The sequence below is a fragment of the Agrobacterium tumefaciens genome, assembly GCA_025559845.1.
GTDB lineage: Bacteria > Pseudomonadota > Alphaproteobacteria > Rhizobiales > Rhizobiaceae > Agrobacterium.
On the sequence record CP048470.1, the window covers coordinates 862,844 to 915,000 of the forward strand.

Below are 52,157 nucleotides of genomic sequence, written 5' to 3' on the forward strand. Positions count from 1 at the left end.
ATGCACCGATCAGAAAGATTGCAAGACCGGCGATGTAAGGCAAAATATCAAACGAAAAACGCCGGCTTGCGTCTTCAAGTGGCTGGCGGTCGGCTGCGACAGTAATCAGCAAGCGTCTCAGGCCGCCAGGTGAAGGCACGAAAATCTGCCGCTGCTGTGCTGTCAGCATCGTGTTATCTGGGCCGGGGATAGAAAATCGCTGGACGGAGCCATCGCCAGCCGGTTCGACCGGCACGGCAAGTGTGAAATCCCAAAGCGATTGCGAACGCATCGCTGTGGAAGCGCCACCTTCACTGATCTGCCAGTAAAGACCGCCGTAAGCCTCGGCAAAGCGCTTGTCGAAAAAACCGGACGGACGCTCAACGTGACCTTCGGCCGAAAACTGCAATGAAGCGGCGATGTTGTTGAGATGTCCGCTCAGCTCGGCATCAAGCCGCCGTTCGAGATTGGCCTTGAACAGAGAAATCATGAAGAGAGACGCAAGCGAAAGCGCCAGAGGCACCGTCACCAGCGAAACCAGCAGAAACCGGACTCTGATAGAAAGCGGACGCCCTCCAGATTGCCTCTTCGGTAAGCCAACTGTCATGCCGAGCCGATCCTGTAACCATAACCTCGGCGGGTGACGACGATGTCCTTGCCAAATTTCTTGCGCAGCCGTCCAACGAGCACCTCTATCGAATTGCTCTCCCGTTCGAAATCCTGCGAATAGAGCTGTTCGGTCAACTCCATTTGCGAGACGTGCCGTTCAGGATTTGCCAGAAGATAGTGCAGGCATCTGTATTCGAGCGGCGTGAGTTCTGCTGGCTCCCCATCGAGGGAAACGCTTCTGGTGCGCGGGTCAAGTTTCATTCGTCCGGCGGTCATCGCCGGAGCCGCCTTGCCTTGTGAACGCCGGATGATCGCCCTGAGACGAGCCAGGAGCTCAGGCATCTGGAACGGTTTTGCCAGATAGTCATCGGCTCCCGCATCAATGCCCTCGACGCGCTCCTCCCAGTTACCCCGCGCCGTAAGGATCAGGACCGGCATCTCCCTGTCGGCCTGCCGCCAGCGTCTGAGCACGGACAGGCCGTCAAGCTCCGGAAGTCCCAGATCAAGAACGACGGCCGCAAAAATCTCGCTGTCACCACGATACCAACCGCTTTCGCCGTCACGTTCGTGCTCGACGATATATCCGCCCTGCTGGAGATTTCGTGTCACGTCACGGGCAATCAGCGGGTCATCTTCAATCAGGAGAATGCGCATCGCGATCAATCATCATCATCGTCGTCATCAACATCAAGAACCCGACCGTCTCCAGCATCCATCTCTATCTCGACAAGGCGACCATTGGTCTTCAAGACCTTGAACTCATAGATGAAGCGGCCGTCATCCTCGTCAAGCTTGACGCCAATGATTTCGCCGGGAAATGCCTTTCTGACACTTGCCTGCAACTGCGAAAGCGGAATGACCTCGCCGCGCCGGACAGCATCGCGCAGCCGATCGAGGTCACCATCTCCGGCAATTGCAGGAAACACACCAAGCGTTGCGACAGAAACAAGAAGGAGTGGCAGAAGGCGCTTAATCATCCCTCCCCATAGCATGCTCTTTCTGAAATTTAGCTGACAAAGGCTGTCAGTTATCGATCAGCATTGGTTTCGTAAGGTTCTGCCATCGACCCGACAATCGTGTTTCTCCCCGGTCGAATGAATTTGAAAGGAACCTGACATGAAGAACATTATCCTCGCAACATCCCTGCTCGCCCTGACAGGACTGTCGAGTGTCGCTCACGCCGACAATGATCACCGCCGCTGCGGCAATGTCCCGATCGCCGACTGGATGAGCGAGACCGAGCTTCGCAACCGGATCGCACCGCTTGGCCTCGAAATCCGCAATGTCGACATCGATGACGGTTGCTATGAGGTGGAAGCACGCAACAGGGATGGTAGAAAGATTGAAATCGGATTCAATCCGCAGACCGGTGAGCAGGTCTGGATCGACGGCGATGACGACTGACAGATGACCAGCAAGTGAACGTCTTAGCGATGCTGTCCGCTCTCTCATGATAGCGGACAGGACATCGATATGGCTGCTATTCTTCCAAGAGCGACTGGATGCGTCGTCCCAGCACGGACATATCGAAAGGCTTTGTCAGCACCTGCATTCCGGCACCCAACTGGTCCGGAGCGAGGACGGCATTTTCCGCATAACCAGTGATGAACATGACTTTCAATCCCGGTCTCAACTCCCTGGCAGCATCCGCGACCTGGCGACCATTCATGCCGTTCGGCAGGCCCACGTCGGTGATCAAAAGATCGATCGGCGTCGGCGAACGAAGAACCTCGAGCGCCTGCGGTCCGTCACCGGCCTCGAGCGACTGAAGCCCAAGATCCTCGACGGCATCAACGACCAGCATTCTCACAAGCGGTTCGTCGTCGACGACCAGAACTCGTTTTTGCGTCGCCATCGCAGGCACAGGATCGAATTCGCAAACGCTCTCTATTTCCTCCCGCTCATCGTGCCGCGGCAGGAAAACGCTGACCCTGGCGCCATGTCCGAACTGCGACTGTATCTTTACCTGGCCGCCGGATTGGCGGGTAAAGCCATAAATCATCGACAACCCGAGACCAGTGCCGACACCGATCGGCTTTGTCGTGAAAAATGGGTCAAACGCCTTCTCAAGCACGTCCGGCGTCATTCCGGTCCCTGTATCTGACACCTGCATCACCACGTAGTCGCCGACGACAAGCCCAAGTTCGACCGCATCGGCTTGGCCAATATGCCGGTTGTGCGTCTCAATCGTGATCCGCCCGCCATCGGGCATCGCGTCGCGGGCGTTCAGACAGAGATTGAGCAGTGCATTTTCGAGCTGGTTCGGATCAACAAGCGTCGGCCAGAGTTCCTTGCCGATGCGCGTTTCAACATAGATTTGCGGACCTACCGTGCGCTGGATAAGTTCCTGCATCCCCGCCACCAGACGATCGACATTGGTAGGCTTGGGATCAAGGGTCTGACGCCGCGAAAAGGCAAGCAGACGATGGGTCAATGCGGCAGCTCGTTTTACCGCCCCCTGCGCGCCCTCCAGATAACGATCCAGCTCGCCAATACGGCCTTGTTGAAGCCGTGTTCTTATCATGTCGAGCGAACCGGAAACGCCCGCAAGCAGGTTGTTGAAGTCATGGGCAAGACCACCGGTCAGTTGCCCCACAGCCTCCATCTTCTGGGATTGCCGAAGCGCCTCTTCCTTGGCCATCAGTTCAGCGGTCTGCTCCGCTACCCTTGTTTCCAGGGTCTCGTTCAGTTCGCGCAGCATGGATGTAACCCGGTCGCGCTCCGCCTCGATCGCACGACGGCCTTCGATATCGATCAGCACGCCCGGGAAACTCAATGGTGTTCCGTCCGCCGCGATATCAACGCGGCCATTTGCCTCGAGCCAGTAGTATTTTCCGTCAGCTCGCTTTGTCCGGTACTGATGCGCAAAAGGCCCGCCAACCTTTATGGCCTGATCGATGACCGCGGCAAGTCGGGCCTGATCGTCAGGATGAACAGTTTCGACGATCTGCGTGAGGCGCAAATTGCTACGTTCTAGAGTTGGATCAAGCCCGAACGCATTTGCAAATGCATCATCAATGGTGAAGCGATCGTTGGGCAGGTCCCAGAACCATGTCCCAATGATTGCTCCTGCAGAAAGCGCCAACTGGACGCGTTCACCATTCTCCCGCGCAACGGCCTCGCTTTTGCGCAGTGCCGCCTCGGCGCATTTGCGCCCGGTAATATCACGAAAAAGGACCGCGACCTGATTGAGCGTCGCCGGTTCGATCCTTGACGCGGAAACCTCGATGTGGCGTCCGGCGTCCTTGAACTCGCGTTCGAAATGAATGGACTGGCCCGTTGTGAGAACCTTGCCGTAGAGATCGACCCATTCCTTCGCCTCGCTGGCAGCAATCTCGTAGACAGACTTGCCAACGATATCAGGAATACCCGTGTGCCGCTCATAACCGCTGTTGGCTTCGACATGCAGGTAATCGCTCAATGGACCAAGGGGGCCGTCCTGAAACTCGATGATGCAAAATCCGTCATCGACAGCCTCGAACAATGCACGGTAGCGCGCCTCACTCTGGTTTGAAGATCCGCTCGCATTCGATAGCTCTGTCTGGGTCACGTGGGGCTCGGAATCTGCAGCTTTGCGGATTTGGGCGTCATTCGACCATATCCGCTTTGGCCGATGCGTGCTGCATAACGCTTTGCCCTTAAAATTGTTCCCGAGATTTTTCCACTACGATCGAGTGGAATGAATTTGCTGCGATCATTGCCTGAAGGAACCCGCACTTCAGCGGCTTGCAGGGCCCCTGCAAGCCGCCCATCGAGGTTAAAGATGCTGCTGTCCTTTCAGAGCCGCGCGCCACCCGTCGCATCAATTCTTTGCCCTGTTGTCCAGCGCGCGTCATTCGACGCGATGAAGGTAATGACATCGGCAACATCGTCGGCACGACCGACGCGATTAAAGACAGACATTGCCTCGGCACCCGAACGTGCCTCAGGAACAGAAAGCCATTCGGCGTTCATATCCGTCTCCGTCACACCCGGCAGCACCGAATTGACGGTGATCCCGCGTGGGCCGAATTGCGGGGCGAGCGCCAGTGTCAGCGTTTCAAGGGCACCCTTTGACGCTGCATAAGCTGGATGTGTTGGCGCAGCGACACGTGTGAACCCGGTCGAGATATTGATGATACGGCCGTTGTCCCGGATATGATCCGCAACGGCCTGGATGAGGAAGAACGGTGCCTTGAAATTGATCGTCATCAACTCGTCGAAGGCCGCCTCACTCATGTCCCCCAACGGTGTTGCCGGAGCAATACCCGCGTTGTTGACGAGAATATCAAGCGAAGGTGAGCCTGCGAACGATTGAGCTGCCTCGCGAAACTCCCCCCATAGGCTGTCTGCCGCGTCCTTACCTCTCCGAAGATCTGCATTGATGGCGACTGCCTTCGTTCCAAGCGCCTCGATTTCGCGGACCGTCGCCTGCGCCGCCTCGGCGTTTGCAGCGTAATGGACGCCGATAAGACCCGCGCCTTCTTTGGCAAAGGCAAGGGCTGCGGCGCGGCCGATACCGCGGGAACTTCCCGTAATCAGGGCGACTTTATTTGTCAGTCTGGAAGACATGGATCACTCCGTTGCGATTTAACTAGCGATCGATATAATAAAAGCCGAGTACCACCTGTCAATATTTTTATAGTGATCGATACAATAATGAGTGAGACAACGACGCGAAAGCGAGGACGACCACGCCTGCTCGACCGGCAGGCAGGCCTTGATGTGGCTGCACGGCTTTTCTGGGAGCGGGGTTACGAAGGAACGTCGATCTCAGACCTAACGCAGGCGATGGGAATCACACCACCCTCGCTTTACGCAACCTTCGGTTCGAAAGAGGAACTGTTCGGCATGGCGCTCAACCACGCCATCCAGCAGGCCAACGAAGGTCGCATGAAGCGGCTTGAAGCAGATACTCCGGCTTTTGAGGCGCTGAAGGCACATCTCTACGATATCGCCGATGGCGACACGCAGCCGGACAAACCGCGCGGGTGCATCGTGTCGACTGCAGTGCTCCAGCACTCGGACGAAAATGCGTCCGTGGCGCGCATGACTGCATCCCTGCGTGAGGTGTCAATGCAGGCTCTCAAGGCACGGTTTGATCGCGCTGTAAGAGACGGCGAACTACCCGTACACACAGATACCGATACGCTGGCGCGTTTTTACGGAGCCGTCATCCAGGGCATGTCCGCGCAGGCGTGTGACGGTGCATGCAGGGAAAGACTGAAGGCACTCGTCGATATCGCACTTACCGCATGGCCTGGAACACGGTCGATTTCCGCCGGATGAATGTGACGCATTAACGTCGTTGAAAAATCTCCGGCACAGGGCGCTGACTTCACGCTGGCCTTTGGTTAGGATGCGATGCAACAAGCAAATGCAGACGACAGATGTCACACGAACAGCAAAAACACGCGACCGAGCGAATGACGATATCGGGCGATCTCGTACCAGCAGCATTTCTGCCCTGGATCGATCGCCACGCCGCCAAACTCGGCCTCGAAAAAACGGTATCTCACGCCTCCGATGAGCAGATTGTCATGGACCTCTCCGGCCCGGAGGAGCTCATCGATATGATGGAAATGGGCTGCTCCCTCGGCCCGATTGACGTCTGGGTCGAGACAATCGAGCGCCGGCACCTGCCCTGACATGACATGACATGAACTCATCCGTATCTGGCAGGACAAAACACCTGTGCATCTTATTTGACCCAATATTGCCATTGAGCAATATTTGTGCAAACCTCGTCTCCATGACACATCCTGCCCGAAGTGCGAGGTCTTCGGGAACACCGATAAATTACTGACCTATCTAAGAAAGTTTGATCATGTCTTGCGATACGACAGGCTGTTGGACGCCGGTCGCCCTGTCTTCCGACCTTCCTCCCCTCGCCGTCATGCCGGCCCGACTTGGGACAGAAACAGTTGCCCTATGGCGCAGCGCGTCCGGTCGTGTATCGGCATCTGCGGATCGATGTCCTCATCGCGGCATGCGCCTGTCTCACGGTTTCGTCCGTGGGGAATCTTTATCCTGCATCTATCACGGCTGGAGTTACGGTCAGGAAGGAAACTGTCTCAAGATTCCGGCTCATCCAGGCCTTGTGCCACCTGACAGCATACGGGTTGCGACCTTCACGGTCACAGAGCAGGATGGCGTCATCTGGGCCGCAACCGTAAAGCCTCCGGCTGATCCACCGCGTCTTCAGGGCCTCGTCCCACTCCGTTCGATCTCTGTCGCTGCCGACCTCGAGGCGATACAAACAGCAACTGGAGCGAAGATTGATGCAGACGGCGTGCTTTCCACGCAAGATGGCAGCCTCTGTCTGCTGCTCTCCGACCAGGGCAATGGCGAAACGCTGATGCATGTGCTGGTCGCAGACGACACTGGTCCCGCCTCGCGAATAGGCGCATCGCGCACCGCCGAAGCACTCCGCCGTCAGGCCGAAGCGCTGGCCAGCCAGGGAGTTGCGGCATGACAAAGATGGGTATGCTCGACGAATGGTATCCCGTAGGCCTTTTCAGCCAGACGACCAACGGCGGCCGTGCCACAATGCTGATGGGCGAACCGATCACCGTTGCGCTTGATAGCAAGGGGAAGGCGCTTGTTACGGACAGTACAGGCCGCAACCTTTCTGTCTGTGTCCGCTATGGACATATCTGGGCATCGCTTGGAAAACCAACCCATGAGTTATTTCCGATCCCCGAGGCAGATCAGCCGGGTCGGAGACTGGTTGAGGTTGGTGTCGTACGCGTGCGCTGCTCGCCGCTTCGGGCGGTCGAGAACTTTCTCGACATCGCCCACTTTCCCTTTGTTCACACCGACATTCTAGGTTCCGAACCCCACACGGAGGTCGAGAACTACAAGGTCGAAATCCGCGAAGATGCAGACGAAGTGTGGGCCACACAGGTGAAGTTCTATCAGCCGCAGGCCGCGAAATCAGCAAGCGGCGGCATCACCACTGAATACATGTACCGTGTACCTGCACCGACCTGCTCGGTCCTTTACAAGACCTGTCCACCACGACCGACGGAGTGGGACGTCATTACACTTTTCGTACAGCCGCTTGCAGAGGATGTCTGCGACGTCTGGCCGTGGATGGCGCTCTTTGATGACGAAACACCGATGACGGATCTCATCCACTTCCAGCAGACCATCTTCCTGCAGGACCGATCAATCCTCGAAAATCAGATCCCAACCCTGCTGCCGCTTGATCCAGGTAAGGAAATCCCGACACGGGCCGACCTTACTTCGGTCGCCTATCGGCGCTGGTTGAAGCGCCACAACTATACCTACGGCGCGCAGTTGGTGGCGCAATGAAGCTTTACGACTACATTCTTTCTCCGAGCTGCTACAAGGTCCGCCTGATGGCGGCACTTGCTGGTGTCAAACTCGACATCAGTCCGGTGGACTTTCATCCGGGCGCCGAGCACCGCAGCCCGGCAATGCTGGCGATCAATCCGGCTGGTACGATCCCGATCCTTGCAGACGATGATCTGCTTTTGACGGAATCGTCCGCCATGCTTGCCTACATTGCCGCATCTGCTGCACCGGAATGGTTGGGTAACGGCAGCGCAGAAGAGACTGCGCGTACCCAGCAATGGCTCGCATTTTCCGCTAGGCTGACATCGAGCCTTGGTGGCGCGCGCCTTCATCAGATGCTCCTCGTCCCCGGCAACATCGATGCCTTGCAGAAGGCAGGGATCACAGCCCTTCGTGAGCTTGAGGCCGGGCTTGCCGAACAGGCCATCCGAGGCCATCGCTTTCTTGCTGGTGACCGGCCAACGATCGCTGACATCGCCTGCTTTCCCTACGTGGCGCTCGCACCAGACGGCAATGTCTCGCTCGATCCCTACCCCACGATCCGGCTCTGGTCGCGCGCGCTCCGCTCACTTCCCGGATTTATTGAAATGCCTGGCATTCACCGGCTGCATGAACTGAAGCCAGAGCCGGAAATCCAGTCGGAGACGGCGTAATATGGCCGGATATCTTTTCAGGAATTGCGCAGCCGTCGTCGTTGATGACGGAACTGGCCCTGTCGTGCACCGCGATGTCGATCTTTTGACCGAAGGACCAGCTATCAAAGCGATTGGTCCAGACCTCGGGCTCAAGGACCTCCCCGAAGACACGCTCATTCACGACGCCACAGGTTGGTTCGTCTACCCGGGCCTCATCAACACGCATCACCACTTCTTCCAGTGCTTCGTACGCAACCGCGCCGATCTCGACTGGACGAAACTCTCGGTCATCGAATGGCTCGACCGCATCTACCCTGTCTTCTCCCGCCTGACAGAAGACTGCTTCTATCATTCTTCTGTGACGGCAATGGCGGAGCTGATCAAGCACGGCTGCACAACGGCGTTCGATCACCAGTACAACTTCCCACGCCACGCCGGCCGGCGGCTCATTGATCGGCAATTCGAAGCAGCGGATCTGTTCGGCATGCGGTTTCATGCCGGCCGTGGCGGCAATACCCTGCCAAAGTCGGAAGGCTCGACCATTCCCGACGAGATGCTTGAAACGACCGACGAATTCATTGGTGATTGCACGCGGTTGATTGACACCTATCACGACGCCAATCCATTCAGCATGCGTCAGGTGGTCGTATCCCCATGCCAGCCGGTCAACTCCTATCGCGAGACCTTCGTGGAATCGGTCGCACTCGCGCGCGATCGTGGCGTTTTTCTTCACACCCATGTCGGTGAAGGCGAAAGCGAAGTCATCAAGGCACGCCACGGACTGCGCACCGTCGATTATCTCGAGAAAATCGGCTTCGCCGGCCCCGATGCCTTCTACGCCCATTGCTGGGAGCTTACCCATGATGAGCTGAAGACAATGGCGGCAAGCGGCACGGGTGTCGCCCATTGCCCTGAACCCGTCTATCTCGTGGGTGCAGAAGTGACCGACATTCCCGCAATGGCGGCGTTCGGCCTGCGTGTCGGGCTTGGCTGCGATGGTGCTGCATCCAACGACAATTCAAACCTGATGCACTGCCTGCACTCCGCCTACATGCTGCAATGCCTCGTCTCATCAACGCGCCAGCATCCGGTCCCGGCGCCTGTCGATTTTCTTGGATACGGCACGACGGGGGGCGCAAGCCTGCTTGGCCGCAAGGACATTGGTCGCCTGGCCCCTGGAATGGCTGCCGATCTTTTTGCCCTCGACACCCGCCGCTTGGATTATGTCGGCACACGACATGACCCGCTCAGCCTCATTCCGCGTGTCGGCATCGGCTCGACGACGGACATGACGATGATCAACGGCAAGATTGTCTGGCAGAAAGGCGAATTTATCGGTCTCGACGAACAAAAACTGTCGGCGGATGCCGAAGCCGCACTTGCCACCATCGAATTCTAAGAACCAAAAGAGGGAAGAACACAATGACCACTTTGACCCGCAGAAACCTGATGCAGGCTGCCGCCGCCACTGGTCTGGCTGGCGCTTTCGGCGGCCGCGCCGCATTTGCGGCTGACGAGCCGCTCGGCATTACACTCGTCGTCCCCTCTCCGGTCGGCGATGTCGGCTGGGGCCACGCTCTTGCAGCCGGCCTCGAGCCAGTCAAAACTGCGTTTGGCGACAAGGTGAAAGTCACCGTCATCGAAAACATCGCCGAAGGCCCGGATGCCGATCGCATCATGACCAAGACTGTGGCCGACGGGAACAAGTTCCTGATCGCCGGTTCCTTTGGTTATCAGAATGGAGCGTTGCAGGTCGCACGCCGTGATAAGAAAGTCACCGTTCTGCATGCATCCGGCTTCCAGGTTGCGCCGAACTTCTCGCCGTTTGCAGCCAAGTATTTCCAGGGGACCTATCTCCTCGGCATGGCGGCAGCCGCAGTCTCCAAAACCGGCAAGATCGGTTCTGTCTCGGCCTTCGCCATTCCGGAGCTGATCACGTCGATCAACGCCTTCACGCTTGGCGCCCAGGCGGTCAAGCCGGACATTGAAGTGTCGGTTGTCTGGGTCAATTCATGGTTCGACCCGGCCAAGGAGCAGGAAGCAGCGAAAGCGCTGATGGCGCAAAAATGTGATGTGATCTTCTCCAATGCCCAGGATACGCCGTCTGTGGTCGCGGCCTGCGAAGAAGCGGGCGTCTATTCCTTCAACCTCAATTCCTCGATGAAGAAATACGCGCCGAAAACATATCTCGGCTGCGTCGCAACCGACTGGTCGCCGTTCTTCAAGGCTTCGGTCGAGGCCCATTTTGCCGGGACATTCAAGGGTGCAAATGCCTTCCTCGGTGTTGCCGACAAGGTTGTCGAGGTGGTGGACTGGAACCCGGATATCCCCGCCGACACGATGGCGAAAATCAAGGAACTCGAGGCAAAGATCGCCGATGGCAGCTTCTCGCCCTTCACCGGCCCGATCACCAAGGCCGATGGCAGCGAGGGCGTCAAAGCCGGCACGACACTGTCGGATGGCGAGATCGTTGCGATGAACTGGCACGTCAAGGGCGTTACCACGCCGCTTCCGAAGTAATGCAATGACAACACCACTCCTGTCGCTTCGCAGCGTCTCGAAGAGCTACGGACAGATCAGTGCCAACAAGGCGATCGATCTCGATGTCGCTCCCCAGTCGATCCACGCAATCCTCGGTGAAAACGGGGCTGGCAAATCGACTTTGATGAAACTGATCTATGGCGTTGAGCAGCCGGACGACGGGAGCCTTTCATGGAACGGCGAGGCAATCACGATTGCCTCGCCGGCTGAAGCAAGACGCCGTGGAATCGGCATGGTTTTCCAGCATTTTTCGCTGTTTGAAACGCTGACGGTGGTGGAAAACATCCAGCTTGTCATGTCCGGAAAAAAAGCAGACCTTGCCGCGCGTATGCGCGAACTCGGCCGCGATTTCGGACTGGAGGTCGATCCTCTGGCGCATGTGCACGCGCTGTCGGTTGGAGAGCGGCAACGCGTCGAAATCATTCGCTGCCTGATGACCGACCCGAAGCTCCTGATCCTTGATGAGCCAACCTCGGTACTGCCGCCACAGGCAGTTGAAAAACTCTTCAAAACACTTCGACGCCTGCGCGACCGTGGCGTTTCAATCCTCTTTATCTCCCACAAACTTGAAGAAATCCGCTCGCTTTGCGACCGGGCGACAATCCTGCGCGCTGGCGAGGTCACCGGCAATGTCGATCCGCGCCAGCACGACGCCCATGAGTTAGCCCGCATGATGATCGGGCGCGACATGCCGGAACCGACGCCTGCCGCGCCCAACTCGGTTGGCGAGACACGCCTGGAGTTGATCGGGCTCGATTACACTCCCGATGATCCCTTCGCCGTCCAGCTTTCGAAAATAAGCCTTAGCCTTCGCGCAGGAGAAATTCTCGGCATTGCCGGGATTTCCGGAAATGGTCAAAGCGAACTTGCAGCCCTGATCTCCGGCGAGACACGGCTTGGCAGGCATGATCACGACCGGATCTTCATGATGGGTCGTGATGTCGGCCAGCTTGGCGCCGCTGCTCGCCGAAAACTTGGCTTTGCATTTGTCCCGGAAGACCGCCTCGGCCGCGGAGCAGTCCCGGAAATGTCCCTGACCTCAAACGGCCTTCTGACGGCTCATCCACTGAAACTGCTTCGTAGCGGGCTCGTTGTCAGACAGAACGCCAAGGCGTTTGCGGAGACCTGCATTCGCGACTACGACGTCAGAACTTCCGGACCGGGGGCTGAAGCCGGTGCATTGTCTGGAGGCAACCTTCAGAAATTCATCGTCGGCCGCGAAATCATGCTGGCACCAAAAGTGCTTTTCGTCGCCCAGCCTACCTGGGGTGTCGATATTGGTGCCACATCCGCCATTCGACAGAAGCTCGTCCGTCTTCGCAACGAAGGCATGGCAATCCTGGTGATTTCAGAAGAACTGGAAGAACTCTTCGAACTGTCCGACAAGATCCAGGTTCTCAATCACGGAACCCTCAGTCCACCGCTCGTCACCAGCGAGACCAAACCCGAGGAAATCGGTCGTTACATGATCGGCGCGCAAACTCCCTCCGAAAAAATCGCCTCATGAGCAAATCGGCTTTCCAGTTTCTCCCCTCTTTCGTTCGTCGCGAGCGTGCTTCCCTCACGGCGACCGTCCTTTCTCCAGTCATTGCACTTGCAACCGCGATCGTGCTGAACATCGGGCTTTACGTAACGATGGGGCGAGACCCCGTTGCCGTCATGCACGCCATGTTGCTGGAACCCTTTATTTCGTGGTCCTCGTTCTCTGAAGTTCTCTTGAAAATGGGACCGCTTCTGTTCATCGCGCAGGGGCTCGCCATCGGCTTTCGCGCCAAGGTCTTTAATATCGGTGCTGAGGGACAGTTCATCCTCGGCGCAATCTTCGCGTCCGCAATCCCGATCTGGTATCCGGATGCGGAAGGCGCCTGGATCTGGCCGACGATGCTTCTTTGCGGCGCAATCGGCGGCGCGCTTTGGGCCTCGATCACGGCATTCTGGCGCGCGAGGCTGAATGCAAACGAGATTCTGGTGTCGCTGATGCTGAGCCTCGTCGCAGCACAATTGCTCTATTATTTGCTGCTTGGGCCGTGGAAAGACCCGAACGGCTTCAATTTTCCGCAGTCGGTGATGTTCCAGTACGACGCCATGGTTCCAACTCTGATCGAGGGAACGCGTGTCAACGTCTCCTTGATCATTGCACTGGCGCTCTCGCTTGCCGCCTGGATCTTCATGCAAAAGAGTTTCATGGGGTTCAAGCTGCAGGTTGGGGGACTTGCCCCACGGGCGGCAGGATACGCCGGCTTTTCCGAAAAGCGCGCAATCTGGCTGTCACTACTGATTGGCGGGTTTGCGGCAGGCCTTGCAGGTGCGGCAGAAGTCGCAGGTCCGATTGGCCAGCTCCAGCGCTCGATCGCAACCGGGTACGGTTACGCAGCGATTATTGTCGCCTATCTCGGTGGCCTCCATCCAATCGGCATCATCTTCTCCTCGCTCTTCATGGCAGCCCTTTATATCGGCGGCGACAACGCCATGGTTTCAGCAGATCTGCCCGTCGCGGCCGTCCGCGTCTTTCAAGGGTCGTTGCTGCTTGCCTATCTGATCGCCGTTGCCTTTGTTCGCTACCGGCTGGAATGGCCTCACCCGACGCGCCCGAGAACCTCATGACCTGGAGACCATTATGAACGGTATCGAATTCATCGTGGCCGGCATGCTGGCGGCGGCAACACCGTTTCTCCTCGCTGCACTTGGAGAACTCGTCGTCGAACGGGCCGGTGTTCTCAATCTAGGGGTCGAGGGTTTGATGGCACTCGGCGCCGTAATCGCCTTCATGGTCGTCTATCATGGTGGCGGGCATCTGCTTGGTTTTATAGCCGGGGGACTGGGTGCAGCCCTCCTGTCGCTCATCTTTGCCTTTGTCGTACTTGGCATCCGGGCCAATCAGGTAGCGACGGGCCTTGCTATCGGCATTCTCGGTCAGGGTCTTTCAGCCCTGTTTGGCAAAAGCTACGAAAGCCTGACCGTCAGGGGCCTGCCCAAGCTTGCGTTCCCGGGGCTTTCGGACCTTCCTGTCATCGGTGGACTTTTTGTCCAGGACATTGCCGTTTGGGCAGCATTGCTGGCGACCTTGGGCGTCTGGTTTGTGCTTTCAAAAACGAAAGCCGGACTGGTGATCCGTGCAGTCGGCGAAAATCCCAAAGCCGCACATGCAATCGGTTACTCCGTCATCTCCGTGCGTCTTGCTGCAATCGTCTTCGGGGGGCTGATGGCAGGTTTTGCCGGTGCCTACGCTGCGGTCGTCTACACCCCGCTCTGGGCCGACGGAATGATTGCCGGCCGCGGCTGGATCGCGATTGCACTTGTCGTGTTCGGCACGTGGCTGACCGGGCGCGTCTTCCTCGGCGCATGCCTCTTCGGCGCTGTCTCGTTGACAGGACTGGCGGCACAGGCGACCGGTGTGCATCTGCCTTCACAACTGCTCTCCAGCCTGCCCTATCTCGTCACAATTATCGTGCTCGGCATCATCTCGGCAGACCGGCGCCTTCTCAAACTGAACGGGGTTGCATCGCTCGGAGAACCGTTTGATCGATGAATGAAACAGCCGAGATATTGGAACTTCATGGTATCGTTCGAAAGGCATATGAGCACGGGCATTTTCGTGACAGTCTCTTGAACCATTGATGCGGAGGAGCAACGACGATGACCGATCACCATGATCATGACCACCACCACGATGAACCGCGCTGGAAGCATGATGGAGTTCAGGTCATCAAAGGCGATCGGCTGGACCCGAACACGGCCCAGACACCGGGCATGTTTCGTCAGGCCGCCATCAACCATGCCCGGGTTGGCGCGCAAAAGATATGGGCGGGCACGGTTGCCATTGAACCTAACGCAAAGACAGGTGTTCATCACCACGGCGCGTTGGAGAGCGTCATCTTCGTTGTGCGCGGCAAGGCAAGGATGCGCTGGGGCGAGAAGCTCGAATTCACCGCAGAAGCGGGCCCCGGGGATTTCATCTTTGTACCGCCCTTTGTGCCACATCAGGAAATCAACGCCGATCCGGAGAATGTTCTGGAATGCGTTCTGGTACGGTCTGACAATGAAGCCGTCGTCGTAAACATCACGGACATCGAGCCGGTTGAAAAGCCGGAAACCGTCTACTGGATCGATCCCATTCACAAACATCCGCACGACTGAAGCAGGCGAACTGACTACGCGGCAGCGAATACTCGAACGGCGAAACGCGTCCCGATTGATCCCTGCACTTTTGGAAGCGAACTCCCGGGACCCTGGCCGTTTTCATCGCGCACTATCCGGCTCCATATCAAAACTCAGAGCCCAATGGTTCTTGTTTTCAATGCAAAATCTTTCGATCCGAATCTTCTGGGAATACCTCTTCAACAGCCGCAAGTGCCAGTCTGAGCGCGTCCTTCTTTAAAAGGTGATCGCCAAGAGACTGAGAGAGGTCGATAAGATCCAGGCATTGAAGTTTCAGAGTTTCGTAGTCTGAGAAACTGTCCCGGTGCGGGTACATACACCCGATATATTCAACCGGTTCTCCCGTTTCGTCACGGAAACACCGCGCCACGGCAGAAACCTCAACCCTCGACCCGTCCTTTCGCCATATCTCATAGTCTTGAGTACATGGTTCACTTGTCACCAGCGAGTGGTGGACTGATTTGGCAACACGGGGTCGTTCAGCGGGATTGACGCGATCGAGGAACTCCTCGATCGGTAGTCCGGCAGCCACCTTTGCCTTGTCCATACCGAATATCTTCGCAAAGTTCTCGTCACCGCAAAAACGGTTTTCCTGCACAATCCAGCTAAAGACCGCCGCTTCCTCCAGAACAGTCCTCGGCACCCTCAGCAACTCTGCACGAACCAAATGATTTCGCATGTCGTCCCCCAAGCGCATCAATGTTTATGTTTGAGTTATCCAAATATCGTAGCAATCAACAGCTGATTTGTAATGTGGGCGATTGACGGAAAGTTGAAAAAGCGCAATGCGCCATGATCATCGCCGTTTCCAGCTCGAAACGGCAATGATCTACGACCAGTGGATCCGGAAAGGTCGCAAGGCTTTCCAGGGCCGATGTCAGAAACGTACTCCCCGTTATCTCAACAGGGAGTGCGCTTTGCTCAATCAGGCAATACGGTCGTTGCCGTCGCGCGAACCGGCAAATCCAAGCGCATGGTAAAGAACGATCGCGCCGATCGTTGCCGTACCAATGCCATCAAGCGTAAAGCCTGCAATATCGAGCTTGAAATTGCCCGCACCAAGGACCAGTGCAACGCCAACGGTGATGAGGTTGCGAGGCTCTGCAAAATCAACCTTGTTTTCCACCCAGATACGGCCAGCCGTTGCGGCGATAAGGCCGAAAACAACGATGGAAAGACCACCGAGGACAGGGCCCGGAATGGTCTGGATCAGCGCGCCGAACTTCGGTGAAAAACCAAGCAGGATGGCTACAGCCGCAGCAACGAGGAAGACAAGCGTCGAGAAAATGCGGGTGACGGCCATCACCCCCATGTTCTCCGCATAGGTCGTCATGCCGGTTGCACCGAATGCGCCCGACACCATGGTCGCGACACCATCACCAATAAAGGCCCGACCGAGATAGGGATCAAGATTGCGACCTGTCATCGCGCCAATCGCCTTGATATGACCGAGGTTTTCCGCCACGAGAATGATAACAACAGGAGCGATCAGTGTGATCGCCGAAGCGGTGAACACTGGCGCGGTGAATGTCGGCATGCCGAACCATGAGGCCGCCGCAACACCTGAAAAATCAACCGCTGCGCCATATCCCATGCCGTTTGCAAACACGAGGTAGGCAATGTAACCGATCGCGCCGCCAATCAGGATCGGCAAGCGACGTGTCATGCCCGGCGCATAGACGGCGACGAGACCCACGGCTGCGAATGTGATGATGGCGATCCAGCGCGAGAACTGATTGCCATCAGGCGTCGCCGGCCCCACGCCCGATGCGCTCGAAATGGCGATCGGCGCAAGCACCAGACCGATGGCGGCGACAATCGCGCCTGTCAGCACCGGCGGCATCAGCCGTTCGATCCAGCGATGACCGGCAACCATGACGATCACACCGATCAGCGCGTAGAGCGCCCCGGCCGCAATGATCCCTCCAAGCGCAACTCCGATGTTGGGATTGGCAACGCCAACCGCAGCGCCCGTCGCCACGAGAACGGGACCGATAAAGCCGAAAGACGAACCGAGATAGCTCGGTACACGGCCGCCGACAGCAACGAAGAAGATCAGCGTGGCGATGCCGGAAAACAGGATCGATACATTCGGGTCAAAGCCCATCAGGATCGGCGCCAGAACGGTCGAGCCAAACATCGCGACGACATGCTGCAAACCCAGCACAATGGTCTGTCCGGCCGGCAAACGCTCATCAGGCAGGATGCGCCCTTCCGTTTTCAGTCGCCACCGCGGAAAATACCCGCCCGTATCGCTCATGTGTCTACCCCCTGATGTTTGTCCGCCCGAAGCTTCTTATGATCATGTCCGGATCGGAAGATAAGATGATTGGCCATACCGAAGCGCAGGTCACCAACCCCTCAGCGCAAGCTTTGAGGCGTGAATCGTACGAAAGTATTTGCCAAAGCCTCCGATACGCCAATCGAGCGGCAATGTCATTGGGAAGCCGGTGCTTACCCACAACGGCGTTGTCTGGGGGAGGTCGAGATTGCTTGGAGCTTAAAGAAAACACGCGACATTGCATCTGATAGCCAACAGCTCTGTCGCTGTGCCCGGCCCCAAGCTCACGTCGTCTTGACTTACGTCCGGCCAATCGACGCGCGGTCCGTTCCCGCCGATGAGTTATAGACACTTTTGCTATAACCCACGAACACCACCCGGGATGAGTTATAAAAAGCATCCCGGTTATACCTTAAAGCAGGCGGATCAAATGCAGGCATACCAATGGGAAAATTTGTGATATCCGGCCAGTTTGAACAAAGAGAGGATACCACCGTGAGCGAACCAACCGTCGCCGAAACAGTTGAGAAAATTTACGCATCGATCCAATCGGACAATGCCGGCATCGATGAACATATTGCGGCCCTCAAGGTGGCACTGGCACGCGAAGGCGCCAAGGAAGCCATCTTCGACCCGGCAAGGCTCGCCCATAACAATCGCTCTGGACGCAAGCTGATGCAGGCGTATTTCCGTCAGCGCGGCGTGACCGTGAAGTTCTCGGCCTGACGGCACTCTGCGGTTTTGTGCTTTGACGCAAGACCGCAGCACCCCTCGCCCGGACTTCTGGCGCCATGATCTCATGCCCGGAGAGCTGTCGTTCCAGTTCGCCACCGGACGCTGGCAGGGTTTCCTCCACCTTAAGTCCCGACACCGTAACGTCTTCAAAAACAATCGCTTGGCCACCAATGAGGTAGTCCATATTTCGTCGGCCCAAGACTTGCGAAGCAACCTTGGCGTGCCTAAAAGACGCACAGTCTCAATTCACGTCGAAAAAGGGCAGTTGCGTGGAACAGGTAAACAACCAGGCCGGCAAGCGCCGGCGCAAGGCACTATGGGCAGCCGTCGCAGTCGTCGCGATCGCTACTGCGGGCGTTGTCGGAGCAAAGACCATCTACGAAGGCAAGGTCAGCGAATTCGTTGCCCTCAATGGGGGCAAGGCCGATGCCGTCACGGTTGATTTCCTTGGGAGAGTTCATCTGCGCAATCTGACGCTCCCTCTTGCCGACGGCACCAGTATCCGCATTGCAGCAGTTGACGGCCGGCAGAAGCTGCTATTTTTGAAAAGCGAGCTGGAATTGAACGGTGTGGACATCTCCATGCCCACCAGCAATGTCTCCATGCCCAATGTGCGCATTGAGGAATTAAACGTCGATAACGCTCTTCTCAACGGGGCCAATGAACACGACGTTGCTCTTTCGGCAGCAGAGCGCATGGAGAGCTTCACGGCAAAGCGGGTTTCTATCCCCGAAGTCACCGTCACTCAGTCTGTTGCGAATACCAGCCAAAAGACCGTCTACAAAAACGTAGTTCTCGCGGACATCGTCAAAGGGAAGATTGCGCAATATTCTGCGGACAACGCCAACTTTGATATCGTCATGACGATCCCGGAAAGTGACACGACGGGCAAAACAAATTTGGCTGTCACGACAGGCGCTGTATCCGGCCAGGATTTTGACGCAGGCTTCATGACGAGGCTATATACCGAAAAAGCTGGTGCCGACGACAAGGAACCAAAGCTCCTCTACGGACCGCTCTCCGTCAAGGCTATCGTCGTATCCGACGGAAACAGCAAATTCAGCTATGACGAAATGCGCAGCAAGGGTTTGAGCCTGCGCATGCGGTCCGAACCTCTTCTGGACACGCTGCAGTCCCTCACGAAAACGACAAAGCCCGAAGAGCTATCGCCGCAGGAACGGCAGGAATTTTTCTCAAGAGTCATGTCGCTTTTCGACATGATTGGCCAAAACGACATCGAGTTTCTGGGTTTCAAGGCAGATGCACCTGAAAGTGCGAGTGAAGAAGCCGGGAAACGGATAAAACTGTCGATTGACAACATATCTTTCCAGCTGGACAGCCGCAAGCTCAACATGGCCATGAACGGCATGTCCGTGGGCTCGGGCGACGACACGATCGAGATTGCTGAGGCAAGCCTCAACGGTTTCAACTGGAGCTCGACGCTTGAGGGTCTTTACAAGCTTGCGGGCCTCAACGCCCAGGAAATTCAGAATTTTCCGTTCAACGAACTGATCCCGGAGTTAGGCACCATTCGCGTTTCAGGCATTAATGCGGATGTCGCCAATCCTCAGCAGGATAGCTCAGCGGAACAAGAGGAAACGTCTGTCGCTGCACCCGAGCGCATTAGATTTACGCTCAAGAACTATGAGATGGCACTGACCAAACCTCATAATGGTATTCCGAGCGATATTGTTATCAAGCAGGAAGATCTCAGTCTTCCAATCCCCGAGGACACCACGGATGAGGCATTTGTTCAGTTACGTAAACTCGGCCTGGAAACGCTGACCCTTTCCTACGCGCTCTCCGCAAGCTGGGACGAAGCGAACAAAAACCTGGTGATCCGGGAAATATCTCTTGATGGCAAGGATATCGGCAGCGTCAATTTTTCCGGGCTGGTCAGCGGTTTTACCGAGGAGTTTTTCTCGCTTGATACCAACCGCATTCAGGCAGCTCTTTTCGGTCTCGCCGGTCGCGAGGCAAAGTTGACTGTCAAGGATGAAGGGCTGATTGCCAAGGGTATCAAGCTCTTTGCTGCAGAAAATGGCATGACGGAAGAACAGGCGCGGGGAGCCCTGACGATGGTCGCCACGATAGGATTGCAGCAAGCTGCAAGCGAGCGACCAAACCTGCAGGGTGTTACCGAGGCCGTTCTGCGCTTCATAGGCACCCCTGGAACCCTGAACATGACAGCCCGCGCGAAGGGCCCCAATGGCCTTGGCGTGTTTGACCTTGTTGCAGCATCTCAGGATCCCATGGTCCTTCTCGACAAGGTCGAGATCGAGGCGACAGCCAACTAAATCGTCTCTTTCAAAATGTCGGGCCGGTCAATCGCAGCCGGCCCACGTTGAGATTTGGTGCTCGCGCCGAAGGATCGTTTTTTCCGGACCACAATTACGGGCGTGACATGGACAGGTCCTCAGCGCGCCGGCCATGCCCAGGCCGGCGCCTCGACATCCACTGCCACCGTTTCACCAAGCACCTTGGTCAGCCTTATCATCGAGGCGCTTCCCTCATCACCGAGTTGCGATACCAGTTCGTCAGCGTGGGATACGACAACGATCTGCGATCGCTGACACGCGAGCATAATCAGGCGGGCAAGCGGCGCTAGCAGGCTTGGATGCAGGCTGGTTTCAGGCTCGTTCAGCACCATCAATGTCGGCGGGCGCGGTGTCATGAGTGCAGCAACGAGCAAGAGATATCTCAAAGTGCCGTCTGACAGTTCGGCAGTCGACAATGGCCGCAACAAACCTCGCTGCCCCATCATGAGCTCGAAGCGCCCGCGCTCTTCTTTGATCTCGATCAAGCTACCGGGAAATGCGTCTTCAATCGCGGCATGGAAGCCTTGCGCATCCCCGATCTCCAGGATGGTGGCAACCGCTGCAGCCAGATCGGCTCCATCGGATGACAGAACAGGGGTTCTGGTTCCAACCTGCATTTGCCGGACGGGCGCATGCGGATCGGTGCGAAAATGGTCATAAAAACGCCAGCCACTCATCCTGGCACGCAGGTAAAGCAGCTCAGGAAGGTTCTTCGGGTCTGCCGACTGTGTCATCATGCTTTCGAATGAAGAGAGATCGTGCAACAGCACTTGGCGCTTGCCACTCGTTGAAAGCACAGAAACAACCGGCCCTGTACGTTCGGCGAAAACATTCCGACGGCTTAAAACCTCCCCTGCCCAGACCGCCTCGGCCTTAATGGCGGGATCGAGTGAAAAATAGCTCGGCGGCGGTGGCGGCACCGGCAACCCAAGATCGATCGCATAACCGTAGTCGTCAGAAGCAAACCCGAGTTTCAGGGCGACGGGATTTTTCCGGACCGTTCCCTGCAGGGGCACGCTGCCATCCTTCATGCCGCGGGAAAATACCTCCGGCCCGGCCCAGAGCGTTGATTGCAGCCCGCCTTCTGCAGCAAGCGACGCAATCGCCCTGCCCTGTGCAACATCGGCAAGCAATTTCAGTGCACGATAGAAACTCGACTTGCCCGAACCATTGGCACCCGTCACGACGGTCAGCTTTTCGAGCGGCAAGATGAGATTGCGAAGCGAACGATAACCCGCAATGGCAATGGTCAAAATCATGGGCGCGAACCTCTCATGGTTCGCGTTGCGAAGGCAAGAGATGTCTGCCGAGGCAACGGCGGGACTTCGAGCGCCAGTTGGACTGATACAGACTTAGCATGGATGATTCACTCCCTCCCACAGCCGCCACGCGAATGAAATTGGCCAAAACGTAAAGAGGCACGGCGTTTACAAAGCCGTGCCTCTTTCTCAGCCAAGCATCTGAGGGGGACGGGGGAATTGCTTGGCTGCAAAATGAACGCAGATCCACACATTTGGTTCCGAAGCAAAAAACGGAAGCTGAACAAGGGTGGATTGAGGTTCCCGCGCGGCACCTGCGATAGTCTCCCTAAAAGGAAAACCTAGCACCCAAGCTGGTTCTTTGATGTGCATGGCTGAAAAAAAGGATAAATTGCGAAGCGTCACATTGTTCTTAAGATTTGTCTGTTGAAATCACCGCATGACGAAGTCTCCGAGATCCAAACCGCTCCTTCGTGATACCGACGCCTCGGTCCGTTCACGGCCGCGCAAGAAGCGCAATCCAGCCCAACCCCAGTTTCCTTTCGAACCAATGCCTGATCGCGTTGAGCCGGCGCTTGCGCAGTTGAAAGATCGCCCTCCCAAAGGATCAGAATGGTCGTGGGAAGTGAAATGGGATGGTTATCGCCTGATGGTCCATATTGATGCGCAGCACGTACGCATCCTGACACGCAATGGCCATGACTGGACGCACCGTTTTCCAGCCATTCAAGAAGCGGCAAAGGCGCTTGGACCGGCATCGATGATCATTGATGGCGAGGCGGTTCTCCTGGACGATGACGGGCGCTCAGACTTCGGCATGTTGCAGCAGTCGCTTGGCGCCTCGGGCAAACGGCCCGGTAACCGCGCTTCCAACGCCACTCTTTACGTGTTCGATCTCCTCTATCTCGACGGCCATGACCTGCGAAACATGGAATATCGCTCGCGCAGGCACCTGCTGGAAGAAGCTTTGAAAGGTCACGATGGTGCCATCCGCCTTTCAGAAACCATCGACGCCGATCCTGTCGCACTGCTCGAACATGCCGGTCGCTTCGGGCTTGAAGGCATTGTCGGCAAGCGTAATGATCAGCCCTATCGCTCTGGCCGGACCGGTGACTGGATAAAGCTCAAGTGTATCGAGAGCGAAGCATTTTTCATCATCGGCTATCAGGCTTCAGCAGCCTCCCCTGCCGGCTTTGCGTCGCTGGCACTTGCGGCCTACCGTGACGATGAACTCGTTTACGTCGGCAGCGTCGGAACAGGCTTCAACCAGGCGCAGGCCGTCAAACTGCGCAAGATGCTCGATATCCTGCGCTGGAAAGGCAAGCAGCCGCCTGTGGCCTTGTCCGAAGAGGCCGACATCATCTGGGTCGAGCCGACGCTGATCGCCGAGATCGAGTTCCGGGCCTGGACTGAAGACAGAAAACTTCGCCATGCATCCTACAAGGGGTTGCGGGAACACCAGGACAATGCCGAGGTCTTCCACATCGGCTGAAGACCGCCGGAGCACGCCACTTGCCATCTTATCACTGCGGGTCCAGGTCTACGTTGACGTCGATTGTCGATGACCCCGTTCTTGCGTATTCAATCACTCAGTCACCAAGCACCAGACGATTGGAATCAAAATGCCGCATATCGCCGTAAAAATGTTTCCTGGCCGGACAGAGGAACAGAAACAGGAGTTCGCTGCAAAGGTGGTTGAAGCCGCCAAGACGGTGTTCGGCTCAAGTGATGCGTCCCTGTCGATTGCCATCACTGAAGTTCAGCCGGCAGACTGGGACGCCGACGTCTACTCACCAGAGATCGCCGCGAACGAAGACGCCCTATATAAGCGCCCCGGATACGGGACATTGGCAAAGTCCTGAGGTCGTCGGAGAACCGCAATCCTCTCCAGCCTTATTGGGCCTCCTGACAAAATCCGCTGATCATACTGCGCGCTCGTTGGGAACGGCTGAATTTCCGCGCGAAGGTGAGGCGAGCCTGACTCCCACATGCCAAATCCGGATACCAAAAAACGCCGCGATCACACATCGCGGCTTTTTCTTTGTCCCTTTGTAGACCGAGCATTCTCGAAACGATGCTTCATGAAATGGGCCAATATCGATCCTGATGGGCAGGCTGTTGCTGCATCGCAACAGGTTGATCAGAGAAATATTTCCTAATTTTTCTCGTGAAAAATCTATCTTGAGTGAATTACTCAGATTTTATTAGGTGTGCGGCAGGCGAGCATTCTCGACCGTCTCCGCATTCCCGGAATGTGCCGGCGTCGCAAATGAAGCCTCTGAAAAATTTCAGGCCCAGACGCTCGAAAGGAATAAAATGGTCATTCCCAAATACCGCTCCCGTTTGCAGGCGTGCACTGCAATTGCACTGCTTGCTGTCGTTGGAACAGCGGCTGCGCAGGAGCCGGCAACCCCAGACAATGCGACCACGCTCGAAAAGATCGTGGTAAAAGGCAAGCGGGTGAAAGGCACCGTCGCCGACACACCTCTTGCGACAGAGACGGACAAAGCGACCATCGCGAAAAAAGATATCCAGAACCTCGATAACCTGGGCGATACAACAGAACCGGGCGTCAGCCTTGTGTCTGCATCCAAGAGCGTCAACATCAGAGGACTGGAAGACGATCGCGTCCTTACCACGATCGATGGCATCGCCATTCCATATCTCTCAGACTTCGTGTGGAGTGCCTATGGAGGAGCGGCGGACAGCTATGACTTCACCTCCCTCGCCTCCGTCTCCATCCTGCGTGGCTCTGATTCCAGCCGTGCCGGTTCGGGGGCAATGGGCGGCGCAGTCCTGCTGCGCACACTGGAGCCCGAAGACCTGATCGAGCCCGGGAAAGACTGGGGAGGCTTCGCCAAAACGATTTATGACGGCTCCGACAACTCGATCATCGGCTCGCTCGGCGTCGCCCGCAAGATCGGCAACACGTCAGTTCTTTTCCAGGGCAGCTACAAGAAAGGCCACGAGAAGGAAACCAACGGCTCAAACGATGTCACGGGTAGCGCGCGCACGGTCGCCGATCCGGCGGACTACCACAACACCAATCTTCTCTTCAAACTGCGCCACGAACTCGAAGGCGGGCACCAGATCGGCATAACGGCGGAGCGCTTCACCACCGACAAGGACACTGATGCCAAGAGCTCCTATACCAGCAACTACACGAGATATGACACGCTGGCCGAGACGAGGCGCAACCGTATCTCGCTTGACTACAAATATGACGCCATTGCTGAAGACGCCCTTGTCCAAAGCGCATGGGCGTCACTTTATTATCAGAAACTGGAACGCCTCGAAGGCTACAACGCCTACCGCAGCACGACAGCACCGCTTGGTGATTACAGCCGCATCAGTGAAACGACCAACAATTCTGTCGGGTTCGTCGGCGCAATCACCGGCAACTTCGATACCGGCGCGCTGAATCACGAGGTAACGCTCGGTACCGATATTTCCGTATTCTCGACGGAACAATACCTCAACGGCGTCGATAGCTGCGCGACGACCTACGTGTCCGCATGCGCCTACTACCACACCAATCAGGCCAACACGCCCGATGTCGATGGCACGAAGTTCGGTGTTTTCATCGATGACCGCATCGAGATCGGCAACAGCAACGTTTCGTTGACGCCCGGCATTCGCTTCGACTACTTCAATTACAAACCGCAATCTTCGCCGCAGTATGAGGCAAATTCCGGGTATGACGGATTACCTGATACCGTCAGTGATTCCGCGTTCTCTCCAAAGCTGCGGGCAGAATGGGAAATCCAGCCACAGGTGACCCTGTTTGCGCAGTGGGCGATGAGCTTCAAGGCTCCGACGACCGACCAGCTTTATGGCAACTATGATAATGCCCCTCTCTACCGACAGGTCGGTAACGCAGATCTCGAATCGGAGTTCGGCAACGGCTTCGAGATTGGCGCAAATCTCGGCGACGAGAGCCTCGGCGGCAGGATCACCGGTTTCTACAACAAATACCGCAATTTCATCGACACAGAAACGGTTTCGGAAACTGGCTACAGGATTGGAACCTACCGCTATTACAATCGCGACCGGGTGAGGATCTACGGCCTCGAAGCACGTGGCCACAAGGCTTTCGACAATGGTTTTGAGATTCATTCATCGATCGCTTACGCCAAGGGTGAGGATCTCGAAACCGGTGAACAACTCGCCTCGGTAGCACCGCTCAAAGCCATCATTGGTGTCGGATATTCGCAGGAAACATGGGGCACCAATCTCGACTGGATCGGCGTCAAGGGCGTTTCGGAAAACTCGACGGCGAACTTCAAGGCTCCCGGCTACGGCATCTTTAATCTCACCGGATGGTGGGCACCTGAAAAGCTGAACGGCTTGCGCATTCAGGCCGGCGTCTACAATCTCTTCGACAAGGAATATTACGACGCGCTGGAAACCAAGGATGTCACTTCGGTAACCTCGACAAACCGGTCTTATTATTCCGAGCCTGGCCGTTATTTCAAACTGTCGATCACCAAAACGTTTTAAGGCATCTCCCAGAAACGAGGCGGCAAGAGCGCCGCCTCGGCGTCACAATCACGTTGGCAGAGCCTGGCATCGACGGACGCCGACGCCAGGCTTTTCGAATAGTACAACAGGAGAGGACTTCACAATTGCTGCAGGCAAGCTGAATATGACTTTCTAAGTCATGTTTTTGCTGTTAGATAAGCCGACCTTGCAAATACCTATCCAAATCAATGCAGTTCAATCGGAAAGCTTTCGGAAGACAGCGTGCACGATAGACAGCCGGAGCAACAGGAACGCCTCGACATGAGCCTCGAAGCTGAAAAATTGTTCCGGGGGCATCGAGCCGCACTGATAAGCTATTCTGCGCGGATACTTGGATCGAGGGATGCCGCAGAAGATGTGGTTCAGGAAGCCTATCTGCGCTTCGCGCCCGAGGTTTCTGCAGGTGAAACGGCGCGTCAGGGATTGACCTATCTCTACCGGATCGTTCGTAATCTTTCCCTCGACATTGTCAAACGCCGCAAGATCGAACAGCGTGCACAATCGCAAGATCCACCATTCTGGATCGTTCCGCGTCCATCCGAAACGCCGGAGCAGACGACGATGTTCTGTGATGAAGTGCGCATTGCCCAGGACGTGCTCGCCTCCCTGCCCGAAGACATCCAGATTGCCGTCGAAATGCACCGTCATGGCGGACAGACTTTGGAAGTGGTCGCCCAGCATCTCGGTGTGTCTGTTGCCACGGCACACCGGCACGTCAAAACAGCGATGGTAAAAATTGCGATCGCGCTCGATAGAAAAAATGCCTGAACTGCCCATTCTCAACGAAAAATATCCCCGCGCTAATCGTTTCTACTGTCAGCAGGAAAATTCGGTTAAAACCTCTCGACATTCGAAGCAGGTATGATGTGACGCGGGAAGAGCAGACAAGTGAAGAGCGGCTGGAAGAGGCGATGGATTGGTTCCTGCGCCTCAACGAACTTGCACGCACCGCTGATGACGAAAAAGCTTTCGCCCTCTGGCTGAGCGGCTCTGCTGAGAACCGGCAGGCCTGGGCAAAGGCCATCAGGACTTGGGAGGTCATGGGTGCCACCGCACCGTCCCACCCATCGCTCATGCAGAACGCGCCTGCCTTTGAGCGCCGCCGCTCGCCCGACACCGGACGCGTGCGCAAAACAGCGCGCGCACGAAACATTTCAATCGCAGTCGCAGCGCTCGCCGCCTGTCTTGTTGCGGTTGTGACGGCACCCGAGATCCTGACACGAAGCAATGCCGATTACACGACGGCGACGGCAGAGGTCCGAAAGATCACGCTCGAAGACGGATCGACGGTCGAGCTTTCGGCTGCGAGTGCTCTGGCTGTGGATTTTTCGTCGGGAAGACGTCAGGTCAGGCTTCTTTCAGGACAGGCCTTTTTCGATGTTCGCCCCGATGCCAGTCGCCCTTTCACAGTCAAGACCGACGAACTTGATGTTACGGTTGTTGGCACAGCGTTCGACGTCAATATCACGTCTGAAACTGAGACGGTGCAGCTCGCGCACGGAGCGGTCAATCTGTCCGACGCCAATGGCACGGAGACCCTCAGAATGGCGGCCGGCGACACCGTAACGCTTGATCGCTCAAGCGGACGCCTCAAGCGTGCGACTGTTGACGTGGATGCCATAGCGTCCTGGCGCGACCGCAAGATCTTTGTGCAGGACGTTCCGATATCTGCCGTGATTGCCGAGTTACAGAGATACCACCAGTCCTGGATCCAGCTTGCGAGCCTTGAGCTTGGTGATCGGCGCGTGACCGGCCTCTACGATCTTTCAGACCCTGATCGGGCCCTTGAAGCGCTCGTCAGCCCCTTTGGCGGCAAAGTGCACCGCGTTTCGCCTTATCTGCGCGTCCTTGCACTTTTCTAGGCCGCTTGCGTTCCAACGCATTTTCAAAAAATTTTTCACATTGCACTGAAAAATGCTCCGACCCTGATCGTCTTTACCCCTGAACACAGGCAAGCGGCCTGTCGATAAAGACGAATTGGAGTTGGAGCGTCATGACGCTTCTGGTGAATGGGAAACGGCAGAAGGGCCCGGCTTGCGCACAGGCATTCGCGCTTCGGCTGTTGGCATCGGTGGCGATCGCCACTCTCCCGTTTTTCACCCCGACGTCCACTGTGGCACAAACCACGCAGCACCGCTTCAACATTGCCGCCCAACCGCTCGCATCCGCCCTGAACGCTTTTGGACGGCAATCCGGCCTTCAGGTCACACTGGCTGCAACGACCTCGCAAGGTGTCACATCACGTTCCGTTTCCGGTTTGATGTCGCCGCAGGAAGCCTTGGGTCAACTGCTCGAAGGCACGGGTATTTCCTACAGCATATCCAATCGCACCGCCATCATTGGCATAGAGAGCGGTCTTAATGAGACAGGCGACGAAGGCCATGTTCTGGCGCCGATCGTCGTTCAATCCCGGGACGTCGGACACGGAGATATCGTTGAAACCGTGATCGGCCCGGATCAACTGGAGCAACTCAACCCGATCAGCATTGCCGACGTGTTTCGGCAGCAGGCAGGCGTGCAGGTGGGAAGCTCACTGCCGATGTCGCAGAAGGTCTATGTCAACGGCATAGAGGAAACCAATCTGGCAATCAGCATTGACGGTGCCCGCCAGAACAACAAGGTCTTCCACCACAACGCAACCACTCTCATCGACCCTTCGATCCTGAGCGCAGTTGATGTGGATTCCGGTATCGCGCCTGCAGACGCCGGACCGGGCGCACTTGCCGGATCGATCCGTTACGAAACCAAGAAAGTGTCTGATCTTCTCGAAGACGGCAGGAGTTTTGGTGGCCTTGTAACATCCACTTACGACTTCAACAGCCGAACGACTATCTCCGGGATCTCCGGCTACGGCCGGAAGGACGGGCTGGATTTCCTCGGCTACCTCACAATGGGCAGGGGGAACGAGTTCAATGACGGCAACGGACAGAGGGTTGAGGGAACGAAAACCAATCTCTTGAGCGGTCTTGGCAAGATCGGTTACGAGTTCGAAAGCGGCGATCGGATTGAACTCAGTCATGATCGCATCATCGATGATGCACCGCGCCCATACCGGGCCAATTCCGGTTTTGTTGCAACTCCGCGCCCCTGGGAGCCGCGCCTGCGCGACTACCGGCTCGACCGGCAAAATACGGTCCTGACCTATACCGACGAGACGCCGGAGGAATGGTGGGACCCGAAGCTGCTGCTGGCTTATGGCGCGACCGACGTGACCATCCCGATCTATGGTGCAACGGGCCGGCTTTATAACGACACTGGCAAGACCTCGAGCCTCAACGGCAAGTTCGAAAACAGGTTTTCATTCGATTTCGGCAATGTCGTTTCCGGCATCGATTTTTACAGCGACAAGGCAGAACTCGACGACCCCTATGAGGCTGGCGCAGAAAAGGCCTTTAACACAGGGATCTACACCCAGGCTCGCCTTGAGCCATTCGACAGCACAAGACTGTCCATCGGAGGTCGGGTTGACCGCCAGCGTTTCACCGGTGTCGATGGGCGCAGTTTCAACACCACGGGCCTCAGCGGGAATGTCTCGGGCGAATATGATCTCACCGACATCATCACCGCCAAAGCCGGGTTTTCCCGCATTTCGGCCGGCGTGCCATTGACGGAAAATTTTATCATCAACCCGAAATGGGATTACGGCAGCGATGGGCCAGCCTCCGTCACGTCCAGAAACTACATGGTCGGCCTTTCGGCGCAGCACGACGGTTTCACCGCTGAGGCCAGCCTGTTTGGAACGGATATCTCCAATGCCCGCGTACCTCTCTACAGTCTGGCCACTGGAGGGGCGCTGCGGCAGCGCGACCTTCGCTCCCGGGGCTTCGAGATCGGTCTCGGCTACGAGACGGCGAGTGGTTATGTGAAGGCAAAATACGTCCATATCGACGTGGATGTGGATGGACGCCCTGCAAGCTCTGACAGTGGCAACTACCTTGCGAGCCCAGTCGGCGACATCGTCACGATCACAGCAGCACGCACCTTTGACGAGCTGAGCCTGACGATCGGCGGGGATATAGAAATCGCCCCCGAATACGATCACGTCGTCGAAAATGCAGCAGGGGTCCGTACGCCCTACGCAGCCTATACGGTCGTCAATGCCTTCGCCGAGTGGAAGCCGGAAAAGCTGAACAACATCACGTTACGGGCCGAGGTCAGAAACCTCTTCAATGAGACCTACGCACAACGCGCAACCTACGGCCAGGAATTCGGCAATGTCACGCCACTTCTGGAAGCTGGACGCTCCTTCCTGATCGCGGCCAGGGCAACGTTTTGAACGGAGGAATCATGAAAGAAGCACTGGCAATTGTTAAGACGGAGCATGCGGGCAAGTACCTGACGCAGCTTTGCAAGCATTTTGCTCACAAGGTCGACGTCTCTGTTGATGGCAATCACGGCGAATGCCGCTTCATCTGCGGGACCGCCATCCTGGACGCCGACGACCGCGAACTGCGGATCAGCGTCATATCGCCTGACGAGGCGCAACTGCGCGAAACGAAGTCGGTGGTCGAACGACATCTTATCCAGTTCGCGTTTCGAGAAGCCATCGATGCCTTGCGATGGCAATCGCTGACAGAGGCATCCGCTCGATCCTGAAACTCAACACGATCCATTCCATCTAACAGGGGGTTAATACCAAATATGCTGAGGGGCAATTTCAACACGGGCTTGCGTAGACGCAGCCTGGCCATTCTGTCGGGCGTATCAATGCTGACAATGTCGTCGGTTCTGGCGCATGGCCAGGAAGCAGGCAGCACCGCACGAGCGGCTAACGGTTCAGATACCAGGCTTGAAACCATCGTTGTTACCGGTACATCCGAGGGCCGTCCGCCAGCGACTGGCACGATCGGCCAACCCGCCGAGCCTTATGCCGGAAACCAGGTTGCGAAAGGTGCACGCCTTGGCGCACTGGGCAATCGATCCATCATGAAAACACCCTTCAGCGTCACCGCCTACACGGCAAGGCTGATCCGCGATCAGCAGGCGAAAACGGTTGCCGATCTGACACTCAACGATCCGTCCGTGCGCCAGGATGCGCCTGTTTACAGTGAACGCGATTCCTTCTTCATTCGCGGCTTCTCGGTGGTCAATCTCGACGTCCTCTATGATGGCCTGCCCTATATCGCCAATCCGCGTCGCAGCTTCCTCGAAGGGATCGAACGGGTCGAGGTTCTCAAAGGACCGACAGCATTCGTGAACGGCGGCATGGGCCGCGTCGGCGGCACGATCAACCTCATTCCAAAGCGCGCCGCAGACGAACCGCTGACACGACTGACCACCAGCTACATCAGCGACAGCCAACTCTGGAACCACGTCGATATCGGTCGCCGTTTCGGCCCGGCTGGCGAGTGGGGCATCCGCGCCAATGGCTCCTACCGGTTTGGTGACACCGGGATGGATCACAATGAGATCAAGGTGGGTGTCGCATCTCTCGGGATCGATTATCGCGGAGAAGACGTGCGAGCATCGCTCGACCTGAACCATTCGACGCAGAACATCGATGCGCCTACATCGCTCTTCAACGCTGCGGCTGCCGGTATTGCCATCCCGAGTGCCCCGGACGGCAAGATCAATGCCGCCAGCCCGTTCGAATATCATGACAGCACCCACAACATGGCGGCTGCCCGCATCGAATACGATATCCTCGACAATTCGACGATCTATGCCGCCGCTGGCGCCAGCCGCTACCGCGAGGACTTTCTTACCTCGTCCTACACCATTCTGAACTCCAACGGCGATGCGACATCGACACTCGCGATACAACCACAACAGATTCAGGGCTTCTCGGGTGAAATCGGTTTCCGGTCGGAATTTGATACAGGCCCGGTTGGCCACCAGCTCAATGTATCGCTGCAGAAGAGCTTGAACGAAAACTATAGAGGCGGCTTCCTTCCGGGTGCACTCGGTCTTCCGGGTTCTTATGCAACCAATATCTACAATCCGGTCTTCCTGCCCGATGGCTCGGTCAACACCGGCGCGTTGCCGCGCTCCAACAACCTGCCGCTATTTGCCGATCTTCTTTCTACCAGCGTGGCGATCTCCGATACCCTGTCCTTCTTCGACGACCGCCTCGACCTGACGGTCGGTGGCCGCTATCAGGAAGTTCGCTCACGCGGCTTCAATACACGGCCCGGTGCCACGCCGATCGGTCAGCAGAACTACTTCTACGAAGAGTCGCGGTTCAGCCCTGCTGTCGCCGCCAACTTCAGTGTCACGGATAATTTCTCGGTTTACGCCAACTATGTCGAAGCGCTGTCCGAGGGAGCCATCGCACCGGCGACAGTGGCAAATGCCAACGAAATTTTCCCTCCTTTCGTCCACGATCAGAAGGAGATCGGCGCAAAATACGATCTTGGCTCATTTGCCGTCAGTGCGGCACTTTTCGAGATCAGGCAGGAAAGCGCGTACACCAATCCGGCTACGAATACCTATTCGGTTGACGGTCGCCAGATTAACCGTGGTCTTGAACTCTCGATATTCGGTGAGCCAGTCGATGGTCTCCGATTGCTGGGCGGTGTAACCTTCATGGATGCGGAGCTTGCGCGGACGAGAGCCGGGACATTTGATGGCAACCGCGTGCCTGGTGTTCCGAAGACGATGATCAGCCTCTACGGCGAATATGACCTGCCCTGGGTCGAGGGCCTCACCATGACGGGTCGGGTTCTCTATAGCGGAAGCACACTCTACGATCAGGCCAACACGCAAAAGATCGATGACTGGACGCGTGTCGACCTTGGCGGTCGCTACAAGTTCACCCGTGAAAACGGCAAGGCCGTTGAAATCCGGGCAAACATCGAAAATGTCTTCAACGAGAACTATTGGGCCTCGTCAGCACGCGGTTTCCTTGCTGCGGGAGCTCCTCGAACCTTCATGCTCTCGGCATCGTTCGATTTTTGACGATAGAACCTCCCCATCGGCAATCGTGACATCATGGCCGCACCGATCAGGTGCGGCCAATCTTTTGATGCGAGACGAACCGATCAGTGCGTTTTATAGTTTCCTTGCCGGCTACACCTGCACGGCGAAATTCACCGGCTCCGCAACACGTCCTATGGGTCGGGCATGAAAGGACATTTACTTGAAGACACGCTCTCCCCTGATCGTCACGGCACGAATTGCGGAAAGCGACCTCGAACCCTTTGATCTCCTGCGAAAACGACATTTCCCGCCAGACAGGAACTTCCTGAATGCACACCTGACGATGTTTTATCGTCTGCCCGGAGAGCATCGCGACATCATTCTTGCTGCGCTCGAAACCATCACCACAGAACACGACACGATGACCGCCGACATAATCGGTGTTCGACATCTCGGTGCCGGTGTCGCATTCTCGTTGGAGAGCGCACCGCTTGCGGCAGCCCGAAACGAGCTCAAATCCCTCTTCATCCAGTGGCTCGGTTCGCAGGACATGCAGCCCTGGCGCCCCCACATCACCATCCAGAACCGTGCACCAAAGGCTGCCGCAGACGCATTGTACAAGGACTTGCGCGCCGGCTTTTGCCCGCGCAGCATCGAGATCATCGGCATTGATCTCTGGAAATACCTGGATGGCCCATGGGAGCTGGACGCAGCATTTCCATTTTCCGGGAATGTCGACACCAGAATTTGAACACGCATCACAGGCCAAACCCCGCTCTGTGCGCGTCGCAAATGCCATAGAATTATGGATATGGCGTTCTAATTATTAGAGCGCGCAAAATTCAGGCGTCAGACCACCCACAAACGACGGCCGTTTCTTGTTGAAAATCATATCATTAAGATCGTTATCCTCAGACACCTCTAGGCGCCACCATTATAGATGCCTATTTTTCCGCCACACCCATTCTCGAACTAAAAAACTTGCAAGAACGCAATTTCTCGTGCGACAAAAAGGCACCGAGTAGAAGCGGTCTGAACCCTGAGTTCTGGACATTGCTCGACGGATAATTCTGTCGAGGAGGTGTCTAAGTGCAGGGAAATAATCACAATAATTCGCCAGCATCCATTCATGTTGATCATGAGCTCGAGCAGCTTCGTGACCATCCGTGCTTTGCATGCCTGATCGGGAAAAGCGCCTCAAAACGCGCCTGTGCTCTTGCCATGCTCGCTGAAGGCGGACTGGCATCTGGCCCGATCGACTTTCTCTCTCTGTCCTTAAAATCTGAACACCTGTTGTGAAAGGCAGTCCCATGTCCCGCACCAAGCTTGCTATCTATGCGCTTTCCGCAGCCCTTGCCGCCGGCACCGCAACGGCCGCTGACAAGATTGTCTTTCAGCTCGACTGGCTTCCAGGCGGCGACAAGGCGCCGATTTACGTATGCGTCCAGGAAGGCTTCTGTTCTGAGGCTGGCATCGAGGTCGAGATTGCCTCGGGCCGAGGTTCTACAGACGCCATATCCCGCCTTGCAGCCGCATCGTCAGACATCGGGGTTTCCGATATCGGTGCACTGATGGCCGCCCGTGCCAACGAAGGCGTCAAGGTGACCGCTGTCATGTCCCTTTTCAACAAGGGCCCACATGCATTTTATGTTGCCAAGGGCGGATCGATCGCAAGCGTCTCTGACGTCAAGGGAAAAACGATAGCGACTTCGCCATTCACATCATCCAACGTCTATCTTCCGCTCGTCCTCAAGGACGCCGGTATCGATATGGCCGATATCAAACTTGTCAAAGCTGATCCTGGTGCGCTCGGTCCAATGCTGATGACGGGCAACGCCGACGGGATCATCGCCTGGATGACCGACCTGACGCGCTACAGCAGCCAGGGCAAGGAAGCAGGCAAGGACATCATTGCATTGCCCTGGTCATCGGCCGGTCTCGAGCTTTACTCCGCGTCGCTGATAGCAAGCGATGATTTCCTTGCCAAACGTCCCCAGGTCGCCGCACGCTTTGTCGCCGCCTACCGAAAGTCCGTGGAGTTCTCCAGGCTGAACCCGCAGAAAGCCGCAGCAGCCGTAACCGCCATGGTGGCCGAACTCGGTGCCGAGGATGTCGAGGGATCGCTGAAAGACGCACTGCCACTGATCTTCAACGAGGTGACGGAGAAGGATGGTCTCGGTGTCTTTGACAAGGCTCGTCTGGCGGAAACCTGGCGCCGTGTCTCACAAGCGCAGGCAATTGATCCGGCGAAACTCGATCCGGAAACCATCGTCAACCGTGCCTTCGCCGTGACGGAGTAATTTCATGACGACGCCAGCAATCTGTTTCAGGAGATTGGGCCAGGTGTTTGAAACTGCTTCCGGACGGACCGAAGCCCTCCGCGATGTCAGTTTCGAAGTCGGACGGCACGAATTCGTCTCCATTCTTGGCCCGTCAGGATGCGGAAAGTCGACCCTTCTCAGGATGATTGCAGGTCTGCTGAAACCGACATCCGGCTCGGTCGACGTCTTCGGTCTGCCTGTCGAGGGACCCCGCGATGACATCGGCATCGTGTTTCAAAAACCGACTCTGCTTCCGTGGGCGACCGTTTTAGACAACGTGCTTTTTCCCGCACGCCATAAGAGCGGCCGCATAACCGCCCAAGAGCGAGAACGCGCAGGCGAGCTTCTGGCCATGGTCGGGCTTTCAGGCTTTGAACAACGGCTGCCGGACGAACTGTCCGGCGGTATGCAGCAGCGCGTCGGAATTGCACGTGCATTGCTGATGGACCCGGACATCCTGCTGATGGACGAACCTTTCTCAGCCCTTGATGCCCTGACACGCGAGGTGATGGGTTTTGATCTACTCCGCATTTTTGCCGAACGGCCCAAGACCGTCGTGTTCATCACCCACTCGGTGAGCGAGGCGGCAATCCTGTCCGACCGCGTCCTAGTGATGACCGGAAGGCCGGGCTCCATCTTGACCGAAGTTGACGTTCCCGTCGGGCGCCCGCGCAACCCCGAAACTGTAAAGGACAAGGCGATCCATGAGCTCTCCGACTACCTCCGCGATCTCCTCCTCAACCGCCACGCGGCATAAGACCATGGCCTACTCCACCGGTGTCTCCCGTATCAAGGCGGCTCTTGGCAGACCGGGCGTCACCACGGCCGCGGCCTTGATTGGAGCAATGCTGGTCTGGGAAGCGTTCGCCCGGGTTTTGTCGATCCCGGCCTATCTTCTTCCGCCGCCCAGCGCGATCCTGGGATCGTTTTCCTCGATCGGTTTCGAGCGCTGGACAGGGCACATCGTTGCGACACTGCGGGTGGCATTGAGCGGTTACGCCCTGTCGATCATCATTGCCATTCCGCTCGCCGTTGTCATGATGCGCTCGCCCTTTCTCTCCAAAACACTCTATCCCTTGCTGATCGTCGTGCAGTCAACGCCGGTGGTGGCGATCGCACCGATCATCATTGTGGTACTGGGTGCAGGCGATGCGCCACGTATCGTCATCACCTGTCTCATCACGTTCTTTCCCCTCGTGGTATCAACCGCCACCGGGCTTGCGGCAACGCCGCCGGAACTGATCGAGCTGTCACGCAGCTTGCGTGCCTCCGGCTTTCGGGAAATCACCCAGATCCGTCTGCCATTTGCCGTCCCGTACATCTTCTCGGCATTGAAAATCTCGATCACGCTGGCCGTTATCGGGGCCGTGGTGGCGGAATTTTGCGCCTCTGAAGCGGGCGTTGGCTTTTTCATTCAGTTATCGACCTCGCTCTTCAAGCTTCCGCAGGCCTGGGCGGGGCTTTTTGTCCTCGCAGCCATGTCCCTCCTGCTCTTCCAGATCGTGGTCTGGACCCAGAGGTTCCTGTTTCCCTGGAGCCTGCCGAAAAACCACTAGAACCCTTCCGGAGTAGAAGCAGTTGGGCCAAGCCCGGACATTGCTCCTCAACCGCCGGTGAGCCGGCCTTCATCAAGGAGAATGCCAATGAATATGAAAGCAGATAACCTTGCCGAACTCGCCAAGGAAGCGACGATCGGTGGTATGGGAACAACCGTCGACAGGGAAATCCCCGTGATCGATCTGTCCGACTTCGAAAATCGCAAGCATGAGATTGCAGATGCGCTGTGGCAGGCCTCTGTCGATATCGGCTTTTTCCAGGTCTACAATCACGGTATCGCCCAGGACGATATCGACGCGGCATTCGACACGGCCTGGACGTTCTTCGAACTTCCGGCCGAGGTTAAAGCAAAAACCCCGATGCCGAAGGGCACCAATGCGGGTTGGGAATTCAAGGCGCAGGTAAGGCCCTCGACCGGTACACCGGATAACAAGGAAAGTTTCCAGATCACCCGTCCGGACATGATCCGCCTTGATCTTTGGCCGAGCGAGGAAGACCTCCCAGGTTTTCGCGAGAAGATGTTGCGGTTCGAGCGGCAGAACTGGGAACTCGGCATGCGTATTCTCTCGTGCTTTGCTTTGAAGATGGGCTTTGCTGAAGACTTCTTCACAACAGCCCATGACCCATCTTCAGATCAGTATCAGTCGACACTTCGACTGATCCACTACATGTCGATGGAGGATGCCAAACCGGAAGACTTCCAATCCTGGCGCGCCGGAGCCCATTCGGATTTTGATTGCCTGACGATCCTCCACCAGAAAGAAGGTGAAGGCGGACTCCAGGTCTGCCCGGGCAAGGATGCTGCCCTGAAGGAGTGGACCGATGTTCCTCCGCGCAACGGTTACATTACCTGCAACATTGGCGACATGCTGATGCGCTGGTCGGACGACCAGTTGCAATCGACGCTGCACCGCGTGCGTATGCCGAACGCGGGCGAGTATATGGGACGCAGGCTATCGCTGCCGTTCTTTTGCCAGGCAAACCGAGACGCGGTCATGCAAGGCCCGCTTGGAAAATATGAAGCGATCACCGCCGGCGAGTATCTCACACGCCGCATCAACGCCAACTTCGCCAAAAAGTGACGTTGAAGATGGTCCGTTGCGGTGACAGTTTGGAACAGACAACCCGAATCCCGTCAGGCAACGGACCCATCATGCTTCATGGCCGCGCATTGCGCTACATCGACGAAGTGGCCCGGCAGGGCTCCATCCGCAAGGCGGCGAAGACACTGCATGTCGCCGCCTCCGCGGTAAACCGCTACATACTTGAGCTGGAAGAGGAATTGCAGGCGCCGATTTTCGAGCGCCTGCCCCGTGGTCTGAAACTGACGAGCTCGGGCGAAATCCTGATCCAGCACATTCGCGAAACCTTGCAGGCACACCAGCGAATGCGTGCACAGATCCAGTCCCTGAAGGGTTTGCATCGAGGCGAGGTGGTGCTTGCAACCATGGCAACTCTTGCCGCCGGCTGCATTGCCGATATCGTTTCCGCCTATCGTGAAAAACACCCGCAGGTGCGACTGCGGATCATGGTTGGTGACAGGGCGGGCGTGACCGAAATGGTCGCCCTCGGGCAGGCAGATATGGCTATCGCCTACAATCTGCCTGATGATTCCCGCCTTCAGCGCGCAGCCGAATTCCGCCATGTGTTTGGAGCCGTTGTCGCGCCCGATCATCCGCTTTCCGTTCGAAAGAGCGTACGGATGTCAGAATGCCTGCTTTATCCTCTGGTGCTGGCGGACCGGTCGCTTTCACTTCGGGAGGTGGTCGAAGCAACGGTCCCGGCCCGCGCCACACTCTCCCCTGTCGTCGAAACCAACTCGATGGAACTGATGAAGCGGCTTGCTCGAACGGCACCGCATATCACTTTCCTCAACCGATTGGACATCGATCGCGAAATGGCAACCGGTGATCTTGTCTTCATCCCGCTGACCGGCACCGGTTCGCTTCAGAAACTCAATATACTCCACCGCGCGCGCGGCTCACTTTCTCCTGCAGGAAGCCATTTCATGCAATTCGCACAGGAGCGTCTGGCTACCTCACTTGGTGAGCAGTGACTTCATCCCGACCATTTGTCAGAGACCACCATCCATGAACGATTTCCCCCTGTTAAACGGCCTTGCCGCCCGTCTGGCGAGACCGGGTCGATTTACGCTAGCCGAGGCCCGCGTACCGCAATCACTCCTGGGAAGCAAGACGCCTGCTTTCGCCGAAATTGACCGGGACGGTTCGGTCCTTGTCGATATCATGATCGAGGGCGGCAGGATCACCGCTGTCACACCTTCCTCGTCAGGCAGGAACGACGATGCGATTTCGCTGGATGGGCGTCACGTGTGGCCGCTGCTGGTCGACGCCCATGCTCACCTCGACAAGGGGCATACGATGGGACGCGCGCCGGAGTCGGGAGGTACACATCCGGGCGCCCGGGCGGCAACAACTGCCGATCGCCTTGCCCACTGGAATACGCATGACCTTTTGCGCCGTATGGAGTTCGCGCTTTCGACGGCGGATGCCCATGGTGTTGCAGCTATCCGCACCCACCTCGACAGTCACGAAGGACAAGCGGAAATCACCTGGAACGCTTTCGCGCAAATGAGGGAACGCTGGAAAGATCGCATCACGCTGCAGGCCGCCGGCCTTGTGCCGCTTGATGCCTACCGTGAAGAGCACGGGACACGCCTCGCTGATATTATCGCCGGCCACGGTGGCCTTCTCGGAGGCGTCACCCGTGCCTCTGGCGGCACTCATGGTTCCGGTCTTGATGATATCGATGCACTGCTTGACCGGATGTTCGTTCTCGCCGGCGAACGGGGGCTCGATATCGATCTTCATGTCGATGAAGCGGCGCAAGCAGACGCCTTGCCGCATGTGGCACGTGCCACGATCCGCCATGGATACGAAGGGCGCGTTACCTGCGGCCATTGCTGCTCGCTAGCACTTTTGAGTGACGACGTCCTGCGCGACCGGATCGCGTTGATCGCCGATGCAGGTATTTCGATTATCACATTGCCGACGGTCAATATGTATCTGCAGGACCGCGAACCGGGACGGACACCTCGCTGGCGCGGCGTCACACCGGCCAAGGAGTTGCGGGCAGCAGGGATCACCGTTGCAACGGCGGGCGACAACTGTCGCGACCCGTTTTTTGCCTACGGTGATCACGACATGCTGGACACATGGCGTCAATCTGTCCGTATCCTGCATCTCGATCACCCTTATGGTGACGCTGCAGCTCTTGCCGGGCCAGAACCAGCAAGAATCATGGGTATCGAGGCCGGTATCATTGGCGTTGGACGACCGGCAGATCTGATGATCCTGGAGGCGTGGAGCATCGACCAGGTTATCGCCCGCCCCCACGCTGACCGGCTGATCCTGCGCCGTGGCGTGTTTGCAAATCGCACCCTTCCCTCCTACAGCCTGCTAGGAGGCCAGATATCGCAATGAAGCGCCCGAGCCGTTGACGGTCATACACCCTACGCACTTGCACGATTTCAGCTTTAGGTTACGGTTGGCAGAGGGATTTCAACGGAGGGACGGCAGACATGTGCAATCACTGCGTGATGGAAGGCGTCAAGCGCAATATGCTTTCTCGGCGTCTGTTGTTCAAAGGCGCTGCTGCGGCAGGCGTCGCGTTGGCAGCCGGGGGGTTAATGACACCCGTTCTCGCCCAGACGGCAAAACAGGTCGTTGATCTTACCCATGCTTACGATTCCACCTTTCCAACCTTTGATGGCAAGCCAGGGATCGAATTCGAGTGGGCGGCAGAAATCGCCAAGGATGGCTATCAGCTTCACAAGCTGACCATCTTTGAACATACGGGAACCCATATCGACGCGCCGCTCCACTTCAGCGCCGACGGGGCAAGTGTCGACGAACTCGAGCCGCAAAAGCTTGTGGCACCGCTTGTTATCATCGACATTACTGACCGCGCCAAGGAGGAAGCAAACGCAACGATCGAAGCGGCCGACATCGAAAGCTGGATCAGTGCGAATGGCGATATTCCGGCAGGCGCGTTGGTCGCTCTGCGATCCGGTTGGGCGACAAAGGTCAAAGAACCGGCTTTCCGGAATGACGATGCCGGAAAATTCGCGTTCCCCGGTTTCGGGAAGTCGGCGACCGATTTGCTGCTCAACCTTGATACCGTTGCGATCGGTGTCGATACTCTGTCGCTCGATCCGGGCAACTCCGCCGATTTTGCAGTCCATAATTCCTGGCTGCCCGCAGGCCGCTACGGGATCGAAGGTTTGAACAATCTTGAAGCCCTGCCAGTCAAGGGGGCAACGATTATCGTCGGCGCTCCGAAACACCGTGGCGGAACAGGCGGGCCTGCACGCGTTCTGGCGTTGGTCTGATCGCAACTATCCCGAGCTATTTGTGAGGCCAGATCGAGGCTCTCACACTGACAAAATAGCGACAATCTATTGCGCCTGTCCTCATGCGCGACGCTGGCGACAGTCGCCAGCGCATCGGTTTCGCACGTTTCTGGCGGATAAACAGATTGCGCTTGAACTTCATCAAGCTCGCACACATCCGCCTTGGAAACTTCCCGCCAGACTAGCCGTTCTCGCGGCTCCATAGCGTTGCCAAAACGGCAATTGATAAAGCGAAAATCGGTACTTTATTCGAACAACAGCCATCGACATTATGGTCCCGTCAACAAGCACGGGAAACCGCCGATGGCCTATATCATTACCGATCCCTGCATCGACGTTAAGGATGGCGCCTGCACTGTCGCCTGCCCGGTTGACTGTATCTACGAGGGTGGCCGGATGTTTTACATTCACCCTGACGAGTGCATCAACTGCGGTCTTTGCCTGTCGATCTGTCCCGTCGATGCCATCATGTGGGATCAGGAAGTGCCCGATGAAAAGTCTTCGTATCTCGCTGTCAACCGCGACTTTTTTGGCGTTGCGGTAACCGGGCTCGGTTCGCCGGGTGGATGGGACAAGTCGCAGAGCTTGGCAAACGACCACCCCTATGTGGCTGCCTATCAGAAGATGCCGTCGTGAATGCCGATCAACAACGGGAGGAACCAATGAAAAGCACAGATATCTATGGCGTCATAGCCGCCGTTCCGACACCCTTGAATATTAACGGCGCAATCGATCTCGAAGCCTTCGCCGAGCATTGCACGTTCTGCCTGTCGAATGGCTGCGATTTCCTCAATGTCCTGGGGACGACAGGAGAAGCGAACTCGTTCTCAGCCGATGAACGCGCCGTGCTGATGCAGCAGGCGGCAAGCCGCCTTGATCCACACAAGCTGATGGTGGGAACGGGTACGCCGGATATCGAGACAACCGTAAGACTGACGACACTCGCTCATTCTCTCGGTTATGCTGCAGCTCTTGTCCTTCCGCCGTTTTATTACAAGCCGGTCGAGGAGGACGGGTTGTTTGCCTATTTTGAGCAGGTTGTCACGCGGACAGCTGCGAGCCCGATTGCGATTTACCTTTATAACTTCCCCCAACTCACCGGCATCGAATTCTCGCCAGCGCTGGCCAAACGGCTGATTGAAGCTTTTCCCGACCGCATCAAGGGGGCCAAGGACAGCAGCGGCAACCTCGTCTATGCTCGCCAACTGGCGCAGATTGATAATTTCGCCGTATTTCCAAGCAGCGAGGCCGCTCTTGCCGACGCCGCACGCGACAATTTCGCCGGGTGTATCTCCGCGACCGTCAACATCGATCCAGCCGCCTCCCAAACCCTCTGGAACCATCAGAAGGATGCGGCGGTTCTTGCGCATGTCACTCGCCTGAGGAGCGCCATAACCGCCCATCCATTGATCTCGGCTGTAAAATATCTCGTTGGTCTGCGATCTGGAAATGAGTGCTGGAACCAGGTTCTGGCACCAAATCTGGGGATTACCGATAAACACCGCCAGACACAGTTGAAAGACGTTGCGCCTGCCTCGGTCGCTGCGGCCTGATAGAACACCGCTTGACGCGGCCTGTGAAAACGGGCCGCGATCAGAGTTGAGCACTCCACACGTTGGGAGGCTTGATACCCTCTGTCACCTATCCAGGATAGAGCGGATTTTTTCCTCGAAGCGCTTCAAGTCCGATACCAGAGCCTCAACGACCACCTCGGTGGCGCGCGTCAATTTGCGATATCGCGGCACCACGATGCCGACCTGAAGGTTCTGGAGCTGCGAGCCCGCCAGAGGGATTGCAGCGATTTCCCCAGATTCCAGTTCGCGGACCAGACCGAGCGGCGTGAAGAAAGCCACGCCTTCGCCTGCCATGATCAGCGGCTTCAGCATCATCTGGTTGTTCGTGGCAACCATGGTTCGGGCAAATTTGTTCAGAGCAGCGAGCTCGACGGCAATCATCGAGCTGATCACTTCATTGTCCAGTTGCAGCAACAGGTTGAACTGGGCGCATTCCTGGAGCGTGACCGATTTCTGGCGTGCCAGTGGATGGCTGCCAGCGACGATCGCCATCAGCGGCATGTGAATGCCGGAGACCAGCCTGATGTCATGCGGTCGCGACAGATCGAAGGTGATACCGACATCGACGTCGCCATCGTTGAGGAGCCGGAAAATATTGGTGTAGCTGTCGTTGCGGATGCGGAAATCGACGCCGGGATGCTTCCTGTGAAAGCCCATCACGAAATCCGGCATGAACTGGATCGACAGGCTGTCAAGCATCGCTATATGGACACGGCCAATGCTCTTGCCTTTCAGATCCCCGATATCCGATCGCATGATCTCGAACTGTTGCAGCGTGCCCACGGCATGGCGCAGCACGATCTCACCGGACGGAGTGAGCCGCAATCCATTCGAAAATCTCTCGAAAAGCGGCGTCCCGAGTTCATCTTCGAGCTTCTTGATCTGACGACTGACAGCAGAGGTCGCGACATGCAGCTCTTCCGAGGCACGACGGATAGAGCCATAACGCGCGACTTCGGTGAAATACCTCAGAATATTTGCATGCACACCGCACCTCCAGCCATTGATCCGGTCAATGCTGATGGCATAGCACGGTCAACGGCCCTGCCAAACAGGAGCACGCTTTTCTCGGAAAGCGACGACACCTTCCTGCGCATCCTCGCTCTGCAATGCCCGGATAAGCGCCGGGGTGCGGAGTGCCTGTGCTTCCGCGACATTGAGATGTCCGGTCCGGTTGACCGTCTGCTTGATCGCCTTGAGAGACAGCGGGGCGCAGGCAACGATTTCCGCCACCCAGCGATCGACGGCAGCATCGAGCTCCGCGGCCGGGACGATCTCATTGACGATACCGAAATTCTGCATCTCGGCGGCACTGAACCGGCGTCCCGTCAGCATGACGCCCATGGCCTGATTGAAAGGGATCTTGCGCTGTAACAGCACCATACCCCCGTCAAGAGGCATGCGTCCGACCCGCGCCTCAGGCAGACCGAAACTGGCCGTCTCAGCTGCGATGACGATATCGCAGCCAAGCACCATTTCGAAACCACCCCCCAGTGCATAACCATTCACCCGTGCGATAACAGGGACATCAAGTGTCTTTCGAAACGCCAGGCCACCGAACCCGTTTGTTCGGGTTTGGGCCCAATATTCCAGCCCGGAGGCCCCACTTCCGCCTTTGAGATCGGCGCCGGCACAAAATGCCTTTTCACCCGCCCCCGTTACAACAACACAACTGATGTCGTCCCTCCGCTCAAGGTCCGACCAGATGGCGTCGAGGGCCTCTTCTGTCTCGGCATCGACCGCGTTCAACCGGTCGGGCCTGTTGAGGGTGATACGCACGACACGGTTTTCGACAGAAAATAGAACGGTCACGCCGCATCTCCCTGCAACTCGTCAATCGACCGCAATATCTCTTCGTTGTGCTGACCAAGCGTCGGAGGCTTCAGCCGAACTGAAACAGGAGCCTTCGACATCTCGATCGGCGATCCGATGACACGGACCGGGCCGGCAGGCGTTTCACCGGCATCAAGTATGAGATTGTTGATGATCGTTTGTTCGTCTTCCAGGGCTTCGGGTAGTGAGCGAACAGGTGCGCACAGGATGTCCACCTCCTCCAGACGTCCCAACCAGTATGCCGTGGTATTGGTGAGGTAACGAGCCCGGAAGATGGCATGGAGCTGCGGCCGGGTGGCAGCCTGCGCGTCAAAGTCAGCGTGTTCCGCCTTTGCTGAAAGGTCTTCAATCTCGAGGGCGGTGCAGATGTCGCGCAGCGGGTTGGCCTTGAAGGCCCCTACCATGACCAGCGCGCCATCAGAGGTGTCAAACACCCCGCTCAGCGGGAAGGACGACCAGTTCAGCTCCTTGCCACGCATCATATGCATGGTTCCTTCCTGCATCTGGGCGGCGATCAGGGAACTGTACAGACTGACAGCAACCTCCTGTCCTTCCCCCGTCTTCTGGCGATGCAGCAATGCCAGAAGAATACCCTGGACCAGATGCATGCCGGCGGAGTAGTCGGCTATCGTGGTGGAGTAGATTGCCGTTGGATGCGTGTAGTCGGATTTCCTTTGCATCACGCCGGTCATTGCCTGCGCGAGTGTATCCTGCCCGCCCTTGTGGCGATAAGGACCCTCAACACCAAACCCCGTTCCGACAGCATAGATGATGCGCGGGTTGATTTTTTTGAGGTCGTCATAGCCGAAGCCCATGCGCTCCATCACGCCGGGGCGGAAATTGCTGACGACGACATCGGCGTTGCGCAGCAGTTCCCGCACCGCGCTGCACGCATCCTTGTCCTTCAGATCAAGAGCCAGGCTGCGCTTATTGCGATTAAGCGAGGTGAATACCGGATTATTGAGGCCGTCAGGGTCAGAACCGACGGACCAGCGCGAAAGATCGCCAATCCTGGTTTTTTCGATCTTGATGACATCAGCACCGTAATCAGCCAGCATCTGCGTGCAGCAGGGTCCGAGCATCACCTGGGTGAAGTCAATGACGCGTACGCCATCCAGTGGAAGACTTGTCATTCTGCGGCCTCCAGATAGGTTGCATTGGCGGAGGGGATGTCACCTGGATCAGCGCCCTGCGAACGTAGTGTTTTTTGAATTGTGGCGATATCCGCCTTTCGCGCAACGACACCGGCGTTAAGGGCGACGGTTGCCGCGACACCGGCGGCCTCTCCCATTGCCATGCAAGGCGGGATTTCCCGGCTCGATTTCTGTGCCTGCGGAGTTGCTGAGTAATGGCGCCCGGCGACGATAAGATTGTCCACTTCCCTTGGAAGCATCGCCCGATAGGGTGTGTAATAGTCGCGACCGCGGCAAACCGTATCGAAAAAGTGGCGGCGATCCATGACGTCGTCCTTCGTCACGACATAGGAGCCTTCCAGGAGACGGGTCTGCCGCACGCCGGTCTGCGGTGCGAAATCCACTACATAGGCATTTTCGAAGCCAGGCATTTTCTCGCGCGCAAAATCGAGGAGCCTTGCGATACGGCTGCGGCCTTCTATTTCTGCCTTGGTCAGGTCTTCGACTTTAAGGCCGCTGAGTGTGGGCATATGCGGGCAATTGAGCCAAATCACACCGGGTAGCGGCGTTTTCAGCCACCAGAAGGACCAGCATCCCCCAATCAGGCGCTTGGCCTCGTGGTCGAGACGCTTGAAGGCCTCCGGGTCTTCCTGCTCGAAACGCTCGGCAGCATCTGTGTCAACGCCACCCCAACGAGACACCGTCGTGAGGATGAAGTCGGACTTGACGTGTGAGGCCCCGGCACTCGCTGCCACGTCGAGATCACCCGTCGTATCGACGATGACGTCGCCCATGATGGCCTGCATCCCATCCTTGGTCTGGCAAACGACCCCGGTGATCTTGTCGTCCTCGACGATCGCCGAAGAAAACCAGCTATGCAGGCGAAGCTTCACTTTGGCCTCACCCATCATGTCATAGGCGGCACGTTTAAACCCATCAGGATCGAAGGCTGCTGAATAGCAGATTGGATGCGGCATCGACTGGGTATGAAAATCAAACAGGCCCCAGCGCGCCCAGCGTTGCCATGCCTCCGGTGTATCACGAAATTCAATCAGGCGGTCCCGGTCCGTGGGCGTGACGCAGAGGTCCCAACGTTTCATCCGCTCGATCATTTCGAAGCAGATACCTTTGACGGTGATCTCAAGCTCGTTGACCATGTCGTCCAGCACCAGCACCATGCCGCCAGATGCGAGCCCACCAAGATAGGGATAACGTTCAATGAGCGTGACTGTGGCGCCATTGCGTGCAGCCGAGACGGCTGCGGAAATGCCGGCAGGCCCGCCACCAACCACGACAACGTCCGAACGATCGACAACGGCTATCGTGCGCGCAGGCACGTTAATGACCTGGTTCATAATCATTTTCCTTTTTTGAAAAGCCTAGTGCTGTCCGGCCGGTTTCCAACGGATGACTTTCGCCTCAATCACCGAGACGATGGAAAACAGGACAACTGCGAGCAAGGCAGCGATCACGACCGTGGCGTAGAGCAACGGCGAACGGAAATTATAGGTCGCCTCGATGATCAGCGCGCCGAGGCCGAATGTTGAGCCGATCCACTCTGCAACGATCGCTCCCATCACGCTGCTTGTGGCGGCAATCTTGAGGGCAGCAAACAGAAACGGCAACGAACTTGGAATACGAACCTTCCAAAGAATTTCCGTATTGCTCGCAGACAGAACCCGCATCAGATCCAGCATCGCAGGACTTGCCGACCTCAAACCCTGCACCATATTGACCAGTGTCGGGAAGAAGCAGATCAAACCTGCAATGATGATCTTGGGCGCAATGCCGTTTCCGAAGATCAGAACGAGGATCGGTGCAAGCGCGATGATCGGAATAGCCTTGATGAAGACCGCGATCGGGTAAAACGCCTTTTCGGCCATGGAGCTGTGCACGAACCAAATGGCGAGGAGAACCGCGACCAGGTTGCCGAAGATGAAGCCCAGCAAGGCTTCCATCAGTGTCGGCAACAGATTTTTCATCAGGATCGGTGCGTTTTCACCGAAGGCATAAAACACGTCGACCGGGCTTGGCGCCATGAACGTCGGCACCTCGAAAAACCAGACGATAAGTTGCCAGACCGCGATGCAGGCCGCGCCGGCAAGAATGGCCGGCAAACGCGAGGAAATTCCGTCAGCCACTCCATCGAGAACGGCCAGACGTCGCTGGGAGGCAGATGCGCGGTCTTGTCGTTGAGACTGGGCTACGTCGCTCATAGGCACTCCTCCAGCATTGAACGCAAATGCGCTGTGACCTTGATGAACTCCACTGTGTCGCGCATCGCAAGCGAACGAGGATATGGAATGTCGATGTTGATGAATTCCTTGACGCGGCCCGGATGCGCCTGAAGCATCAGGACTTTCTGGCCCAGGAAAGCTGCTTCCGGAATGGAGTGTGTTACGAACAGGACGGTCGTGCCGGTTTCCTGCCAGACCCGCAAAAGCTCTTCGTTGAGCTTGTCGCGCGTGATTTCATCAAGCGCACCAAACGGCTCGTCCATCAACAGGATGCGTGGTCGAGTGACAAGTGCTCGGGCAATTGCGACGCGCTGACGCATTCCGCCGGAGAGCTCATGCGGCATGGCATTTTCACGCCCTTTCAAACCCACGAGTGCCAACAGTTCGGCCGGGTCGGCATAGGACGATTTGTCGTGTTTCCCGACCTCGATCGGCAGCCTGACATTGTCGATCGCGTTGCGCCAGGGAAGCAGCGTTGCGTCCTGAAACACGAAGGCGAAATCGCGGTTTTCACGTGCCTCTTTAGGGGTGCGGCCAAAAACCGATATCGACCCGGAACTGATGTGCACAAGGTCTGCAATACAGCGCAGAAGAGTGGATTTTCCACACCCTGACGGACCGAGCATCGTTACGAATGCCCCTTCAGGAATGTCGAGTGTAACGTTCGAAAGGGCTGTAAATTCGTTGTTCCTGTCTCCAAATCGGATATCGAGGTTCTTGATGGAAACCGCAGCCTCGGCCCCGCTTTCGAGCGGGTCCGGCGGCAATTTTTTTGCTGCGCTGATCATGACTGTCATCCAACCTGCTTGCGAGCAGCAGCGCTGGCCTCAAGAATGTCGAAGGAAACGACTTCGTCAACGGTCGGAACCTTGTCTTTGAATTGTCCGAGATCGGCATAGGCCTTGATCTGGGCTTCCCAGTTCTCACGGGTCATCCCGCCCCAGCCGTTTTGCCTGGTCGCATCTCCGAACGAGAATTCGATCGCTGGCTTGACCGCCTCAAGTTCGCTCGCCTTGTCGAAATTGGGGTATTCCTCGACAAGGATATCGACGGCTTCCTGCGGATTATCCTTCACATAACCCCAGCCTTTCGCCGCTGCATTTGTGAAACGCGTGAGAACATCCGCCTGTTCGCCCAGTGCCTTGTCGGTGGCGTAATAGACGTTTGCGTAAAGCTGCAAACCTGCGTCCCAGAGCATCAGATCAACACGGTCGGCACCCAGAACCTTCAGGGCGTTCACATTTGTGGACCAGCCCGTTACGGCATCCGCCTGTCCGGTAAGAAGCTGGTTCATGTCCGACCCCATGTTGACCATTTTTACCTGGTCCTCTGGAATGCCATTCTTGGCAAGAAGCGCGCGCAGAAGAATGAACGCTGTCGGCTGGGTGGCAATCGTCTTGCCGATCATATCCTTCGGCTCTCGGATCGGAGACTTGTTGAGAGAATAGTAGGTGAAGGGGTGTTTGTGATAACCGGCCAGGAATGCCTTAATCGGCGCACCGGCACCTCGCGCCAGCATGACCGATGGGCTTGAGGACGTCTGTCCGATGAGGGATTGGCCTGCGGCAACCCCGGTCACACCGTCAACACTCGGACCACCTGGAACAACGGTCAGTTCGATACCCTGCTCCTGAAAGAAACCCTTCTTCCTGGCGACAATTTCTCCGAGAAGTCCGTTGGAGGCGAGCCAACCCAATTGCATCCGGACCTCGGCAATATCCGAAGCTTTCCCGGCTCTGATGTCAATAAAGCTCGATGTTGAAGCAAGGCCGCCGACGATGGCGGTATTTTTCATGAATGAGCGACGGCTCATCGTAAAATCCGGCATGGTAGTTCCCCTTATTGAATGACGATCGTCATTTCTATTTTGATTAAGGGGGATGTTGACCGAAACCTGCGTTCTAATAAAGAACAATAATTCGTGATTTGAATTGCCAAAATGGCAACACTAGGGCCCGTTAGACTACAGAACCGAAGCTGTATCGGGTGCTCGCCATCTTCTTATCTGAGGATATGACTACTCCGGCGCTTGGGTCTGGCCTTGCCGCCTTCTGCCGCTCGGCTCAAAAACCTATATTTCTAAATTAATCACCAACTGAGCCTGTGTTGTTCAAGGCCGCTTGCGGGTGATTTGGGGATGATGTGTTTGTGGTTATTCTGGGAGGGTATTTTGTGTGTGGGGGATATTGGTTGCGGGGGCAGGATTTGAACCTGCGGCCTTCAGGTTATGAGCCTGACGAGCTACCGGGCTGCTCCACCCCGCGGCACCATGACTTTGCCTTTGGCGAAGTCTCATTCAGCAGTGGTGACTGCCGAGAAGCTGACATTATAACAAAAAAGGCCGCGATGTGCGGCCTCTGTTATGGGCTTGAGGCCCTTATGTGATGAGAAGATTTGAATGTTGCGTTTTGCAGACCTGGCAGCGACCTACTCTCCCGCGTCTTAAGACGAAGTACCATTGGCGCTGGGGCGTTTCACGGCCGTGTTCGGAAAGGGAACGGGTGCAGCCGCCCCGCGATAACCACCAGGTCGGCAAAACGCAACAAGCGTTGTTTTTCGAGAAGCTGGGAAGCGATTGCTTCGTTTGATTTGAACACGTCAATTCATCGTTGATGAACATGAACAATGAGAACGATCAAGCCGATCGAGCTATTAGTAACGGTAAGCTTCATGCATTGCTGCACTTCCACACCCGTCCTATCAACGTGGTCGTCTTCCACGGCTCTGATAGGGAACACTCGTTTTCAGGTTGGTTTCCCGCTTAGATGCCTTCAGCGGTTATCCATTCCGTATATAGCTACTCTGCTATGCCCTTGGCAGGACAACAGATCCACCAGAGATACGTCCATCCCGGTCCTCTCGTACTAGGGACAGATCCTGTCAATATTCCTACACCCACGGCAGATAGGGACCGAACTGTCTCACGACGTTCTGAACCCAACTCACGTACCGCTTTAAATGGCGAACAGCCATACCCTTGGGACCTGCTCCAGCCCCAGGATGCGATGAGTCGACATCGAGGTGCCAAACAACCCCGTCGATATGGACTCTTGGGGGTCATCAGCCTGTTATCCCCGGCGTACCTTTTATCCGTTGAGCGATGGCCCTTCCACACGGGACCACCGGATCACTATGACCGACTTTCGTCTCTGCTCGACTTGTCAGTCTCGCAGTCAGGCTAGCTTATGCCATTGCACTCGACGACCGATTTCCGACCGGTCTGAGCTAACCATCGCGCGCCTCCGTTACTCTTTCGGAGGCGACCGCCCCAGTCAAACTACCCACCATACACTGTCCCGGATCCGGATAACGGACCGCGGTTAGACATCCACGAAGATAAGGGTGGTATTTCAAGGATGGCTCCACAAGAACTGGCGTCCCTGCTTCAAAGCCTACCACCTATCCTACACATGCCTTGGCGAATGCCAGTGTAAAGCTATAGTAAAGGTGCACGGGGTCTTTCCGTCTGACCGCAGGAACCCCGCATCTTCACGGGGAATTCAATTTCACTGAGTCTATGTTGGAGACAGCGGGGAAGTCGTTACGCCATTCGTGCAGGTCGGAACTTACCCGACAAGGAATTTCGCTACCTTAGGACCGTTATAGTTACGGCCGCCGTTTACTGGGGCTTCAGTTCAGAGCTTGCACCCCTCCCTTTAACCTTCCAGCACCGGGCAGGCGTCAGACCCTATACGTCGTATTGCTACTTCGCAGAGCCCTGTGTTTTTGATAAACAGTCGCTACCCCCTGGTCTGTGCCACCCCATCATACTTGCGTAAAATGGGGTCACGCTTCTTCCGAAGTTACGCGTGCAATTTGCCGAGTTCCTTCAACATAGTTCTCTCAAGCGCCTTGGTATACTCTACCTGACCACCTGTGTCGGTTTCGGGTACGGTCTATACGGTGGAGCTATTTCCTGGAACCTCTTCGCCGCCCA

General features: G+C 56.7%; 48 protein-coding genes, 1 tRNA gene and 2 rRNA genes (2 of these 51 running past the window's edge). 33 read left to right on the forward strand and 18 right to left on the reverse strand.

Annotated features, from left to right (window positions below; translation table 11 throughout):
* The 3 genes in view from FY156_20355 to FY156_20365 are tightly spaced (at most 5 nt apart) and all read right to left on the reverse strand, a layout consistent with a single transcriptional unit that may run on beyond the window.
* On the reverse strand, positions 1 to 586 hold the 5' end (the start) of the coding sequence (locus FY156_20355) for a HAMP domain-containing histidine kinase (GenBank protein UXS03881.1). It extends 788 nt beyond the left edge of the window; the window shows 586 of its 1,374 coding nt (coding positions 1–586); the start codon lies at positions 584 to 586; its stop codon lies off the left edge, out of view.
* The gene (locus tag FY156_20360) at positions 583 to 1,242 is read right to left on the reverse strand and encodes a response regulator transcription factor (protein ID UXS03882.1); all 660 of its coding nucleotides are present in this window, start codon (positions 1,240 to 1,242) and stop codon (positions 583 to 585) included. The genes FY156_20355 and FY156_20360 overlap by 4 nt, the downstream gene beginning before the upstream one ends.
* A gap of 5 nt (positions 1,243 to 1,247) precedes the next feature.
* Positions 1,248 to 1,565 carry a peptidase gene (locus FY156_20365; GenBank protein UXS03883.1) on the reverse strand — a complete coding sequence of 106 codons (318 nt, stop codon included), beginning with the start codon at positions 1,563 to 1,565 and terminating at the stop codon, positions 1,248 to 1,250.
* Between the two features lie 139 nt (positions 1,566 to 1,704).
* Here FY156_20365 and FY156_20370 point away from each other — a divergent pair, with 139 nt between their 5' ends.
* Positions 1,705 to 1,992 carry a PepSY domain-containing protein gene (locus tag FY156_20370; GenBank protein ID UXS03884.1) on the forward strand — a complete coding sequence of 96 codons (288 nt, stop codon included), beginning with the start codon at positions 1,705 to 1,707 and terminating at the stop codon, positions 1,990 to 1,992.
* A gap of 76 nt (positions 1,993 to 2,068) precedes the next feature.
* Here FY156_20370 and FY156_20375 read toward each other — a convergent pair whose 3' ends face one another.
* Both FY156_20375 and FY156_20380 read right to left on the reverse strand, forming a co-directional pair.
* Positions 2,069 to 4,138 carry a response regulator gene (locus FY156_20375; GenBank protein UXS03885.1) on the reverse strand — a complete coding sequence of 690 codons (2,070 nt, stop codon included), beginning with the start codon at positions 4,136 to 4,138 and terminating at the stop codon, positions 2,069 to 2,071.
* Between the two features lie 227 nt (positions 4,139 to 4,365).
* Positions 4,366 to 5,139, reverse strand: coding sequence for an SDR family oxidoreductase (locus tag FY156_20380; GenBank protein UXS03886.1), 774 nt, complete (start codon positions 5,137 to 5,139; stop codon positions 4,366 to 4,368).
* 87 nt (positions 5,140 to 5,226) lie between these two features.
* Between FY156_20380 and FY156_20385 the strand changes: the two genes are divergently transcribed.
* The 11 genes from FY156_20385 (at position 5,227) to FY156_20435 (ending at position 15,200) form a co-directional block, all read left to right on the forward strand.
* The gene (locus FY156_20385; GenBank protein ID UXS03887.1) at positions 5,227 to 5,856 is read left to right on the forward strand and encodes a TetR/AcrR family transcriptional regulator; all 630 of its coding nucleotides are present in this window, start codon (positions 5,227 to 5,229) and stop codon (positions 5,854 to 5,856) included.
* 101 nt (positions 5,857 to 5,957) lie between these two features.
* A complete protein-coding gene (locus tag FY156_20390) occupies positions 5,958 to 6,215 on the forward strand; it encodes an acylphosphatase (GenBank protein ID UXS03888.1) in 258 nt (85 codons plus the stop codon).
* Between the two features lie 179 nt (positions 6,216 to 6,394).
* Positions 6,395 to 7,042, forward strand: a complete 648-nt coding sequence (locus FY156_20395; GenBank protein ID UXS03889.1) for a Rieske 2Fe-2S domain-containing protein — start codon at positions 6,395 to 6,397, stop codon at positions 7,040 to 7,042.
* Positions 7,039 to 7,884: an aromatic ring-hydroxylating dioxygenase subunit alpha gene (locus tag FY156_20400; protein UXS03890.1), complete on the forward strand. Its 846-nt coding sequence runs from the start codon at positions 7,039 to 7,041 to the stop codon at positions 7,882 to 7,884. The genes FY156_20395 and FY156_20400 overlap by 4 nt, the downstream gene beginning before the upstream one ends.
* A complete protein-coding gene (locus FY156_20405) occupies positions 7,881 to 8,540 on the forward strand; it encodes a glutathione S-transferase family protein (protein ID UXS03891.1) in 660 nt (219 codons plus the stop codon). Before FY156_20400 ends, FY156_20405 begins: the two co-directional genes overlap by 4 nt.
* 1 nt (position 8,541) lies before the next feature.
* On the forward strand, positions 8,542 to 9,921 hold the full coding sequence (locus tag FY156_20410; protein ID UXS03892.1) for an amidohydrolase: 1,380 nt from the start codon (positions 8,542 to 8,544) through the stop codon (positions 9,919 to 9,921).
* 23 nt (positions 9,922 to 9,944) lie between these two features.
* Positions 9,945 to 11,042 (forward strand): BMP family ABC transporter substrate-binding protein, encoded by a 1,098-nt coding sequence (locus tag FY156_20415; protein ID UXS03893.1) that lies wholly within the window; start codon positions 9,945 to 9,947, stop codon positions 11,040 to 11,042.
* A gap of 4 nt (positions 11,043 to 11,046) precedes the next feature.
* A complete protein-coding gene (locus FY156_20420; protein UXS03894.1) occupies positions 11,047 to 12,570 on the forward strand; it encodes an ABC transporter ATP-binding protein in 1,524 nt (507 codons plus the stop codon).
* Positions 12,567 to 13,667: an ABC transporter permease gene (locus FY156_20425; GenBank protein ID UXS03895.1), complete on the forward strand. Its 1,101-nt coding sequence runs from the start codon at positions 12,567 to 12,569 to the stop codon at positions 13,665 to 13,667. The genes FY156_20420 and FY156_20425 overlap by 4 nt, the downstream gene beginning before the upstream one ends.
* A 13-nt stretch (positions 13,668 to 13,680) precedes the next feature.
* Positions 13,681 to 14,592, forward strand: a complete 912-nt coding sequence (locus FY156_20430) for an ABC transporter permease (GenBank protein ID UXS03896.1) — start codon at positions 13,681 to 13,683, stop codon at positions 14,590 to 14,592.
* A 107-nt stretch (positions 14,593 to 14,699) separates the two neighbouring features.
* Positions 14,700 to 15,200, forward strand: a complete 501-nt coding sequence (locus FY156_20435) for a cupin domain-containing protein (GenBank protein UXS03897.1) — start codon at positions 14,700 to 14,702, stop codon at positions 15,198 to 15,200.
* A 157-nt stretch (positions 15,201 to 15,357) separates the two neighbouring features.
* On the opposite strand, the gene FY156_20440 is transcribed toward FY156_20435, so the two are convergent.
* Together FY156_20440 and FY156_20445 are read right to left on the reverse strand one after the other, a co-directional pair.
* Positions 15,358 to 15,900: a PAS domain-containing protein gene (locus tag FY156_20440; protein ID UXS03898.1), complete on the reverse strand. Its 543-nt coding sequence runs from the start codon at positions 15,898 to 15,900 to the stop codon at positions 15,358 to 15,360.
* Between the two features lie 246 nt (positions 15,901 to 16,146).
* Positions 16,147 to 17,481, reverse strand: a complete 1,335-nt coding sequence (locus FY156_20445; protein ID UXS03899.1) for a pyrimidine utilization transport protein G — start codon at positions 17,479 to 17,481, stop codon at positions 16,147 to 16,149.
* A 516-nt stretch (positions 17,482 to 17,997) separates the two neighbouring features.
* Here FY156_20445 and FY156_20450 point away from each other — a divergent pair.
* Positions 17,998 to 18,228 carry a hypothetical protein gene (locus FY156_20450; protein ID UXS03900.1) on the forward strand — a complete coding sequence of 77 codons (231 nt, stop codon included), beginning with the start codon at positions 17,998 to 18,000 and terminating at the stop codon, positions 18,226 to 18,228.
* Between the two features lie 278 nt (positions 18,229 to 18,506).
* A complete protein-coding gene (locus tag FY156_20455; GenBank protein ID UXS03901.1) occupies positions 18,507 to 20,534 on the forward strand; it encodes a hypothetical protein in 2,028 nt (675 codons plus the stop codon).
* 119 nt (positions 20,535 to 20,653) lie between these two features.
* Here FY156_20455 and FY156_20460 read toward each other — a convergent pair whose 3' ends face one another.
* Positions 20,654 to 21,814 carry an AAA family ATPase gene (locus tag FY156_20460; GenBank protein ID UXS03902.1) on the reverse strand — a complete coding sequence of 387 codons (1,161 nt, stop codon included), beginning with the start codon at positions 21,812 to 21,814 and terminating at the stop codon, positions 20,654 to 20,656.
* 439 nt (positions 21,815 to 22,253) lie between these two features.
* On the opposite strand from FY156_20460, the gene FY156_20465 reads away from it, so the two are divergent.
* The 19 genes from FY156_20465 to FY156_20555 all read left to right on the forward strand — a co-directional run bounded on the left by FY156_20465 (position 22,254) and on the right by FY156_20555 (position 42,996).
* Positions 22,254 to 23,306 (forward strand): ATP-dependent DNA ligase, encoded by a 1,053-nt coding sequence (locus tag FY156_20465; protein ID UXS03903.1) that lies wholly within the window; start codon positions 22,254 to 22,256, stop codon positions 23,304 to 23,306.
* 130 nt (positions 23,307 to 23,436) lie between these two features.
* On the forward strand, positions 23,437 to 23,676 hold the full coding sequence (locus tag FY156_20470) for a 4-oxalocrotonate tautomerase (GenBank protein ID UXS03904.1): 240 nt from the start codon (positions 23,437 to 23,439) through the stop codon (positions 23,674 to 23,676).
* Between the two features lie 454 nt (positions 23,677 to 24,130).
* The gene (locus FY156_20475) at positions 24,131 to 26,314 is read left to right on the forward strand and encodes a TonB-dependent hemoglobin/transferrin/lactoferrin family receptor (protein ID UXS03905.1); all 2,184 of its coding nucleotides are present in this window, start codon (positions 24,131 to 24,133) and stop codon (positions 26,312 to 26,314) included.
* 282 nt (positions 26,315 to 26,596) lie between these two features.
* On the forward strand, positions 26,597 to 27,103 hold the full coding sequence (locus tag FY156_20480; GenBank protein UXS05175.1) for a sigma-70 family RNA polymerase sigma factor: 507 nt from the start codon (positions 26,597 to 26,599) through the stop codon (positions 27,101 to 27,103).
* 98 nt (positions 27,104 to 27,201) lie between these two features.
* On the forward strand, positions 27,202 to 28,197 hold the full coding sequence (locus tag FY156_20485; protein ID UXS03906.1) for a FecR family protein: 996 nt from the start codon (positions 27,202 to 27,204) through the stop codon (positions 28,195 to 28,197).
* A gap of 131 nt (positions 28,198 to 28,328) precedes the next feature.
* Positions 28,329 to 30,611, forward strand: coding sequence for a TonB-dependent receptor (locus tag FY156_20490; protein UXS03907.1), 2,283 nt, complete (start codon positions 28,329 to 28,331; stop codon positions 30,609 to 30,611).
* A gap of 11 nt (positions 30,612 to 30,622) precedes the next feature.
* Positions 30,623 to 30,931: a DUF2218 domain-containing protein gene (locus FY156_20495; GenBank protein UXS03908.1), complete on the forward strand. Its 309-nt coding sequence runs from the start codon at positions 30,623 to 30,625 to the stop codon at positions 30,929 to 30,931.
* 45 nt (positions 30,932 to 30,976) lie between these two features.
* Positions 30,977 to 33,232: a TonB-dependent siderophore receptor gene (locus FY156_20500; GenBank protein ID UXS03909.1), complete on the forward strand. Its 2,256-nt coding sequence runs from the start codon at positions 30,977 to 30,979 to the stop codon at positions 33,230 to 33,232.
* Positions 33,233 to 33,431: 199 nt separating this feature from the next.
* Positions 33,432 to 33,944, forward strand: a complete 513-nt coding sequence (locus FY156_20505; protein ID UXS05176.1) for a 2'-5' RNA ligase family protein — start codon at positions 33,432 to 33,434, stop codon at positions 33,942 to 33,944.
* A 338-nt stretch (positions 33,945 to 34,282) separates the two neighbouring features.
* Positions 34,283 to 34,492 carry a hypothetical protein gene (locus tag FY156_20510; GenBank protein ID UXS03910.1) on the forward strand — a complete coding sequence of 70 codons (210 nt, stop codon included), beginning with the start codon at positions 34,283 to 34,285 and terminating at the stop codon, positions 34,490 to 34,492.
* Positions 34,493 to 34,503: 11 nt separating this feature from the next.
* Entirely contained in the window at positions 34,504 to 35,493 is a 990-nt protein-coding gene (locus tag FY156_20515) for an ABC transporter substrate-binding protein (protein UXS03911.1), read from the forward strand.
* Positions 35,494 to 35,497: 4 nt separating this feature from the next.
* A complete protein-coding gene (locus FY156_20520; GenBank protein UXS03912.1) occupies positions 35,498 to 36,271 on the forward strand; it encodes an ABC transporter ATP-binding protein in 774 nt (257 codons plus the stop codon).
* A 4-nt stretch (positions 36,272 to 36,275) separates the two neighbouring features.
* Positions 36,276 to 37,070 (forward strand): ABC transporter permease, encoded by a 795-nt coding sequence (locus FY156_20525; protein UXS05177.1) that lies wholly within the window; start codon positions 36,276 to 36,278, stop codon positions 37,068 to 37,070.
* An 87-nt stretch (positions 37,071 to 37,157) separates the two neighbouring features.
* Positions 37,158 to 38,153, forward strand: coding sequence for an isopenicillin N synthase family oxygenase (locus FY156_20530; GenBank protein ID UXS03913.1), 996 nt, complete (start codon positions 37,158 to 37,160; stop codon positions 38,151 to 38,153).
* A gap of 2 nt (positions 38,154 to 38,155) precedes the next feature.
* Positions 38,156 to 39,127, forward strand: coding sequence for a LysR family transcriptional regulator (locus FY156_20535; GenBank protein ID UXS03914.1), 972 nt, complete (start codon positions 38,156 to 38,158; stop codon positions 39,125 to 39,127).
* Between the two features lie 34 nt (positions 39,128 to 39,161).
* Positions 39,162 to 40,514, forward strand: a complete 1,353-nt coding sequence (locus FY156_20540; GenBank protein UXS03915.1) for a cytosine deaminase — start codon at positions 39,162 to 39,164, stop codon at positions 40,512 to 40,514.
* 98 nt (positions 40,515 to 40,612) lie between these two features.
* Positions 40,613 to 41,422, forward strand: a complete 810-nt coding sequence (locus FY156_20545; GenBank protein UXS03916.1) for a cyclase family protein — start codon at positions 40,613 to 40,615, stop codon at positions 41,420 to 41,422.
* 324 nt (positions 41,423 to 41,746) lie between these two features.
* The gene (locus FY156_20550) at positions 41,747 to 42,079 is read left to right on the forward strand and encodes a ferredoxin family protein (protein UXS03917.1); all 333 of its coding nucleotides are present in this window, start codon (positions 41,747 to 41,749) and stop codon (positions 42,077 to 42,079) included.
* A gap of 26 nt (positions 42,080 to 42,105) precedes the next feature.
* Complete coding sequence (locus FY156_20555; protein UXS03918.1) at positions 42,106 to 42,996, forward strand: dihydrodipicolinate synthase family protein; 891 nt, start codon at positions 42,106 to 42,108, stop codon at positions 42,994 to 42,996.
* A gap of 84 nt (positions 42,997 to 43,080) precedes the next feature.
* On the opposite strand, the gene FY156_20560 is transcribed toward FY156_20555, so the two are convergent.
* From FY156_20560 to FY156_20605, 10 genes are all read right to left on the reverse strand, one after another.
* A complete protein-coding gene (locus FY156_20560; GenBank protein ID UXS03919.1) occupies positions 43,081 to 44,004 on the reverse strand; it encodes a LysR family transcriptional regulator in 924 nt (307 codons plus the stop codon).
* 48 nt (positions 44,005 to 44,052) lie between these two features.
* Positions 44,053 to 44,829, reverse strand: a complete 777-nt coding sequence (locus FY156_20565; protein ID UXS03920.1) for a crotonase — start codon at positions 44,827 to 44,829, stop codon at positions 44,053 to 44,055.
* Positions 44,826 to 45,983 (reverse strand): CoA transferase, encoded by a 1,158-nt coding sequence (locus FY156_20570; protein ID UXS03921.1) that lies wholly within the window; start codon positions 45,981 to 45,983, stop codon positions 44,826 to 44,828. Before FY156_20570 ends, FY156_20565 begins: the two co-directional genes overlap by 4 nt.
* Positions 45,980 to 47,338 (reverse strand): FAD-dependent oxidoreductase, encoded by a 1,359-nt coding sequence (locus FY156_20575; protein UXS03922.1) that lies wholly within the window; start codon positions 47,336 to 47,338, stop codon positions 45,980 to 45,982. The genes FY156_20570 and FY156_20575 overlap by 4 nt, the downstream gene beginning before the upstream one ends.
* Positions 47,339 to 47,362: 24 nt before the next feature.
* The gene (locus tag FY156_20580; protein UXS03923.1) at positions 47,363 to 48,199 is read right to left on the reverse strand and encodes an ABC transporter permease; all 837 of its coding nucleotides are present in this window, start codon (positions 48,197 to 48,199) and stop codon (positions 47,363 to 47,365) included.
* Positions 48,196 to 49,008 (reverse strand): ABC transporter ATP-binding protein, encoded by an 813-nt coding sequence (locus FY156_20585; protein ID UXS03924.1) that lies wholly within the window; start codon positions 49,006 to 49,008, stop codon positions 48,196 to 48,198. The genes FY156_20580 and FY156_20585 overlap by 4 nt, the downstream gene beginning before the upstream one ends.
* Before the next feature lie 5 nt (positions 49,009 to 49,013).
* Positions 49,014 to 50,048, reverse strand: coding sequence for an ABC transporter substrate-binding protein (locus tag FY156_20590; protein ID UXS03925.1), 1,035 nt, complete (start codon positions 50,046 to 50,048; stop codon positions 49,014 to 49,016).
* Between the two features lie 359 nt (positions 50,049 to 50,407).
* Positions 50,408 to 50,484: transfer RNA gene (locus FY156_20595), tRNA-Met, on the reverse strand.
* Between the two features lie 150 nt (positions 50,485 to 50,634).
* Positions 50,635 to 50,749: ribosomal RNA gene (rrf, locus tag FY156_20600) — 5S ribosomal RNA — on the reverse strand.
* A gap of 95 nt (positions 50,750 to 50,844) precedes the next feature.
* A 23S ribosomal RNA gene (locus FY156_20605) occupies positions 50,845 to 52,157 on the reverse strand (it continues 1,492 nt past the right edge of the window).

Excerpts from the sequence above, each read along its gene's own strand:
- FY156_20360 (UXS03882.1), bottom strand. The coding sequence starts at position 1,242 with ATGCGCATTCTCCTGATTGAAGATGACCCGCTGATTGCCCGTGACGTG.
- FY156_20365 (UXS03883.1), bottom strand. The coding sequence starts at position 1,565 with ATGATTAAGCGCCTTCTGCCACTCCTTCTTGTTTCTGTCGCAACGCTT.
- FY156_20370 (UXS03884.1), top strand. The coding sequence starts at position 1,705 with ATGAAGAACATTATCCTCGCAACATCCCTGCTCGCCCTGACAGGACTG.
- FY156_20380 (UXS03886.1), bottom strand. The coding sequence starts at position 5,139 with ATGTCTTCCAGACTGACAAATAAAGTCGCCCTGATTACGGGAAGTTCC.
- FY156_20385 (UXS03887.1), top strand. The coding sequence starts at position 5,227 with ATGAGTGAGACAACGACGCGAAAGCGAGGACGACCACGCCTGCTCGAC.
- FY156_20390 (UXS03888.1), top strand. The coding sequence starts at position 5,958 with ATGTCACACGAACAGCAAAAACACGCGACCGAGCGAATGACGATATCG.
- FY156_20395 (UXS03889.1), top strand. The coding sequence starts at position 6,395 with ATGTCTTGCGATACGACAGGCTGTTGGACGCCGGTCGCCCTGTCTTCC.
- FY156_20400 (UXS03890.1), top strand. The coding sequence starts at position 7,039 with ATGACAAAGATGGGTATGCTCGACGAATGGTATCCCGTAGGCCTTTTC.
- FY156_20405 (UXS03891.1), top strand. The coding sequence starts at position 7,881 with ATGAAGCTTTACGACTACATTCTTTCTCCGAGCTGCTACAAGGTCCGC.
- FY156_20410 (UXS03892.1), top strand. The coding sequence starts at position 8,542 with ATGGCCGGATATCTTTTCAGGAATTGCGCAGCCGTCGTCGTTGATGAC.
- FY156_20415 (UXS03893.1), top strand. The coding sequence starts at position 9,945 with ATGACCACTTTGACCCGCAGAAACCTGATGCAGGCTGCCGCCGCCACT.
- FY156_20420 (UXS03894.1), top strand. The coding sequence starts at position 11,047 with ATGACAACACCACTCCTGTCGCTTCGCAGCGTCTCGAAGAGCTACGGA.
- FY156_20425 (UXS03895.1), top strand. The coding sequence starts at position 12,567 with ATGAGCAAATCGGCTTTCCAGTTTCTCCCCTCTTTCGTTCGTCGCGAG.
- FY156_20430 (UXS03896.1), top strand. The coding sequence starts at position 13,681 with ATGAACGGTATCGAATTCATCGTGGCCGGCATGCTGGCGGCGGCAACA.
- FY156_20435 (UXS03897.1), top strand. The coding sequence starts at position 14,700 with ATGACCGATCACCATGATCATGACCACCACCACGATGAACCGCGCTGG.
- FY156_20440 (UXS03898.1), bottom strand. The coding sequence starts at position 15,900 with ATGCGAAATCATTTGGTTCGTGCAGAGTTGCTGAGGGTGCCGAGGACT.
- FY156_20445 (UXS03899.1), bottom strand. The coding sequence starts at position 17,481 with ATGAGCGATACGGGCGGGTATTTTCCGCGGTGGCGACTGAAAACGGAA.
- FY156_20460 (UXS03902.1), bottom strand. The coding sequence starts at position 21,814 with ATGATTTTGACCATTGCCATTGCGGGTTATCGTTCGCTTCGCAATCTC.
- FY156_20465 (UXS03903.1), top strand. The coding sequence starts at position 22,254 with ATGACGAAGTCTCCGAGATCCAAACCGCTCCTTCGTGATACCGACGCC.
- FY156_20470 (UXS03904.1), top strand. The coding sequence starts at position 23,437 with ATGCCGCATATCGCCGTAAAAATGTTTCCTGGCCGGACAGAGGAACAG.
- FY156_20475 (UXS03905.1), top strand. The coding sequence starts at position 24,131 with ATGGTCATTCCCAAATACCGCTCCCGTTTGCAGGCGTGCACTGCAATT.
- FY156_20480 (UXS05175.1), top strand. The coding sequence starts at position 26,597 with ATGAGCCTCGAAGCTGAAAAATTGTTCCGGGGGCATCGAGCCGCACTG.
- FY156_20490 (UXS03907.1), top strand. The coding sequence starts at position 28,329 with ATGACGCTTCTGGTGAATGGGAAACGGCAGAAGGGCCCGGCTTGCGCA.
- FY156_20495 (UXS03908.1), top strand. The coding sequence starts at position 30,623 with ATGAAAGAAGCACTGGCAATTGTTAAGACGGAGCATGCGGGCAAGTAC.
- FY156_20500 (UXS03909.1), top strand. The coding sequence starts at position 30,977 with ATGCTGAGGGGCAATTTCAACACGGGCTTGCGTAGACGCAGCCTGGCC.
- FY156_20515 (UXS03911.1), top strand. The coding sequence starts at position 34,504 with ATGTCCCGCACCAAGCTTGCTATCTATGCGCTTTCCGCAGCCCTTGCC.
- FY156_20520 (UXS03912.1), top strand. The coding sequence starts at position 35,498 with ATGACGACGCCAGCAATCTGTTTCAGGAGATTGGGCCAGGTGTTTGAA.
- FY156_20525 (UXS05177.1), top strand. The coding sequence starts at position 36,276 with ATGGCCTACTCCACCGGTGTCTCCCGTATCAAGGCGGCTCTTGGCAGA.
- FY156_20530 (UXS03913.1), top strand. The coding sequence starts at position 37,158 with ATGAATATGAAAGCAGATAACCTTGCCGAACTCGCCAAGGAAGCGACG.
- FY156_20540 (UXS03915.1), top strand. The coding sequence starts at position 39,162 with ATGAACGATTTCCCCCTGTTAAACGGCCTTGCCGCCCGTCTGGCGAGA.
- FY156_20545 (UXS03916.1), top strand. The coding sequence starts at position 40,613 with ATGTGCAATCACTGCGTGATGGAAGGCGTCAAGCGCAATATGCTTTCT.
- FY156_20550 (UXS03917.1), top strand. The coding sequence starts at position 41,747 with ATGGCCTATATCATTACCGATCCCTGCATCGACGTTAAGGATGGCGCC.
- FY156_20555 (UXS03918.1), top strand. The coding sequence starts at position 42,106 with ATGAAAAGCACAGATATCTATGGCGTCATAGCCGCCGTTCCGACACCC.
- FY156_20570 (UXS03921.1), bottom strand. The coding sequence starts at position 45,983 with ATGACAAGTCTTCCACTGGATGGCGTACGCGTCATTGACTTCACCCAG.
- FY156_20575 (UXS03922.1), bottom strand. The coding sequence starts at position 47,338 with ATGAACCAGGTCATTAACGTGCCTGCGCGCACGATAGCCGTTGTCGAT.
- FY156_20580 (UXS03923.1), bottom strand. The coding sequence starts at position 48,199 with ATGAGCGACGTAGCCCAGTCTCAACGACAAGACCGCGCATCTGCCTCC.
- FY156_20585 (UXS03924.1), bottom strand. The coding sequence starts at position 49,008 with ATGATCAGCGCAGCAAAAAAATTGCCGCCGGACCCGCTCGAAAGCGGG.
- FY156_20590 (UXS03925.1), bottom strand. The coding sequence starts at position 50,048 with ATGCCGGATTTTACGATGAGCCGTCGCTCATTCATGAAAAATACCGCC.